The sequence below is a fragment of the Flavobacterium denitrificans DSM 15936 genome, assembly GCF_000425445.1.
Lineage (GTDB): Bacteria > Bacteroidota > Bacteroidia > Flavobacteriales > Flavobacteriaceae > Flavobacterium > Flavobacterium denitrificans.
In genome coordinates this window covers 230685-288355 of the sequence record NZ_KE384377.1, presented here as the reverse complement: position 1 = coordinate 288355, position 57671 = coordinate 230685, and the positions used below count along the sequence as shown (strand labels likewise).

Below are 57671 nucleotides of genomic sequence, written 5' to 3'. Positions count from 1 at the left end.
ATTTAAAATAAAATGGGTACAGAAATAAAACTCAAAGGTGACAAGGTCATCGAACAGATTCCTTCTATAAAAGACAAAGCGTTACGCATTAACTTAAACGAGAATATTTACGGAACATTTGCCGAAATTGGTGCTGGACAAGAGACAGTTAGGCATTTTTTCAGATCCGGAGGTTCATCGGGAACAATTGCAAAAGCGATGTCTGCCTATGACAAAGATTTTAGTGACGCCGTTTATGGTACTGAAGCTGACGGCCGTTATGTTACAGAAAACCGTCTAAAAAAAATGCTTACGTTTGAAGGCGAATTGATCGAAGAACGTTTGAGCAGAGAAAAACACCCAAACAAACTTTTTTTCAGCTACGCCAATACTGTAGCAACGATAGATTTTGCCAAGCAATTTAAAGGCCACGGCTGGGTAGGAATCCGCTATCAAATTGAGCCAGACGAAGCATACAACGAAATTATACTTCACATTCGTTTTAAAGAAACCGATGCCCGTTTACAACAAGAAACTCTTGGAATTTTAGGTGTAAACTTAATTTACGGTGCATTTTACAAATACAATGACCCAAAACGTTTACTTCGTTATTTATACGATCACTTAGATAAAGATCAGCTTGAAATTGATACCATAAACTTCTCAGGTCCTCGTTTTGCTGATGTTGACAACCGTTTAATGAGTTTGCAATTAGTTAAAAACGGAATGACAGATGCGGTAATGTTTAACCCAGAAGGGAAAAACGTTTTGCCTGCAGCAGTTTTATACAAGAAAAACCTTCTTGCGTTTAGAGGAAGTTTCCGTCCTGTGACGAATGTAAATCTTGACATGTATGAGAAATCATTAAAGATGTTTCTAAATGAAAGCAAAGTAGACAAAGACAATACTTTAACCGTTTTTGAAATTACACTTTCAAACTTGCGTTCAGATGGTGAAATTGATGAACGTGATTTTATGGATAGAGCCGAATTGCTTTGTTCGCTAGGTCAGACTGTAATGATTTCAAATTTCCAGGAATATTATAAGGTAGTAGAATATTTCTCTAATTATACTAAAGCGAGAATGGGATTAGCGATGGGGGTAAACAACCTTGTTGATATTTTTGACGAGAAATACTACCGTCATTTAAGTGGTGGAATCTTAGAGGCTTTCGGAAAATTATTCTACCGAGACATGAAAGTATTCTTATACCCAATGTTAGGCGATAATGGCGAAATTATTACTTCAGACAACTTAAAAGTTCATCCTAGAATGAAAGAATTGTACAAATTCTTTAAATTCAATGGAAAAGTGGTTGACATTAAAGATTACGATCCAAATATCCTGAACATCTTCTCTCGACAAGTATTGAAAATGATTGGCCAAGGAAAATCTGGATGGGAACCAATGCTTCCTTCTGGAGTTGCCGAAATCATAAAAGAACATCATCTTTTTGGATATCATCCGCAGAAAGAATTAGAACAAAATTCATAATATAAAAAAGTCCCTTTATTGGGACTTTTTTTGCTTCAGGTTTCAAGTGTCAAGTTTCAGGTTCTTGCTGAATGTTTTTTTTTTTTAACGCAAAGCACGCTAAGTTTTTTTGATCTAGGAGGTTAAAAACACAAAGTTCGCAAAGCTCTATCAATATATAGCTTTGCGAACTTTACGTATTGCTGTGCAAACCATAAAAAATCTTAGCGGTAAAATTCACGTCCCAGAAGACAACCTGAAACCTGAAACTTGAAACTTGAAACTTGAAACCTGAAACAAAAAAACTATTTCAAAATCTGCTCTGCGTGTTCTTTTGTTTTTACTTTTTCGATTACCTCATCGATAATTCCGTTTTTGTTGATTACGAAAGTAGTTCTATGAATTCCGTCGTATTCTCTACCCATGAATTTCTTTGGCCCCCAAACCCCAAAAGCATTGATTACTGATTTGTCTTCATCAGCCAATAAAGGAAATGGCAATTCGTATTTTTCTTTGAATTTTACTTGCGCTTTTTGACTGTCAGCGCTTACTCCAAGAAGCTCATAATTATTGGCTTGAAAACGATGAAAATTATCTCTTAAATCACACGCTTCAGCTGTACAGCCCGGCGTGCTTGCTTTTGGATAAAAGAAAACTACTAATTTTTTTCCGGCGTAATCTGCCAGTTTATGTGTTTTTCCGTCTTGGTCTATCCCTGTAAAGTTTGGCGCTTTATCGCCTGCTTTTAATGTTGTCATATCTTTTTATTTCAGATTTCAGATTGTTGATTTTAGATTATACACAAAGATAACTTATAACTTGCAACTTCTAACTCATAACTTATAATTCATTATTTTTACAACATTAAAAATACGGAAATGAATAAAGAAGCTCGCGTACAATTTGTTATCGACACCTTAAAAGAACTTTACCCTACTATACCTGTCCCGCTAGACCACAAAGATCCTTATACTTTATTAATTGCCGTATTGCTTTCAGCGCAATGTACTGATGTGCGAGTGAACCAAATTACGCCTTTGTTGTTTGCAAAAGCCGACAATCCATTTGATATGGTAAAAATGTCTATTGAAGAAATCAAGGAAATTATTCGTCCGTGTGGACTTTCACCAATGAAATCAAAAGGAATTCATGGCTTATCTGAAATTTTGATCGAAAAACATAATGGCGAAGTACCTCAGAGTTTTGAAGCGCTTGAAGCTTTGCCTGCTGTTGGACACAAAACGGCGAGTGTTGTTATGTCTCAGGCTTTTGGTGTTCCTGCTTTTCCCGTGGATACACACATTCACAGATTGATGTACCGCTGGAATCTTTCGAACGGAAAAAATGTTGCACAGACTGAAAAAGACGCTAAACGATTATTCCCGAGAGCATTATGGAATGATTTACACCTTCAAATTATTTGGTATGGACGTGAATATTCGCCCGCAAGAGGATGGAGTTTAGAAAAAGACATCATCACAAAAACGATTGGAAAAAAATCGATTATTGAAGAAATGACAAAAGCAATAAAATAAAAAAAGGTGCAAAGATTAAATCTTTGCGCCTTTTTTTATTTTATTAATGTGCCAATTTGATAATGTGCCAATTTGATAATGTGAAAATTAGATAATGATGGTTAATCGTAAACTCATTATCTAATTTTCACATTTTCTAATTATCTAATTTTATTTACATTCCCGCTTTCAAAGCATTGTATTCGTTTGTCATATCAAGAGATCTGTAAACGCCTAAAAGTGTTTTTGTTACATCTTGGTTTTTAGGTTCTATAGTAAGTGCTTTTTTAAGATATGGAATTGCGCTTCTAGCGATATCATCTTTTCTTGCATTTAGCTTATCATACTGTTGCATTTCTTTTGGAGTCGTTCCTAAATTTGCAATTTCATCAGCTAAAGCCTTTTTTTGCTGTAATTTCAAATACGCAAGATTGATGTAAGCATCAATATAATTTGGATTCATTTCTAAAACATAATTATAGATCGCTTCTGCTTTAACATAATCCTTGTTCTCCATGTAAGAATATGCTAAATTATTATTGACATCAATTCTTTTTGAAGGAACAGATTCAGTTCTTGGTTTTTCATAAAGCCCTTGATCAATTCCTGCTTGTCTTGCTTTTGGCGATAGGAACGCGTCTTCTTCTTTTGTTTTTTTGTTTGTAGCATAATAAATAACGCCACTTCCTGAATAATTCTTTTTCTTCAGTTCTTCGTAATATTTAATTGCTGAATTATAGTCTTTAGCATTTATAGACGACGAAGCTGCATTATATAAATTAAGCGTGTCCTTTTTGTCAAACAAATATACTTTGTAGCTTTTTTCAGCACTTTCCTTAAATTTACCGGCTTTGAAATCGGCCATAGCGCCATTAACCAAAGAAGACTTCATGTCTTTCAAAGCTATCCCTGCTTTTACAGTATATTTGAATTTTCCAGATTCATTTTCAAATAAAAATACATCTTGGTACGCTTGTGATGCAAGGCTGAAGTTGTTTGCTGCATCAATATTTTTGCCGGCTAAATCCTTATATACATTTCCTTTCAAAAAATAAAAATCAGATTTATCCTCATCAGGTGCGTTTATGATAAGATATTCGGTCTTATTCAAAATTGCCAAAGCTTCTTGTGAATTTCCTTTATCAAAAAGAGATTGCGCATCTTTTATCTGTGCTTTTTGGGCATACGCCCCAATATTTATCAATACTATTGATAAAATCATTAATTTCATTTTCATTGTAGATCAAGTTTGATAGTTAAATAGATTGGGTTCTTTTTCTTTAAACAATTTTGTTGGTTAGCCCCATAAAATGGTCAAAATTGTATTTTTTGACATCCGGTGTATTGGATTCAAAAATTATCAAACTGAAAAATTAGCTAGAGTAGTTTTTTATCATATTACTATTTTTTTTTGAATTAGACATTTTCATTAATCACTTTTTAAAAAATTAAATTTTAACAGTATTTACATTATAAACAATATTATTTAGAACCATTTTCTGAAAAGAATATAATTTTTTATCTAAAATAGAATTAAAAAGTGAATACGCAATAAAATCCCGTTATTTTTTTATTAAAAAGTTAACATTTTTTTAAAACAGCTAATATTTCATAATTCTTGTAGGATAAAAAAAGCATAAAAAAAACTCACTGTCAGTATTTTAGATACAGATAGTGAGCTTTAAACCAAAACGACCATTTGGTTTTTCTTTAGCTATATAGTATTCGGCAAAATGCCAATTACTTAATTAGCTATAATATCGAAATTTTTGTCATCTATTTTCACGACAGTCAATGCCTGTGAATAGCTTAGTAAAAAAGAAACTACTTCTTTTTTAGGTTTTAAATTTTTAGAAGCTAACGCTTTTTTAGAGTAAATTTTTGCCATACTATTGAAATGTTTATACATAGTATAACGGGTTAATACTCAAATTAGTATTAGCTGGTTAAAATAATTTGATGTTTTTCTATTATTTTTCTCAAATTCATTAATGCATAACGCATTCTTCCTAATGCTGTATTGATGCTAACGTCTGTCAACTCTGAGATTTCCTTAAAACTCATATCTTGATACATACGCATTACCAGAACTTCTTTTTGATCATCTGGAAGTTCTTCAATTAGTCTTTTTAGATCAATTTCAACTTGATCCAAGATCATTTTGCCCTCAACAGTCAGAGAATCATCAGACATTACTGAGAAGATTGAGAATTCTTCTGTTTCTCTATACATTGGCATTTTTTTGGTTTTGCGAAAATGATCTACAATCAAATTGTGAGATATACGCATTACCCAAGGCAAGAATTTGCCTTCTTCATTATAGGAATTACTTTTCAAGGTTTTGATTACCTTAATAAAAGTATCTTGAAATATATCATTTGAAATATCTCTATCAGCAATCTTCGAATATATAAAACCATATATTTTAGATTCGTGCCTTTTAATTAATGTCGATAGCGCAACTTCATTGCCATCGATATAATTTTTCACTAACAGAGCGTCTGGAATGTGCAGATGAGCCATAATACTACTTTTTTAGTTTTTAATTTGGAGTAATTTTCTAAAAAGTAATTTTATTGTATAGGCTTCTCTTTTTTATTGGTTATGTTAATTAAGTGACCAAATTTAACAAATTATTATTTTAAAAAGCAAATAAAACACAGAATAATTAACAATAAAAACTTAAAAAATAGGCACATAAGTTAATTTTTACTGTAAAAGACCGTTAAATCAACAATTCAGCTCTATTGATAAAAAGACATAAATTACTTACAATAAGAGAGTTAAAAGTAATTTATGTCTTTTTTTCGAACAAAAACTATTGGTATACGCGTACGTAATCTACATAATATTTTTGCGGAAAAATTTTATCATCAACTTCTGGACCTCCAAAATTTCCGCCAACAGCTAAATTGACAATAATATAAAAAGGTTTGTCAAAAGGCCAAGTATCTTCATTTTTAACTGGAGGATTGAAAGTATAAACCAAAGTTTTGTCTACAAAAAAGTCCATTTTTTCTTTTGTCCATTCAATTGCAAATACGTGATATCCTTCTTCAATATTAGGATAAGGAGTTCTTTTTGTATTTATTGTATTTCCGTGGCTGTCTTGTGTGTGCAGTGTCGTATATACCATTCCTGGATCACGCCCAATGTATTCTAGAATATCAATTTCTCCAGCTTTGGGCCAATGGATTTCATCAATATTTGCTCCTAACATCCAGAATGCTGGCCAAATTCCTTGACCCACTGGCAATTTTGCTCTTGCTTCAATTCGGCCGTATTTGAATTCCTTTTTCCCTTTAGTTGTAATTTTAGTCGATGTGTATTTGCTGCCTTCTTTTCTGGCTTCTATAACTAAATTTCCATCTTTAAATTCGTGATTTGTTTTGGTATAAATTTGTCTTTCATTGTTTCCAAATCCACAAAGATTGGGACATCCATCACCAACTTCAAAATTCCAATCTTTTTCATTTAATTCTTTTTTATCGAAAGTTTCTTCCCAAACAAGTTTTCTCTTAACTTCCTGAGCAAAACAAGCACCGCTTATCAACAGCAGCATTATTATCTTTTTCATAGTTTTCTATTAAAATTATAAAAATTGAGAAGGCCAGCCTAAACTGACCTTCTCATTTCATTCTTACTAATTAATTTATAATCTATTGATATACTCTAACGTAATCAATCTCCATTGAAGACTGCGTAAAAGCTGGATCAATATTACCGCCAAAATTACCTCCCATAGCAACATTCAAAATTAAGAAAAAGTCTTTGTTGAAAGGCAAACTCGCATCATTAGGAACCGAATGAATTAACTCATTATCTACATAAATTTTTATAGCTTCAGGACTCCAGACCGTTTTATAAATATGGAATTCTGTAGAAACATTTGCAATTGTTTTAGAACCTGTATTTGCAGTTCCGCCAAAATGTCCAGGATAATGAAGCGTTCCATGAATTACATTCTGGCTGTTTCCAACATGCTCCATAATATCTAATTCTCCACAAGCCGGCCATGCATTTGTTGCATAATTTGAACCAAGCATCCAAATGGCAGGCCAAGTTCCTCCACCTATTGGAAGTTTAGCACGAACCTCAACTTTTCCATACGTAAATTTATATTTACCTTCAGATTTCAATCTGGCTGAAGAATAATCAGCTCCGCCAGAAGATTCTTTTTTGGCTGTAATTTTCAAGTTTCCTCCTTGTACAATTACATTTGTTGCCGAATTCGTATAATTCTGTTTTTCATTATTTCCCCATCCATTATCGCCACGTCCTAAATCATAAACCCATTTTGAAGCATCTGGAGCTCCATCAGTATTAAATTCATCTGACCACACTAAATTAGTATAATCTTTATCTGGTGTTGTTGAATTCTGAGTTGGTTTTGTAGTCGTGAAAATATGATACCAAGCCAATGCGGCATTACCGCCCATAACAGCTCTAACAACCATTCTGTTTGCTGTAATCGACAAAATCTCGTATGAACTTTGACCGATATAGTACCCCATAAATCCACCATCAGAGAAGTTCAACATTGTTCCTCTTGTTTGGCTAGCATGATTTGGATTCTGCATTACAACAGATTCAGAAGGGCTTAATGAAACCGTTTTTTTCCCAGATGTATCATATGGCAAGCATGCATCAGAACCTGAGCTTCCTCCTCCTACACTTTCGAAAGCAGCATTAAAGAAAGTTGCTCCTCCATTGTTTAACTGAAATTTAAGCTGATCGCCTTCAAGTGAGAATGTCAGTTCATTTTCATATAAACAGCTGCTTGTTGGTGAACCTGCTTTTTCCCAAGCTCCAGCCTGATAATAGTTACCATAGTAATTTTTAGTAGCATCTCCGTCATTTTGACCAACTCCTAAATGTCCTGCTTCTGAAGCCGACCAATACCATTTTTTTGAAGTCCCTCCAGTTAAAAATTGTACTGCTTCGTCATCGCTAAAATCGCTTTTCACCGTTACATCTGTTGTTGTCGTAGTACTCACTCCTCCTTTTCCAGAAGCAATTACCGTTACTGTATAAGTATTAACTCCAGTTTTTGTAAAACGTTTTGTAATTACTCCGTTTGGCGCATTATCAGATGTTCCATCACTATAAACATATTTATATGAAATTGCGCCATCAGCTTTTGCCGTAAATTTAACTGTTCCTGAACCATCTCCATTTGGATCGGCGGTTGTTTTACCAATAACCTCGGCCGTAACCTTCAGATTCGTTGGAGAATCAATTGATCCAAAAGTAAAATCATCATTTTGACAACCCATCATTAAGAGAATCGCAAATAAAGATGCTATTTTTAAAATTATTTTTTTGTTCATGATTTCTTATTTTAATTGGATTGTTTTATGTCGTCAAAGTAATAGGTCGCTCCAGTTCCTGTTTGTCCAAAATCTGGGAATAAAATTACTCTGTCGTATTTGATGCTGGCATCAAAACTTGCCGCACTTGTTAGGTCAAAAGTCAAAATTTGCCAAGCATTTGCCACTGTTGTCGAAGCATGTACTTCAAAATTAACGCTTGGATTTCCGTTTCCATCTTTTGGAGAAGTTGAAAGTTCCATTTTGTACAAAATATCAGCACCAACTTTAGGAGACCAAACCGCTACTTTTACTTTTGTACCTTTTGAAAAATCTGGTGAAGCGTCAAGGTTTAAGCTTGCTCCAGCCCAAGTTTCTGCGCCAGATTTTTTCTCTAATTTTACTACTTTGTCTGATACGTTTGCTCCAGTTTTATCTGGATTTGCGGTCATTGAAGCGATAACATTTCCAAAACCGCCCCAAGAATAGGTTAAGTTTGCCGATTCAAAATCAATAGGCAATGCGATTGATTCTGCAGGTGCTTTGTAGAAATAGATATTATCGATAAACACAGTTCCTCCAGCCCATGGCGTTCCAACAAGTTTCAATTGGAAAATTTTATCCACTGTTAAACCTTGGCTTGTCCATGCTGAAATTGGAATATCAATACTTGTCCATTGATTGGCAGTAAGATCTTTCACTACAGGTTTTTCTGAAGGTCCAGTCTGAATCAATGAAGTCTCAATTTTTTGTGCATCTGCTGTCCATACATCCATGTGCAGGTATTCCATTTTTGAAACATCTATCGTTACATTGTCTGCCAATGCAATTCCTTGGTAGCTTAATTTAATATAATTCAGCATTTTATCACCGTTTAAATCAAACTCTGCCCAGCTGCTTCCTTGTCCTGCTTGCCCCCAATCTGGGAAATAGTTTGTTCCTGCAACATTAGTGTATTTCGTACCATAAATCGAAATAACATCAGCTGGCTGTCTGTTTGGAGGTGTTGGCGCCGATGCTGAAGGTGCTACAACCAGTTTTGCAGTAACCTGAGCTGTATATTCTGTTGTTTTTATTGCCGCACTTTTAGAAACAACACGAACAGTATAAACGCCAGCTTCTTTATATGTATAAGAAACCGATTCGCCATTGTTTGCCGAAATTGGATCTGGTTTTCCAGCTTCTCCAAAATAAACATCATAAAACAAGGCAAAATCTGCACTTGCTTTTACCGTTACTTTTTTGGATACTGATAAATCGTTTGTAATTTCAACTACTAAATTTTCTGGAGCTCTAAATGAAACTACAACATCATGTGTTACTTCGGTTGTTTTTCCGTTCACATTCATCGCTGTAATTTTCGATTTATATGTCCCTTCTTTATAAGTATGAGTCAAAGTGCCACCTGAAGGAATATAAGCTGATTCAGGAGTTCCGTCACCAAAACTGATTTTATACTGCGTTGCACCTTCTCCCGTCGGAATAAAAGTTACTTTTCCAGTATTATCCTGCGTCACTGTTGTCAATGCTGATACATTAGACGGCGCAGCAACGCTATCTAAATCAACATCAAGAGCCTCATCGTTTGCGCAACCAATCAGGGTTGCCAAAACGAATAGATTTAATATTAAATATATTTTTTTCATAATTGTATTTTTTAGTATCCAGGATTTTGTTGCCAGTTTCCGTTTGCGAATTGAATTTCTTCAATTGGAAGCGGGAATAATTCGTTTTTATTAGCTGTAAAACCAGGAATTTTTCCAACAGCTTTTCCAGTTCTTACCAAGTCAAAGAAACGATGTCCTTCACCAAAAAGTTCCACTCTTCTTTCAGCATAAATAAAATCGGTCAAAGCTTGTCCTGAAGCGGTGATATCATGATTGTTATCTCCAAAAGCGCGACGTCTTACTTGATTTAAATATTCTCTTGCTTTTGCATCATTGTTTCCTGCGCGGCTATAAGCTTCGGCTGCCATCAATAAAACATCTGCATAGCGAATAGCTCTGTAGTTGTTTGGGTTTGTTAAATTCAAATCTCCTGCGGCTGCTGTGCTTCTTTTTCTTGGAAGGTATTTTCTGTTGAAATATCCAGTGTCTTCATTTCCTTTTCCGTAGCTCACGCCTTTTCCTCCATCATAATTAGAATTTGCAGCAGCAAAAGCAGCAATATCTAAAATCGCAACATCTTTACGTTTGTCACCAGCTTCAAAAGCATCGGCTCCTTCTTTTGTTGGAACATTAAAACTGAAACCAGAAGAAAAAAGTGGCCCAGAAAAATTTCTGACACCGCTAAATCCTACTGCAACGTTACCTTCACTACACTGAAGACATCCAAATCCTGCTCCTTCAATATCTGTATATTGCACCTCAAAAACAGATTCGGCTCCGTTTTCTCCGTCCATTTCAAAAATTGAATTATAATCGGTAACCAAAGAATATTTCCCTGATGTAATTACATTTTCTAACGCAGTTGCCGCTTGAGCGAATTTGCCCTCATATAAATAAGCTTTTCCAAGAAGTGCGAAAGCAGCACCTTTTGTAATGCGCCCTTTTTGAGAAGCAATTGGAGATAAATTAGCAGCCGCAAAAGTCAAATCGGCTTCGATCGAAGCATAAACTTCTTCCTTACTTGAACGCGGGATTGTTTTTTCATCTCCAATTTTAAACCTCGCATCGCCTTTCATTGGTATACCACCAAACCATTTCACTAACTCAAACTGGTAGTATGCTCTTAAAAAACGTGCTTCGGCTATAACTTGTGTTTTTCCTGGAAAATCAGTCTTATCTTTAAATTCAAGGATATAATTAGCTCTTTGAACACCTGCAAACATCCAATTCCAGATATCTCTTAAATTACTGTTTACTGGAGTATGAATCATGTCATCTATTTGTTGCCATCCAATTACGTCTGTTGGGCTTTCTCCGCCACATAGCGTGTTGTCTGAAGCAATTTCTCCTAGTATGACATTTGCATATGAAGCTTGCAATAAATCATAAGCTGCAACTAATGCTTGATCATAATCTTCTTTTGAATTAAAATAGTTTTCAGAATCAATTGAATATTCTGGTGTAGGATCTACGAACTCATCCGAACAAGAAATGCTTAAAGTCGAAAACAGAGTAAGCGTTATAACGGTTGTATATAAATATTTTTTCATTTTAATTGAAATTAAAAATTAAGGTTAAGCCCCATTAAATAGGTTCTCGGAATTGGATAGAAACCGTAATCGATTCCAGCACCAATGGGAGACTGAGAAACATTATCACGATTACCCGGACCAAATGAAGCGCCCGGATCAAAACCTTTATACTTTGTAAATGTGTATAAATTATTTACCCCAACGTAAAGTCTTAATTTTGTAAGCCCTGCTTTTTGAGCCACATTTGGACTTAGAGAATATCCTAATTGAATATTTTGGATTCTGAAGTAAGAAGCATCTTCTACAAAATAATCAGAAAAGACATTGTTTGCTGTTGCTCCCGTTGTTACTCTAGGCGTTGAATTTGTTGATCCCTCGCCTGTCCATCTGTCTAAAACATAATTCAAACGATTAGCATCAGAAAGTGTTCTTTCGTAATTACGAACCATGTCATTCCCTACAGAAGCAAAAGTGTACATTGCAAAATCTACATTTTTATAATTCATTTGAATATTGAAACCCATTGTAGCATCTGCAATTGGATCGCCAATATTTGTTTTGTCATTTGTATCGATTTTGCCATCGCCATTTACGTCAACAAAACGAAGATCACCAGGAACTGCATTTGCTCCTAAAGCAATTTGTGATGGATGAGCATCGATTTCTGCTTGATTTTGGAAAATTCCGTCGGTTTTATATCCGTAGAAATATCCCATTGGTTTTCCAACTTCCATGCGTGAAGGTGCAGGCTGACCAACACCAAAAGCGCCTCCTTCAATAAATCCTGTACCGTTATTTACTTCTTGTACAACATTTTTTAGGATTGTAACATTATAACCTACGCTGAAATTAAAATTATCTGAGAATTTATCTTTATAATCAATTGCGAGTTCAAAACCTGAATTTTTAACAGATCCAGCGTTTAAAGTTGGTGCGCTAGCTCCTGGAGCACCTGTTCCGTTGATTCCAGAAACTGGAATATTTGGCACTAAAAGATCTTTTCTGATATCACTAAAATAATCTGCAACGATGTAAACTTTGTCGTTTAAGATTTTCATATCCAAACCAACATCGAATTTTTGTGCTTCCTCCCATTTTAAATTTGGATTCGGAACCTGTCCTGTAGCGCTTCCGTTTACGATTGTACCATCAAAAACATATGTGGCTTCACCGTTTAAAAGTCCTAAATAACCATAGTTCGGAATTTGGTCATTTCCTAACGTTCCGTAACTACCTCTCAGTTTTAAGAAATTGATAAACTTAGATTCTCCAAAAAAATCTTCTTTCGAAATAATCCATCCACCCGTAACAGAATAGAAATGTCCAATCTTATTTCCTGGCCCAAATTTGGTAGAATAATCTCGACGTGCCATTCCAGAAAGCAAATATTTCTCTTTATAGTCATATTGAAGTCTTGCATAATAAGACAATCTTCTTTGATCATAATTATAAGAACTGTTTGTCAATGTTTCTGAAATTCCTTTTGTCAAAGAAATATCGGCAAACTGCCAAGAATTATTTGGAACATCATAACCCGTTGCTGTAAGTCCGTTACCCCATTCCTTAAAAATTGTTGTACCTACAGTTCCTGTAATATTATGTGCATCGGCAATTTTTGTTGTATAAGTTCCAAAAAGGTCAAATGAATAATTATTATCATTTACAGCCCTTTGCGTTACTGAACTTCTTTGAACATCAAAAACTTTTCCGCCGTAACTAATTTGTTTTGCGAAATCTTTTCCTTCACTGTTTGAAGTATTAAAACCAATTGCACTTGACAAAGTAAATCCTTTGAAAATTTTATAATCCAAAGCAAAGTTTCCGTTCAGTTTTTTATAATTATATTTATTATAAGAATTTTCGATTTGTGCCAGCGGATTGATAATTTCATTTCCTAATCCTGTTGTATTTGGCACTAGCGTAAAGCTGCCATCTGCATTATAAGGACTTAATGTTGCTGGAACATTCAATGCATTAAACAATACAGATCCAAGACCATTTTCATTTAATGTTTTTCTAGTAAAATAGGTATAAATCACATTGGTTCTCATTTTAATCTTACTGCTAAGATCAGCGCTTAAACCAAGTCTTGCCGTATTTCTTAAATAACCTGATTTGTCGCCTCCAACAATACCTTCTTGATCCAAATGCGATCCACTGACAGAGTATGTAATATTATCTGAACCTCCAGAAATAGTCAAATCATTATTAATAATAGGTGCCATCTGGAAAACTTCATCTTGCCAGTTTGTACCTTTTCCTAGTCCGCTCACATTTGGATAAGGAATTGTTCTTCCTCCATTTGCATAACTTTCATTTAATAAAAGCGCATATTCTGTTGCGTTTAAAGTTGGAAGTTTTCGAGAGGTTTCCTGAAATCCTCCATAACTATTGAAAGAAACTTTAGTTTTAGAATTCTTTTTTCCCATTTTGGTTGTCACCAAAATAATTCCGTTTGCTCCAATTGTTCCATAAATAGCGGCTTGAGCATCTTTTAAAACTGTAATCGTTTCAATGTCATTTGGATTCAACAAACTAAAATCACCCACATAGCCGTCAATGATTGTTGTTGGCGAATTTTGTCCGTTTGTAGCGATACCACGAATACGAATATCCAATCCTGCTCCCGGCGCTCCCGACTGTGTGGTTACATTAACCCCAGAAACTGTTCCTTGCAAAGCTTGTTCAATTCTTGCTGGTTTCAAGATGTCCAATGTTTTGCTGTCAACGACAGATACTGCTCCGGTAATTTCTCTTTTTTTCTGAGTACCGTAACCAATAACCACAACTTCTTCGAGTGATTTTGCGTCATCGGCCATTTTTACAGTCATTTTGGTTCCAGTTACTGCAATTTCTTGCGTTCTGTAACCTATATAACTAAAGATAATTGAAGTTCCTTTTGGAACTCCGGTTAACTTAAAAGATCCGTCAAAGTCTGTGGTTGTACTTTGCGACGAACTTTTAACTTTTACATTCACGCCAGGCAATGATAATCCTGACCCATCTACTACCGTCCCGCTTACATCAATTGATTGCGCAAAGGCAAATGATGTGCACAACGATAGTACAATTAGTAACAATTTCGATTTCATAATTAGTTAGTTTTTATTGAAAGATAAATTTATTCGTTCCAATTAGGAATCCGATAAATTTAACCTCAACAAAAAACATACATCATAAAAAAACTGTTAGTAATTTTAGGATATCGTAAAATAGAACTCGAAAAAGCTAATAATTACGAATGTTAATTTCTTTAACATTTGCCTTACAAAAACCCAACAAAATCATAATGTTGTGGTAATGTATAGTTTTTTTGAGCCGATTTTTATTTTACTATACAGCCAAAATATATTCAACTAAACCGTTTTCGTGCTGTAAATCCATTTTTTTGCGCAAACGGTATCTTTTAATTTCAACACTTCGAACCGAAATATTAAACAATGGCGCAATCTCTTTTGAAGAAAGATTTAATCGAAGATAAGCACACAAACGAAGATCATTTGGAGTCAATAAAGGATGAAGTTGTTTGATACGTTTTAAGAAATCTTTGTCGGCGTTATCAAAAGCTTCTTTGAAAACATTCCAAGAATCTTCTTCGGTAATATTTTTGTTAATCGTACTAATAACCGATTTGATGTTTTTGCCTTCACCCGTTTTTTGCAAATCTTCTTTAATAAAAGCAAGCAATTCATTTTTGCTGTTCAAGCTCATTGTAGAAACTGCCAATTCTCTGCTCTTCATATCAACATCTTGTGAAAGCTGTTCGTTTCTGAGCTTCATCAATTGCTGTTCATTTTCCAATTCTTTTATTTCCAGCAAAAGATTATTTTCTTCAATTAATTTTTCTTTTTGCTTCTGATAATAATTTCGGTACGCTTTATTAATAAAATAAGCGATTGCCAACATCAGAAGAAAATAAATAAAAACAGCTAGATTGGTTAAATACCAAGGTTTCAAAACTACAAAAGTATATACTGCAGTATTTTCAAGAATGGTATTGGCGTACTTTGCTCTAACCTTAAACGTATATTTTCCTGGAGACAGATTTTTGAAATTCACCGTCGCTTTTGTACTCCACTCGCTCCATTCATTCTGAAAACCTTCCAATAAATATTGATATTCTGTATTGATGTATTTATTGTATTCCGGAACCGTATAATTTAATGTGATATTATTGTCATTCGAATGAAAACTTCCTTCTTCTTCAATGGCAACATCTTTCAAAACTTCATTTTGCTTATTTATGGCAATATCCGTGATGTAAACTTTATAATTCTTAAAAACCAGATCATCAATATTTAAGGTATAATAACCATCTGTTGTACCTATTAAATAAGTTGCTTTAGAAATTTGAGTAATATTTTCATATCCAAGCATTGAATTGGTCAAAGATGCCGGAATTGGGATTACGTTTTGTTTTAACTGATTGCTGAGTTTGCTCGCCGAGAAATAATGGATATAATTTTTAGAGAAAAGCCAAATTTTATTCGATTTATCTGTAATTAATTTGCCTGAAGTATATTCGTCTTTTTCAAAAATTGAACTCAAAAGAGCGTCTTTTTCAAATTGTTTCGTTTTAGAATTCAACTTGAAAATTCCGTCTTTGTAAGCGTAATAAATTGCACTATTGAATTTGGTCAAACTTGCACGCGTACCATTTTTAGGTGATTTATAGGTGTAAAAACCATCCGTTTTTTGTAATGAATTGTCCAGGTTTAATCTGAAAATCCCTTTGTATTCGTGGCTTATATAAATTTCTGAACGGTTTGCAATTTCAAAATAGCGCGAAGAATAATCGAATCCTTGAATTTTATTTCGAAATACCCACTGATTATTGATTTTCTCTAAAACCGAAATTCCGTAATAATTTCCTTGGAGCAATAAATTTTTATTATTTGGAGAAGGCTCAAACTTCCAAGTTCCGGAAGCCGAAAAAATACTTCTAGCCGTATCATTTGTCACTACAAAAGTTCCTGAATCATGTCCGCAAAATAACGTGTCCTCATATACAAAAAGTGACCAAACCTGCCCTTTTGTTCCATTTATGAATTTAAAATCACTGTTGCTTTGAAGCGCTCTGCAAAAAAGCCCTTGATTTGTCCCAATGTATAAAATACCCTTATAAACCGCTGACGCGTAAACGGTTCCCAAAACCCCCGAATCATCTGTGAAACTATGAACGGGTGACTGCATATTGATACAATTAATTCCGTTGTCAAGTCCAGCCCATAAATTTTGATCTTTATCTTCAAAAAGCGACAAAGCCGTATTATTGCTCAAACCTTTGCTTTGCGAAAGATGATATTTTAATTTTCCTTTATCTGACAAAATAAAAATTCCATTTGAAACCGTTCCTAAAGCAAAACTTCCATCTTGAAGACGCTGACTGCTGTAAACAAAACTCGATTTTAATTCTGAATCAACATCGGTAACAAAACGCGTTAAAGTATTCCCAACAAGTTTATACATTCCGTCGAGCTGTGTTTGAAGCAACAGTCCTTCATCGGTTGTAAAAATATTGGCAATTGTAAATTTTTTAAGAATTGGATGGTCTGAAACCAATTTGGCTTTGCCACTTTCAATTTCAAAAAGGCCTTCCTTCGAAGTCTGAAAATAAATTGCATTTTTTGGAGCAAATGATTTTACAACACCATTTTTCGGAGCGATTATTTTGAATTGTCCCGTCTTTGTATCGTAAATATAAATGCGGTTTAACGACTGAAACAAAATCCATTGATCATACTTTAATATGTTCCAAAATTGCTCATCGTCGAGAATCTTTCCTTTTATCTTGTCACTTAATGAAGTATATTTTAGCTTCCCATCCGATTTTCTAGTCCAATAGCCAAAATTCATATATGTTCCAGTATAAATCTTATTTCCAATCACTTTTACAGAACGTAGAATCGTTTCGTTTGGCGCCGGATACAATTGCCAATTTGTACCATTATATTCCAAAAGTCCGTCATTATTTGCAAAATACAAATAGTTCTCATCATCTTGCGAAATCATCCAACTTTGATTTCCAGCGCCATAAACTGAAGCCGAATATTTTACAATTGGAGGAAACTCTTGTGCAAACGAGAATAAACTCATTAAAAGAAAAAGGGCAGAAAGTTTTGTCTTCAATTCCAGTAAAGTATTAATTTATTATAAAAACAGTTCTAAAATAGGATATTTTACTATTGAAACAATGCTTTTTTCAAAATTACAATCATATATTGCGTTCCTACAGTTAAAACCGCAGGCTATGTTTTCCAAACTTTTCCTAATCATATTCAAATATAGACCGTGGTTTCAATTACGGGAAACGCGTTGTAATCATCCACGGTGTCCCTGCGGTTGAAACCGCAGGCTATGTTTTCAAAGCATTTCTCAAATATATTCAAATATAGCCCGTGGTTTCAACCACGGGAAACGAATCATGATCAATTTGCGCCATTATTTCAATATCTAATTTCCAAGATCTAATATGGTAATTCTGTTAAGATTTGGAACAATAACCTTAACAAAACTCTCCAAAGAATTGATTACTTTTGTAAAAATTGACTTTTTTTATGCAAATTGATCTTTCTACACTCGACCCAAAGCAAAATATCATCATAAAAGGTGCACAAGTACATAATTTAAAAAATGTAGATGTTGCGATTCCGCGAAACAAACTTGTGGTGATTACAGGGCTTTCAGGATCAGGCAAATCCAGTTTGGCATTTGACACTTTATATGCTGAAGGGCAGCGTCGTTATGTCGAAAGTTTATCGTCATACGCACGTCAATTTTTGGGACGTTTGGATAAACCAAAAGTTGAATATATTAAAGGTATAGCGCCGGCGATTGCAATTGAGCAAAAGGTAAACACCACCAACGCCCGCTCTACTGTTGGAACATCTACAGAAATCTACGATTATATCAAACTTTTATATGCCAGAATTGGCCGTACTTTTTCTCCAGTTTCAGGACAAGAAGTCAAAAAAAACACCGTAACTGATGTTATTTCTGATGTAAAAACACTAGAAATCGACAGTAAATGGCTTTTATTGGCTCCCATTCATTTAGAAGAAGGGCGACAGCTTGAAGACAAACTTAAAGTACTTTTACAACAAGGTTTTGCGCGTATTCTAGTTGACAACGAAATGGTTCGTCTGGATGATTTTACAGCTTCTGAAATGCATTCACTGGACAATAAAGATATTTTGTTGATTATTGACAGGATTGTTGTCAAAGAGGAAGAAGAATTCTACAATCGACTTGCAGATGCGGTACAAACTGCTTTTTTTGAAGGAAAAGGAATTTGTTTTCTACAGGAATTAGGTACAGAAAAACGTTTTTCATATTCAAATAATTTTGAATTAGATGGCATTACTTTCTTAGAGCCAAATGTTCATTTATTCAGTTTTAACAACCCATACGGCGCTTGTCCGGTTTGTGAAGGTTACGGAAATATAATAGGAATTGATGCCGATTTAGTAGTTCCAAATACTTCTCTATCTGTTTTTGAAAGCGCAATTTATCCATGGCGCGGCGAAAGTATGAGTTGGTATAAAGATGAATTTGTAAAACATGCGTACAAGTTTGATTTTCCAATTCATAAGCCTTATTTCCAATTAACTGAAGAGCAAAAAGATTTGATTTGGAAAGGAAATCAGTATTTTCAAGGATTAAATGATTTCTTCCGAGAATTGGAAGAAAAGAATTATAAGATACAAAATCGCGTAATGTTGTCACGTTACCGCGGAAAAACAAAATGCCACGCCTGTCGCGGAAAACGTCTTCGCGAAGAAGCTTCATATGTAAAAATCAATGGCAAAACAGTTTCTGAATTAGTCGATCTACCGATTAGACATTTGGTTACTTTTTTCAAAAATATTGATTTAAACGTCTATGAAGCGCAAATAGCAAAACGTTTGATGGTCGAAATCAACAATCGTTTGTCATTTTTGACAGAAGTTGGTTTGGATTATTTGACTCTAAACCGAAATTCGTCTACACTTTCCGGTGGAGAATCGCAACGTATTAATCTTGCAACTTCGTTAGGAAGCAGCTTGGTTGGTTCTATGTATATTTTAGATGAACCAAGTATAGGCCTTCATCCAAAAGATTCTGAGCGACTGATTAAAGTTTTGCTTTCGCTACGTGATTTAGGAAACACCGTAATAGTTGTTGAACATGATGAAGATATCATGAAAGCGGCCGATATGATTATTGATATTGGTCCCGAAGCGGGAACTTTTGGAGGAAAACTGGTAGCTCAAGGCACTTATCCTGAAATCCTTAAATCAGATTCGCTTACTTCAAAATATTTAAACGGTGATCTAGAAATTTCGGTTCCAAAAAGAAGACGAAAATTCAAAAATCATATTGATATAATTGGCGCTAGAGAAAACAATCTGAAGAATATTGATGTTACTTTCCCACTGGATGTTTTAACTGTTGTTACAGGAGTTTCTGGAAGTGGAAAAAGTACTTTGATCAAGAAAATCTTATTTCCTGCCATGCAGAAAAAACTTGAAAGCGCTTCTGAAAAAGCGGGTCAATTCAGTGAAATAAAAGGCTCTTTCTCTCAAATCAAACATATTGAATACGTCGATCAAAATCCGATTGGAAGAAGTTCACGATCAAATCCTGTAACTTACATTAAAGCGTATGATGACATTCGCGATTTGTATGCAAAAGAAAAACTATCGAAAATAAGAGGCTATCAGGCCAAACATTTCTCTTTTAATGTTGACGGAGGCCGTTGTGAAACTTGCAAAGGAGAAGGCTCGATAAACGTTGAAATGGTCTTCATGGCCGATGTTTCTTTACCATGCGAAACTTGTGGCGGAAAAAGATTCAAAAAGGAGATTTTGGAAGTTACTTTTGACAATCAAAACATCAACGATATTCTGACCATGACTATTGATGATGCCATTGCATTTTTTGAAAAAAACAAACAACCTAAAATCACTCAAAAATTGCAACCTCTACAGGATGTTGGTTTAGGATATGTTCAATTGGGGCAATCTTCTTCTACTCTTTCTGGTGGTGAGGCACAACGCATCAAACTCGCTTCGTTTTTGGTAAAAGGTGCGACAAAAGACAAAGCTTTATTTGTATTTGATGAGCCAACAACTGGACTTCATTTTCATGATATCAAAAAATTATTAGCTTCGTTTGATGCTTTGATAGAAAAAGGACATTCTATAATTGTGATTGAGCATAATCTAGACCTAATCAAATGCGCCGACTGGATTATTGATCTCGGCCCTGAAGGTGGTGAAAATGGAGGTCATTTATTAGCAACTGGAACTCCGGAAGATATTGCAAAAGTAAAAAAATCGGTAACAGGAATTTATTTAAAAGACAAGCTTTAAAAGAGCTTATGAGACACTAAGCTACCATCCCGATAGATCGGACTAAGTTTTTTTAGTTTTCGTATTTAGGTATAAAAAAACAGCCATTTTAATGGCTGTTTTTTTTTAAGTTACTTCTGCTTATAACTTATGGCATAAAGCCTATAGCACAACTAAGCGACTAAACATCTTTCTTCAAAAGGAACACCATCTTCATCGATGGCAACTAATATTTTTTTCTGCTTTGAAGCTTCTAAAGTAAGATATAGCCATGCAAACGACCACAATCCTAAAGTCAAGCAAAAAATAATAAAATTCAAACCATGATTTACTGCTTTTCCGCCTTTTGAAAGTACTGCAAAAAGCAATTCATCATTTCTCTCTTCTAGAGTAAATCCATTATGAACTTTGTTTGAGATCATGTTGGAAAATACTTGTAAACTTTGTTCTTGACTAAGTGGATTGCCTTTCATAATCATTAATTAATTTGAAATATTAATTTATACTAATACAACTACTTAACACTTTTCAGTACCTGAAAAGCATTTCAATCTCAATAGAACATCGCAACACTGAATTTTATTGTTTTATGACTGATATCTTTCGTCAATCTTAACAAAGTATTGCTGAATTCTTAGCTAAAGTTAGTTTTAATAAAATTAACTGCAAAGTAAAACACTGTTAAAATTTAAAAGTTAACCACTAACTATCAATATCTTAACTAATATATTTCAAATATTAAAGCACTTTAAAATTTTCATTTTTTTTATGTTATCTCAATTTCTTAAAATCAAATACAACAGATATGGATAAAAAAGTCAGTAATTATTAATTATACTGGCTAAAGGGGCATAGGATGTCTTTATTTGAAAATTAAATTTTGATTCCTATTTTTTTGAAAATAGAATCAATTACCTTATTGATTTCAGGGGAAATATTGAATTTGTAATTCAGATACACATACAAAATAGTTACTAAAATTGATTTTAAAGCAATACTGATTAACTGAAAAAATGGAAATTCCCAAAAATAAAATAACAAGAATAAAGCAAATGTCAATAACGCCGAATAGATGGTTTCTTTTGTAAAAGGATACAAATGAAGCTTTTTAACAACAAAAAGCAATTTTGCCAAGCTATATAGTGTGATAGACAATAAAGTAGCAAAAGCAGATCCGAAAATTCCAAAAATCGGAATAAAAATCATATTTAAGATTACAGTCAAAACGACAAGCATCAAACCTAAATACAATACCATTCGGTAATATTTAGTATTAAAAATAATCGCATTATTGTTACCTAAAATCAAGTCAAAATATTTTGATAATCCAATCATGAATACTACCGAGATTCCGCCACTATACTCTTTGGGAACCAATTCGTAAAGCTGGTGTATATTTACAAATATGCACAACATTACAAATCCGCCTACCATTTGCAAGTTGATAGAGGTTTTTTTATAAAGGGAATTTAATTCGTCGTGCTTGTTTTCGTGCATCAATTTTGCAGTAATTGGATATACAATTTGATGCATAGCACGGCTCGGAACCGAAATTACCAAAGCAATATATGTCGCAACAGAATAATAAGCGATATTCTCAATTTTCATGTACTGATTCAGCATCAGCTTGTCTCCATCTAAAAGCAAATTGGCAACGCTTCCTGACAAGATAATGTAAAATGTATATTCCATAACCGCTTTTACGTTTTCTGGAATCGTAATTTGGAAATTTGGTCTTTTGATATAAAACGCATAAAACATCGTGATCAAAAATGCAAAAAAGTAGATTCCAGCTGTTATATACACAAATCCAACAAGTGAAATCCATTTAAAATACAAACCAATCAATGCAACTGTCGAAAGCAACCTCAAACCAACTTCTTTAATAAAATTACCAAAAACAGAATGCATATGAACTCTCGCCCAAGCATAGAAAATCTCAAAATAGGCCATACAAATCCCTATAAACGGAATTAAATACATAAATTCTTTTACCACAGGATTTTCTTTGGAAACAAAAGCGGTGATATCATCAAAGAAGAAGATTCCGATAATTCCCAATGGAATACACATCAAAATAGGGAATAAAGCAGTAAAGGATAAAAATTGTTCACGTTTTTCTTCTGTATCATACTGCGAATAAAACTTGACCAACGTATTCTGCATTCCAATAGCAAACAAAGGCATAATAACATTTGCGGCCGATGTAATATAATTTGTTAATGCATAATAAGTTGCACCCAAAAAAACTGGATACAAGTAAAGTGTGTTAATGGCTCCAATTGCGAAACCAATATAGGTTATAATTGTATTTTTAAAAGATTGGTTTAAGACAATACCCATTTCTTGAGTTTAGATGTAGTCCCGACTTTTCGGGATAAATTTTTTGAATTACTTTTTAATCAGGTCTGCTAACTGTTTTGTTAGGTTTTTTCGCGAATATTGCTGTAAACCAATTCCATGCGATTGCAATTTTCCTTCCAAAAATTGATTATAAAAGTCCAAAATTACACTTTTTAATTTCGCTTTTTCAGAATAATCAAAAAATACTCCAGTATTTGTCTGTGTAACTATATCTGCGAAGTCAGAACCATTTGGCCCGATCGCAACAATTGGGCGATTTGAGACCATGTATTCAAACAATTTTCCCGGAATAATGCTTTTTGTATCTTCTGAATTAATTTCAATCAAAAGCAAAACCTGAGACTTCCTTTGATGTTCAACCGCTTCTTTATGAGAAACGTAACCAACTAAATTTAAATAATCTTTTAGCTTATTTTCTTCTATTGCATCTAAAACTTCCTGACTTACAGCTCCAATTAGCTTAATTTCTAAGTGTGTTTTAAACTCAGGAACTTCTTGAAGCAATTCCACAAAAACCTCCCATAAAAATGGCGGATTTCTATCGGACAGAAAAGAACCGATATGAGCTAAAGTAAATTTAGTATCTAATGTCTGTTTTTCAACTGCTTCTATATCATAACCGTTTGTAATTACCGTAATAGGTTTCTTGGTAATTGCTTCAAATTCGGCTTTAGTAGTTTTACTTGTTACGATAATTTCATCTGCTGAATTAAGCACTTTATGCTCTAAACTTTTATGTTTTTTTTCAGCATAAGAAGATAAACGAAGCGCTTTATGATAACCAATAGTTGTCCAAGGATCACGAAAATCAGCAAACCATTTTACTTTTAATTTCTTTTGTAATTCTAAACCAATTAAGTGCAGACTATGCGGAGGTCCAGAAGTTACAATCGTATCAATATTATTTTCCTGAATGTATTTTTCTAAATAAGAAACTGATGGTTTTACCCAAAAAACACGAGCATCTGGAATAAAAAGATTTCCTCTAACCCAAAGAAAAGTCTTATCCAAAAATGTTTGCTTTTTTTTATGTGGGAAAATTCCAGAACTGATTTTCTTGGTTTTATTTTTCGAAAATACAGAAGCCAATTGATAAGGCTCCCATATTTTATTTTTAAGAATAACTACTTTATCCGAAATTTCTCTCACCAAACCTTCATCAACAATTGGATAAGTGGGGTTTTCAGGAATATAAACAATCGGCTGAATATCAAATTCAGGCAGATATTTTGTAAATTTCAACCAACGTTGCACGCCTGGCCCTCCTGCTGGCGGAAAGTAATAGGTAATTATTAAGAGCTTTTTTTGTTCCAAGGAAATAATAGGGTTAATATTTTAAGAAAATGAATTAAAAAGCTTTTCCAAGCGCGATTCTATTTACTTTCTTTAATGTATATGAGACTTCAATAAGTATCATTAATCTTTCTAACCTTTCTAGATAAGATAACGACTTCATTTCATTTTTTCTTTCTTGCTCTGTATCATTTTGATTTACTTCACAAATAATGTTTTTTTCTTCTCCATAAATTATTTTAAAATAAATCTTTTATAAAGTTTAAATAGAACATAAGATAAAAGTATGCAATTCAAAACAATCCAAAAATTATAAAATCCCCAAACAATTTTGTATTCCATTTTCATGTTTGAAAAACTAAAATATTCTCCTTGAGTCTCTGAATAAGAATCATCATACCCCATCATGAAAATACCACAAAAAATGAAAACGAATAAATCAAAAATAGCCAAGAAAACTATTTTAATAATTTTTGAGACTTTTATCTAAAAACTTAATCTTTCAGTTCGCTTTTTGAACTATTTTTTCTGCTTTCAAAATAAATTCCTACCCCTAAAAGCAACAACATTCCAATTGAACTTATTAACGTAATTGTCCCTCCAGTTTTAATCACTTGAGGCTCAAATTTAAACTCTATAGTTTTAGTTCCTCCGGGAACTTCCATTGCTCGTAAAACATAATCAACTGGAAAATGATCTGCTGGCTTACCATCAATATATGCGTTCCATCCGTTTTTGTAATATATTTCAGAAAAAACAGCCAAACCATCTTTTATATTGTTAGCTTGATACTTGATATAATTTGGCTTGTATTGAACCACTTTAATTGTACCAGTTGTATCCCAAGCTTTTTTCATGCGAGCATTTTGGAATTTAGCTTCATGCTCATGAACATTGAAAACAGCAACTTTTTTAGTATCGATATGATCCAAAGCTTTCATAACATCATCCGCCTTGTTTACAAGTTTTACTGAACTTACAAACCATGCGTTTCCGTTAGCATCAGGATTTATTGTTGGAATTTCTTTTCCTTCTTTATCTGTTTGGATTACATACTTAACATTAAGCATATTAAGCACTTCAAGATTATTCTTAGCGATTTGATAATCAAAAAGCTGTTGAATTCTTCTTGGCTTCGCAGCATGATAACCTCCAATAGAATTATGGAAATAAGATGCACGTGCACTTGACATATTTCCGCTTACTTCAAAAACTCTATAATGCGTAGTATCTTCTAAAATCTTAGCATCGGCTGGAGTTTCCTGAAACGGTGCAGCAATTTGGACTGGGCTTACAAAATCTTTAGCAGAAACGTATTTTTTATCAACAAAAAACAAATCAAAAATCATTAAAACAGCAACAATAATTAATGCTGTAGTTTGCGAAAATTTGTTTTTGATAAACAACCATAAAACGCCAAAGGTAACTACTATAAAGAATCCAGAGCGAAGCAAATCAGCTGAATACAGAGACATTCTGTCTTCTTTCAGAGCATCAACAAAATCTGGTCCGTAAGTCTCCATGAAATAATTGTCACTACTTCCTGAAAAATGGAAGAAACCTTTAGCAATTACCAAAATCAAAATAACGCCCAAACCAAAAACTCCTGTTTGTATAAGTGCTTTTTGTTGTGTCTTCGGCTCGTCTTTCGCTTTAAAGAAAGACTGAATTCCCATAACTGCGAGAACTGGCATGCATAATTCAAGAACAACCTGAATTGAGGAAACCGCCCTAAACTTATCGTACATTGGCACGTAATCAATAAAAAAGTCGGTTAATAAAGCGAAATTTTTACCCCATGAAAGTATCAATGAAACTAGTGCTCCTGAAAGGAATACATATTTTATTTTTCTGTCATCAATAAACAAGGCTAAAACAGCCAAAAAGAAAACCACAGCACCAATATATGCTGGCGCAGCTACAATAGGCTGATCACCCCAATATGTTGGCATTCCAGATACAAAATTTTCTGCATCAGTAGTTGGAACTCCATGCTCAATCATAAAAGAATACATTCTGCTGTCTGTACCTACATTTTCATGATTTGAACCTCCAAAAAGTCTTGGTGCAATTAGATTGAAACTTTCCGCAATTCCGTAACTGTATTCTGTGATATAATCTCTACTTAAAGCATTTTCGTTTTCTTTTTTAGTTCCGTCAGGATTAAAAGTCAATTCGCTGTTGCTTCTTGTACTAAATTTAGCATATTCACTCGTTGCTAATAAGTTTGTTGCGTTAGCACCAATAGCAAAAATTCCGGATACAGCCAATGTTCCAATAGCAATTAATAGTGGCTTATATTCTTTATCTTTTACAAAAGTAAAAGCATAATAACCTGATAGTATCAATAAGAAAATTAACAGATAATAGGTCATCTGGAAGTGATTTGCATTCACTTCAAGCGCCACAGCAAACATGGTGAGCAGTCCTCCCCAAATGTATTTTTTTTGAAAAACGAGTATAAATCCGGCAATAACTAACGGCATGTAGGCAATAGCGTGTGCTTTTGCATTATGACCAACACCAAGTATGATAATCAAGTAAGTTGAAAAACCAAACGCAATTGCTCCAATAAAAGCTTTTAAAGGATCGGTCTTTAAAACTAATAACAATCCGTAAAAACCTAAGAAATAAAGAAACAGATAATCTGCAGGGCGAGGAAGAAAACGCAAAACGTCATCAATTTTCCCCACAAAATCGTATGGATAATTTGCACCTAACTGATAAGTCGGCATTCCGCCAAAAGCAGAATTGGTCCAATAAGGTTCCGCATGTTCCGCAGCTCTAAAGTCGTTTTGCTCTTTTGCCATTCCGGTATATTGAGCAATATCTGACTGGAAAATTTGTTTTCCTTGCAGAACGGGATAAAAATAAATTAATGAAACGAGAATAAAGCCCAATACTACAAGGGCGTGCGGAATGAACTTATTTACTATTTTCAATTTTGGCAGGTTTGGTTAAATGATGAATCCTATTTTATCAGGATACAAACTTAATCTATTTCTTCGTAATCAACATAATCACCCACTTTTTTGGTTTCGCGAGGATTTTTTGCATTCGCAGTGTTGATGATTATCTCATCGTTGTTGTTATTTTGAGTTCTTTGCCAAGAGTTGTCTTGACTATATTGTTGTTGTCTCTGAAAATTTTCACCTGCTTTTTCAACCGCTTTTTTTACCAATACAGGCAAAAAGATTCTAGCTAAAAATTTAAAAATATAATAAAACGCAATGATCCACATTATCGTTTTAAACAAATTTGTAAAAGATGCTTCTTGCATAACTATATAATTTTTGCCAAAATTAATAAATCCGCTGTTTAAAATTAAAATATCAATCTTAAATAAATAATAAAATATAGTACATTTGAAATGCGTTATAACTTTTTAATCCAAAAATACATTTATGTTAAAAATTAAAAAATTATTTATCACAGCTCTTTTTTTTGTGCCCCATTTCTTTTTCGGACAATATACTGATGTCATAAACTCTAACCGTCCTGGCGAAACCATGTCGGCTTATGCTGTTGGAAAATCAGTAATTCAGGCAGAACTTGGTATTTATGGAATCAAGGAAAAACACGATTTATTAGATTATGATGCCAACGGTTTCGGAACAGACTTCACACTTCGATATGGTGCTTTTCTTGAACAATTAGAATTTGTTCTTGATGTGCAATATCAAATGGAAAACTTTGACACTCCATATACTAGCTACAAAAAAAATGATTTCAGACAAACTGTTTTAGGAGCCAAATATTTAATTTACGATCCTTACAAAAATTATAAAAGAGAAGCCAATATTTACAGTTACAAAGCCAATCATGCGTTTAATTGGCGTGAATTAATCCCGGCAGTTTCTATATTTGCAGGAGCAAACTTTGTTGGTGCAGATAATCCGTATTATTTTTCAGCAGACGGAGCGATTTCTCCTAAAGTAGCTTTGGTTACCCAAAACTTATTTGGAGGCGGTAGATGGGTTTTTGTAACTAATATTATTGCAGATTATATTGGAACCGATTATCCAAGTTACGGATATGTATTAACTTTGACGCACGGATTTAACGATAAATGGTCTGGTTTTATTGAAAACCAAGGATACAAAAGCGATTTTTACAGCGATGCTATTTTACGTGGCGGCGCCGCTTATTTGCTTTCATCCAATATGCAGGTTGATGCGTCTATAAGCACAAACTTCAAAAACACCCCTTCCATTTTATATGGTGGAATAGGCGTTTCTTGGCGTTATGATGGCTGGTATAAAGACAAATTGATCGCCACTAAAAACAAAGAAAAAGCAGACAAGAATTCTGATAATGAAAAGCAAATCGATTATCAGGAAAAAGAAAGAAAACGAAAATCTAAATACGAATAAATTTTATAACTAAGTCTCTACAAAAAAGAGAAACTTATACTCCAACTTAATGATCACAATAAAAGAAGCCAAAACAAAAAAAGAATTAACCGAATATATAAAATTCCCATTTTCACTTTATAAGGACAATCCTTATTGGGTTCCCCCTATTATTGCTGACGAACTTGAATCTTTCGACAAAACCAAAAACCCAGCTTTTGACAATGCTGAAGCTTATTTTTATATGGCTTACAAAAACAACGAACTCGTTGGGCGCATCACAGCTATTATCAATTGGTCTGAAGTCAATAATCAGCATAAAAGAAAGGTACGTTTTGGATGGTTTGACGTTATTGATGATATTGAGGTAACAAAAGCATTGCTTGAAAAAGTGTACGAATTAGGAAGAAAACACAATCTAGAACATGCCGAAGGCCCGATGGGTTTTTCTAATTTAGACAAAGTAGGCGTTTTGACTGAAGGCTATGATCAAATTGGAACTATGATTACCTGGTACAATCACCCCTATTATGTTACACATTTTGAAGAGCTAGGTTTTCAGGTTGAAAAACAATATATAGAAAGTATTTTTCCTTTTTCAAATGTAAAACCAGAGTTTTTTCAGAAAGCAACAGCGTTAATCAAAAAACGATATGAACTGAAAACGCTAACTTTCACTAAAACAAAAGACATAATGCCTCACGTAGACAAAATGTTTGATTTGTTCAATGAATCTTATGAAAAACTAGCTTCTTTCGTTGCTATTTCCGACATTCAAAAAGAATATTTTAAAAAGAAATACATCAGCTTTATAAATCCGGAGTACATCAAATTTGTTGTTGATAAAAATGATAATTTGATTGCTTTCAGTATTGTAATGCCAAGTTTTACAGAAGCATTGCAAAAAATAAAAGGAAAATTATTTCCTTTTGGTTTTTTACATCTTCTTAAAGCGAGAAAACACAGTAAGGATGTTGTTTTTTACTTGATCGGAGTACACCCTGATTATCAGAACAAAGGTGTAACAGCGCTTATTTTTGATGAATATTACAAGACTTTTTCAGAAAAAGGAATCAGAAACTGCATCCGAACTCCCGAATTATTGGAGAACAATGCAATTCATTTACTTTGGAAAAATTTTGACCCGATAATTCACTGCCAAAGAAAGACTTATTTGAAGAATTTGTAAAAAGTATTCAGTGAAAAGTTTTTAGTGTTCAGTTTTAAAAATAAAAAATCCATTCGCCCCAAAACGAATGGATTTTTCATTATATAAAAACTTTATTTATTCTACTTTACAATCAACTTTAGTCAATGTATTTTTTGCATCAAATTTTAATTTTGATTTATCTTTAAAGGTAACTCTATCATTTGTCGAAACCACATCACCGTATCCTTCAATTAAAGCGCCGTCTTTTTGCAGAAAAACAACTTCTCTAACAGATGAAACTCCTTCAGACAAAAACGTATAATCTCCAATTAAAGTATCACCTTTCATGTTGCCTACTAAAGTTCCATCGTTTTTATCTTTCCCGGTTAAATTGTAACTTAGTTTTCCGTTAACTTCTTGATGTGAATTCACATTAAAACTTATCAACACTACATTTCCATTTTGTCTTGAAGCATAACATTGATCGCCAGCTGGTTCTACTAATTCGGCATCTTTTGGCGCTTTTGGTTCAATTTGAACTGGTTCAGTATCGGTTGCTTTTTTACAGGAAATAAGAACTGTTAAAACAAGTGTCGTTATTGCTAATACTCTTTTCATAATTCGTTATTTTTATTTTGTTGATTATGAAATAAAGTTAGTCCAAATAAAAAAAATCCATTCGTATAACAAATGGATTTTTTTACATAATTCCCACTTAAGAGAATCTATTTTTATTCGTAATTACGAAACGTCAACAGTTGTACGTTCAGCAATTTCTTTATAAGTTCCGTTAACTAATTTCTCGCGAATTGCTTCGAAAGCAGTTAATGTTTCTTCAATATCAGCAAGTGTATGAGAAGCAGTTGGAATCATTCTCAACAAAATAATTCCTTTTGGAATAACTGGATAAACAACAATCGAAAGGAAAATACCGTAGTTTTCTCTTAAATCGTTTACCATTACCATTGCTTCAGGAATGCTTCCTTCTAAATAAACTGGCGTAATACAAGTATTTGTATCTCCAATATTAAATCCTTTTTCTTTAAGACCGCTTTGCAATGCATTCACGTTTTCCCAAAGTTTATCTTTAATTGCCGAAGATTTACGCAACAACTCTAAACGCTTCAAAGAACCAATTGTTTGAATCATTGGCAATGCTTTTGCAAACATTTGAGAACGCAAGTTGTATTTTAAATAGTCAATAACCGTTTTATCAGCCGCTACAAAAGCACCGATATTAGCCATAGATTTTGCAAAAGTAGAGAAGTAAACATCAATTTGATCTTGAACTCCTTGCTCCTCACCTGCTCCAGCACCTGTTTTACCAAGTGTTCCAAAACCGTGTGCATCATCTACCAACAAACGGAAATTGTATTTTTCCTTCATTGCAACAATTTCTTTCAATTTTCCTTGCTGTCCGCGCATTCCAAAAACTCCTTCAGTGATAAATAAAATACCTCCACCAGTTTCTTCAGCCATTTTTGTAGCACGCTGCAAGTTTTTCTCCATACTTTCAAGATCATTGTGTTTGTATGTGAAACGTTTACCCATGTGCAAACGAACACCATCAATGATACAAGCATGTGAATCTACATCATAAACAATAATGTCATTTTTAGTAACCAAAGCATCAATGATAGAAACCATTCCTTGGTAACCAAAATTCAACAAATAAGCAGATTCTTTCATTACGAATTCAGCTAATTCATTTTCTAATTGTTCGTGGTACGTAGTGTGTCCAGACATCATACGAGCTCCCATTGGATAAGCTGCACCAAACTGAATTGCCGCATCTGTATCTGCTTGACGAACTTCTGGATGATTTGCTAAACCTAAATAATCATTTAAACTCCAGTTTAAAATATTTTTTCCATGAAAAGTCATCCTAGGACCCAACTCTCCTTCTAACTTTGGGAAAACATAATAACCTTCTGCTTGAGAAGCCCATTTTCCTAAAGGTCCTTTATTGTCCTGAATTCTCTCGAATAAATCTTTTACCATAATATAATGTAGTACTTTTTTTAATTTAATCAGCGAGCAAAAATAATCATTATTAATTTAAAATGAAGACCCTCAATTATTTTTATTAAAAAATATTCAAGATAAAAGATTTAACAGGTTTTTTCCTTAGCATAAATTACTACAAATACTCAAAACTAGCTCGTAATATTTTTAAACATGATTTTTATCATAATAAAAGATAAAATCATCTTTTATTTTTGAATAAATATTTTTTTTACCTTTAATAAAACTACAACTAAAACAAAATCAATAAATTATGAAAAATAAAAACAAAGCTCTAAGTAAACTAAATGTTCTATTAAGTACATTCTGTATGCTTCTTATCTTAGGAGGCTGCAAAAAAGAAGAAACTAAAGATTATGCAGACATTATGACTGAAGGCGAAATGAATGCAGAACTTACCTCACCACCACATGTACCCAAACCGGTTGGAGAACGGCCTGCCATGAAGTTAAAATTAAATATGGAAATTAAAGAACAAGAAGGTACAATGACTGATGGCGTAAAATATACCTATTGGACATTTGGAGGTTCTGTTCCTGGAAGTTTTATTAGAACTCGTGTTGGCGATGAAGTCGAATTTCACTTGAAAAACCATCCTGATAATAAACTACCTCACAATATAGATTTACATGCCGTGACTGGTCCGGGCGGTGGAGCGACTTCTTCTCTTGTAGCACCAGGACACGAAAAAGTTTTCAGTTTTAAAGTTATAAATCCGGGATTGTATGTATATCACTGCGCAACAGCTCCTGTGGGAATGCATATTGCAAATGGTATGTACGGACTCATTTTGGTTGAGCCAGAAGGTGGACTTCCTCCTGTTGATAAAGAATACTACGTAATGCAAGGTGATTTTTATACTCAAGGTGAATATGGCGCAAAAGGCTTACAACCATTCGACATGAACAAAGCTGTAAAAGAAACACCTGATTATGTAGTTTTTAACGGAAAAGTGGGATCACTTACTAACGGAAACGAGCTTACTGCAAAAGTAGGCGAAACTGTTCGTCTGTTTGTTGGAAACGGCGGGCCAAACTTGGTTTCTTCTTTCCACGTTATTGGAGAAATATTTGACAATGTACATGTTGAAGGCGGAAGCACAGTCAATAAAAATGTTCAAACTACTTTAATTCCGGCTGGTGGTGCTGCTATTGTAGATTTTAAAGTAGAAACTCCGGGAACTTTTATTTTGGTTGACCACTCTATTTTTAGAGCGTTCAATAAAGGTGCATTGGGAATGCTTAAAGTGGAAGGAAAAGAAAATAAAAATATTTATTCTGGAACTATTCAAGAAGGTATTTATCTGCCTGAAGGTGGAACGATTCAGAAAATGCCTGGTACTGTAGCTACTAAAACGGTAGTTCCAAAACGTACTGTAGAAGAGAAAATAAAAATTGGTAAAGAAATCTTTGGAACAACTTGTTTTGCTTGCCACCAATCTGAAGGGCAAGGAATTCCAAACACTTTCCCTCCTTTAGCAAAATCAGATTATTTAAATGCCGATTCTAAACGTGCCATAAAAACCATTCTACATGGTTTAACTGGCGAAGTAACTGTTAACGGCAAAAAATACAACAATGTAATGCCAGCTCAGAATTTATCTGATGATGAAATTGCAAATGTGCTTACCTATATCTATAGCAGCTGGGGCAATAATAAAACGGAAATTACACCAGAAATGGTAAAAGCGTTAAGATAACAGTAAACATTGAGCATGAAAAAATACATTTTCATACTAACTCTCTTTTTCTCTGTGTTTAGTGTCATGAAGGCTCAGGAAAAAGGAATGGCATTCATAAAAGAGGGATCTTATGTCCCTCTTTATGGAGCTGTTTCTCAAAAACCTGTTGTTGTAAAGTCATTTTACATAGATATTTATCCAGTTACAAATAGTGAGTTTTTAGCATTTGTCAAAAAAAATCCTTCTTATCAAAAATCAAAAATTAAAGGAATTTTTGCCGATAAAAGCTATCTCTCTTATTGGACTAATGATTTTGATTTTGGAAATGCAAAACCAAAGTCGCCTGTAACAAGTGTTTCTTGGTTTGCAGCTAAAAAATATTGCGAGTGCCAAGGAAAACGTCTGGCAACAATGGATGAATGGGAATATGTAGCAATGGCAGATACCAAAAAGATTGATGCACGTACCAAAAAAGAATTCAACGAATATATTCTGTCTTGGTATGAGAAGTCGAGAACCTATGAAAATGAGATTGGAAAAACTTTCAAAAATTACTGGGGAGTTTATGACATGCATGGTTTAGTTTGGGAATGGACTTATGACTTTAACAGCATTTTTTTATCGGGAGAATCTAGAAAAGACAAAAGCACTGACAAGAATCTTTTCTGCGGAAGCGGATCAGTAAACGCATCCGATTTAATGGATTATGCTGCTTTTATGCGTTACGCGTTTAGAGGAAGCTTGAAAGCGCAATATTCAACACGAAATCTTGGCTTTAGATGTGCCAGTACAACAAAACCAAAAATCTAATTTAAAATTAGTTTTATAATGAAAAAAACAGCAATTGCTTTTCTTATTTTATTCTCATTTTACAGCTGTAAGGAAACAGATAAAAAAGAGGTTAAAGCAGAGACAAAAAAGGAAATTAGCGATTTATCAATTTATAATCTGCCATCAAAATGGACAACGCAAAATGGTAAAGACATTGAATTAAAATCGCTTAGAGGAAATGTACTCGTAATGGTAATGATTTACACAAGCTGTAAAGCGGCATGCCCTAGATTAGTGGCCGATATGCGTGATATTGAATCAAAACTGGAGGAAAAGACAAAACAACATGTCAAATTGATTTTGGTCAGTATAGACCCGAAAACAGATACGCCTGAAAGATTAAAATCATTTGCAATTGAAAATAAAATGAATCAAGATCCTTGGATTTTTCTTCGTTCGTCTGAAGAAAACACAAGAGAGTTTGCAGCCGTTTTAGCTGTTAATTACAAACAAATTTCTCCAATAGATTTTTCGCACTCTAATATTATAAGCGTTTTTAATCCAGAAGGTGAATTGATTTTTCAGCAGGAAGGTTTAGGCGTAAACAATGAAAAAACAATTGAAGCAATAAATCTGGAAGCTGGAAAAATATAGATATTTAAATAGGTTAATTACTAAGAAAACAAGAGCAGATTTAGAAATAAATTGACTCTTGTTTTTTATTTAAATCGGACTTCTATCAATAAATTTATGATTTAGAAAATTTTGACTTCCTGCAAGGTTTCAAAAACCTTGTAGGTATCTAAATATTTAAAATATAAGACCTACAAGGTTTTTGAAACCTTGCAGGAAAGAAAATTTATTTTAGATATCACAATCAAAACCAATCCCAAAACCAAAAGTATACTAAATATCAAAATACTTTGAAAATATCCCGGAAGAGTTCCTTCTCCAAAAAAGAAAAACCAGCCTTGCAGAAATAATAAAACTTCTGTCAAAATATATCCTGAAATAAAACACTTCACTCCTATTTTCAATGATGAAGAATTGGCAGGAAGCATTTTATTCTGAAGTAAAATCCCGAACAAAAATCCAGTTATGATTCCTAAAGTCGCTAAATGAATAAATCCGATTACAAAATTTCTGATTTGATGTGAAACTTCTGCCAGATTTGGTAAAAGAGTTAGCAATTGAATTCCGACTTTCAAAAACAAAGAACCTAAAGCCAAACCATAAACTATTTTAGTCGTTTTATCTAAAGTGCTTTTGAAATGATGAATTTGAGGTTTGAGCATTTTATAAAAATAAATAAATGATCCTAATTGCAATAAAACTCCTAAACCATTGACGTAACTCAAAATATCATTTTCGACAAACCATCGCACTGGAAAGCAAATAGTTAAAATTGTAGAAATAATAATCAAAAAATAAAACTTTTTAAACTTTGCCTCATCCATTTTATTTTGAAGTTGTTTTAAAAACAAAGCTAAAATTGCCAATATAAACCAACCATTAAACTGAAAATGGAGAAAGAACTGAATCGCAATCTGATAAAAAGCACTTTGTTTTCCTAACGTGCTCACGGCAGGACCAAGACACCAGACACCGCAAGTAGACAAAATCATAAACAGAATCGAAACCAATAAGAGTCTTTGTGATGGAGATTTATCTCTTGAAATGTCTTTCCAAACCAAACGGCAAAAAACATAACTCAACAAAATATGCAGCGTTGAAAATACAATCGAAAACACAGCATATCCTTGAATTGGAAAAGCAATCATCATTCCGATTACTGAAAATTCAGTCAGCCAAAATAAACGGTTATAAATTGGTTTCTGACTTTTTTCTTTCGGAATAAAAAAATGAACAATCAAAACATAAATGATCAAATAAACCCAGCCTAACATGGCAACATGCGAATGTGCATGAAGCAGAAAACCATAGTTCAAAAAATCTAAAGGGAAAAGATACATTAACCGCATTAATAATCCGAAAGCACAAGCAATCAGAAAATTAAAAAAACAGCAAAGTATCCAAGCTTTTTGAGAATTCATATTGCAACTTTTTAAACATAAAATATTTAAACCATATAAGCAATACAAGAAATTATACGATTTGCTAAAATGAACTTATATTACTTATATGGTTAAAAAATAAAAACACCGATAATTATCACCTTACAAGATTATTACCGATGTTTTCGAACTATTAAAATTACCCTTTTATTCTACTTCAACAAAGTCTTTTTCTAAAGCCACAGCTTTTGGAAATAAAATATTGTTTTCCAAATGAATATGTTTGTGCAAATCTGCTTCAAACTCTTTCAGCATCGCAAAAGTCACTCTATAAGTCGTGCAAGCATCTGCTGGCGGCGTATAATTATCGGTCAACTTAGCTATTTCTCTAAAACGTTCGCCTTCATTATCGTGTTCGTGCATCATCATCGCAATCGGATTTGAAACAGTACCAAAAGATGGCTGATGCAAAACTCCATCTGTGTCTTTTGTTTTCACCATTCTTTTTATAAACGGAAATAAAATCAATTCTTCTTTTTTCATGTGCTGAGATAACTCTCCTGCACAGCCAATAAACAATTCATTGATTTTGAATAATTCAGGATGATTGGCACCATGAACTTTACACAATTTATCTAAAAACGGAAGCAAAACGTTTGTTTTTTCTTCTACATAACGGTGATGTGTTTTCTCAATATAGTCTGCCAATAAATCTAATGGCCATGAATTGAAATCGATCGTTCCGATGTTTTCTGATTGCACAACTTGCAAAACATTTTCTAATAAAGTATCCGCATCTATATGCTGTTTTTCGCAGACTTCAGAAACTGTTCGGTTTCCTTTGCAGCAAAAATCAATTCTATATTTAGAGAAAACTGCAGCCGTTCTAAAATCTTCAGCTACGAATGATCCTATTGTTTTGTTTTTTAAATTTTCCATGTTAATCAATATTAAATTTGTTTTTATTTTTTATTTTTTAATGTCAGTTCAAATACAAACCAAGCCATTGTGATAAACCCGATTCCGAAAATTGAATCTCCGATAGCACGAAGCCATTTTAAAGTAATCATTGCTGGTTGCTGCATTAATTCTGATGAACGAGCGTACCACATTCCGTGACTAATACTTTCAATTGCCTGCCAAACCCCAATTGGAAGAAGGCTTAAGATTGCCATTAAGAACAATCCGATATTCAAAGACCAGAAAGTGATTTTAAGCAGTTTAGTATTCCAGCTTACATTTCGATATAAACTTCTCAGTACGAATAATACTAAACCAATTCCCAACATTCCATAAACTCCGAACAATGCGGTGTGCCCATGTAAAGGCGTTGTATTTAATCCCTGAACATAGTACAATGCAATTGGTGGATTAATAATGAATCCGAAGATTCCAGCTCCAAGGAAATTCCAAAAGGCAACAGAAATCATAAAGTAAATCGGCCATTTGTAATCGGCAATCCATTGTGTTGATTTTGAGATTTTATAGTTTTGATACGCTTCAAACCCAATTAAAGTTAAAGGCACAACTTCTAAAGCACTAAACGTAGCTCCTAAAGCCATAATTGCTGTTGGTGTTCCTGAGAAATACAAGTGATGAAATGTTCCTAAAATACCTCCAGACATGAAAATAATCGTTGCAAAAAGCACATTTAAAGTCGCTGTTTTCGTTTTTAATAATCCTAAACGAACAAACAGAAACGCAATTACAACAGTTGCAAATACTTCAAAGAAACCTTCAACCCAAAGGTGAACTACCCACCATCTCCAATATTCGGCAATTGCTAAATTGGTTTGTCTTCCCCACATTAATCCAGCTCCGTAAAACATAGCAATTGCAGTACAAGAAACTAAGAACAAAATGATTAAGTTTTTCTCTTCTGTTTTTTTCTTTAAAACGGGAAGTAACGGACGAATCATTAAAGCCAACCATAAAAACAATCCAACTAAAAGGAAAATCTGCCAGAAACGGCCTAAATCAACATATTCATAGCCTTGATGTCCAAACCAGAAATTTTGAACTAAATTTAATTTTTGCATTACTCCAAACCATTGTCCAGCCATTGAACCTAAAACAATAATCAACAAGGCAATAAAGAGAAAGTTGATACCAAAACATTGAAATTTAGGATCTTTACCTGAAACTGCTGGTGCAATATACAATCCAGTCGCCAGCCAAGCCGTTGCAATCCAGAAAATGGCCAATTGCGTATGCCAAGTACGTGTTACGGCATAAGGCAGGATTTTATCAATCGGAATTCCGTATAAACCATTTCCTTCTACACCATAATGCGCTGTGATGATTCCGAAAACCATTTGTAAAACCATCAACAAACTCACAATCCAGAAATATTTGGTCACCAATCCCATCGATTTGGTTTTGCCTTGTTTGATCAACGGATCTTCTTTTGGAAGTGGAAATTCTTCTTCTTCACCCGATTTTGCATGATAGAAAACTAAGATTCCGACACTCAAAATCAGTAAAATTATGCTTACTCCAGACCAAGCTAAAAGCTCTGTTGTGGCGGTATTTCCAACCAATTCATCAGATGGCCAATTGTGCGTATACGAAATGTCTCCGCCCGGACGATTTGTAACTGTTGCCCAAGTCGCCCAAAAGAAAAAGGCATTCATTTTATGCATTCTTTCAACATCTGTAATTGAGTTTTTCGGAATTGCATATTCTTCTCTCAACTTATCAAATTGAGGATCATTCGTAAAAAGACCTTTATAATATTCGCTTAAACTTTGTATAGCCGCAACTCGATTTTCAGAAATGGTAAGAACTCCTGTGTCAGGATTATAACGATTAGTTCTAACATCTTTCTGCAATCTAATTTTCAAAGCCGATTGTTTTTCGGCATCCAATTCCTCATATTTTTTATTAAAATCTTTCTTAGCATAAATATCCAAGATAAAAACGGCTTCTCTATGCAGCCAATCAGCGGTCCAGTCTGGGGCCACATAGGCGCCGTGTCCCCAGATCGATCCCACTTCCTGGCCTCCTATACTCTGCCAGATATTTTGTCCGTCTTTAATTTCGCTTTCGCTAAAAACAATTTTTCCAGAATCGGTTACAATTTCTTTTGGAACAGGTGGTGCCTGCTGATAAATCTCATAACCATAATAACCCAGCACTGCAAATGATATACTCATTACCAATGCAAAAACCAGCCATAATTTTTTTTCTCTTTTCATTCTTTTTTCATTTAATAAAAGATAATTTTATCTTTTATTAGTTTTTAAAAAAACTCCAAATCCAGTTACAGCATTTGGAGCTTTTTGTTATTTACTCAACAATTAATACACCTTTCATCATAGCTACGTGCCCTGGGAAAGAGCAAATAAATGGGTAAGATCCTTTTTTATCAATTGTAAATTCGATTGTATCTTCTTCTCCACCACCAATTAATTTAGTGTGCGCAATGATTGAAGCTTTTTCAGATTCCGGAATATAATCCGTTGCTTTGGCATCATTTGCTTTTAAAGCAAAAGCTGCTTGATCTGTTCCTTCCTGTAAAATCACAAGATTGTGTCCCATTGCTTCTTTCGGAATTTTACCAACGTGTTTCAAAGTTAATTTGATTGGTTTTCCGGCAACAGCTTTCAATTCATTTACATTAAATTGCATTTGGTCATTTCCTTCAATAACTAAAACATTTTCCTCTGTAGTTGCAGCTGTTGGAGCTTTTTCTCCTTCAATAGATGTTTCGGTAGGTTCTGTTGGTTCAGCTGGAGTTGTTTCTTTTTTACCGCAAGAAGTAACTGCTAAAAATCCCATTAGGATTAATACTGAAATTTTGGTTTTTGTATTCATTTTTAAGATATTTAATAATATTAATTGTTCGCATTTGTCGTTTTAAGAAAGAATTCTCCCGATTTTACATCAGAAGCTAGCTGTTCTAAAGTTGTATTTTTAAGCATTTCTAACAGCAGTCCTCTTATTTTCTTGAACTCGTGATGAAAGGGACAAGGATGTTCTTCTGAGCATTCCTTCAATCCAATTCCACAACCGCTGTATATTTTATTCCCGTCAATAGCATCTACAATCTGAATCAATTTTATTGTTTTTGATGCCTCTGGCGAAACTTCGAATCCGCCTCCTACTCCTTTTGTCGAATGAATTATGCCACTTTTGGTTAAAATCTGCATAATCTTGGCTGTAAATGGTTCCGGCGAATCAATTTCTTTTGCTACGTCTTTTATTCCAACCCGAATCCCTTTCGAAGATTTGGTTGCAATAAATATCGAAGCTCTTATTCCGTACTCACACGCTTTAGAAAACATACACCCTTAATTAATTCCATACAAAGATAGAGAGATTTTAAATAAAAGACAAACTTATCTTTAATTATTTTTCTAAAGACTGAATATTATTTATAATGAAACTAATTAGTACGCATCAAACCACTTATTCATCATTGAATTCTTATAAAAACCAATTTTAATTTTAACTTTGAGAGTATTAAATTTTAAATATTTAACAAATGCCTTTAAGCAATTCAAAAGATTTAAAACTGGCAGTTCTTATTGATGCAGACAATGTGCCTTACAGTAATGTAAAAGGCATGATGGAAGAAATTGCAAAATTAGGAACGCCCACTACGAAAAGAATTTATGCCGACTGGACAAAACCGAATGCAAATGGATGGAAAGGCGTTTTATTGGAACATGCTATTACTCCTATTCAGCAATATAGTTATACCGTTGGAAAAAATTCGTCAGATTCTGCGCTAATTATTGATGCTATGGATTTGCTTTATTCCGGAAAATTAGACGGTTTTTGCATTGTTTCCAGCGACAGCGATTTTACAAGGCTTGCAGTGAGACTTCGCGAATCGGGCATGAAAGTAATTGGTATTGGAGAAAAGAAAACGCCAAACTCTTTTATTGTTGCCTGTGACCGATTTATATACATTGAAGTTTTGGACGGCGCAACTCAAAAGAAAAAACCAAAAGTAGTAGCTGCAGACACCAAAAAACCGGTTGAGAAACCTGCTGAAAAAGCACTTCATAAAATTGACAAACAAACCATTGAACTAATCGAATCTACAATTGAAGACATCGAAGATGATGATGGCTGGGCATTTCTTGGGGATGTCGGCAATTTGATCGTGAAGAAAAAACCTGAATTTGATCCTCGAAATTATGGTTATTCAAAACTGACACCAATGCTTAAATCGTTAACTGATATTCTGGAAATCGACGAAAGAGAATCAGACAAAAAAGGAATCAAACACGTTTATGTACGTTTAAGATTCAACTAATTATTGCATTTATTACCTATTTAATTTTTTAAAAACATGAGAAAAAAATTCTTTATTTACGGATTCTTATTGTTTCTAATTGTTGCTGCAATTTATTATTACACCGGGCGAGGTTATTTACTCGTATTTATTATTCCGCTTTTGCTGATTGTGGGAGTTTATAACGCATCTCAGGAAAAACATGCTATTTTAAGGAACTTTCCGGTTTTGGGATATTTCAGATATTTATTTGAAATGATTGCACCTGAGATTCAACAATATTTTATCGAAAGATCTACTGACGGAAAACCTTTTTCAAGAAACCAACGTTCTTTAGTATACCAAAGGGCAAAAAATATTGATTCGAGCACTCCGTTTGGAACGCAATTAAACTTAAATACAGAGAACTACGAAGGAATAAAACATTCTATTTTTCCTGCAAAAGTAAACGAGGAATTACCTCGTGTATTGGTTGGTGGAAAAGATTGCAAACAGCCTTATTCGGCTTCTTTATTTAATGTCTCTGCAATGAGTTTTGGTTCATTGAGCGAACATGCCGTTCGCGCCATTAATATTGGCGCAAAAAAAGGGAATTTCTACCAAAATACAGGAGAAGGCGGATTAACTGAATTTCACCTTGAAGGTGGTGGCGATATTACTTGGCAAATTGGTACAGGCTATTTTGGATGTCGTGATGCCGAAGGAAATTTCAGTCCAGAAAAATTCTCAGAAAAAGCCAATCTTCCGAATGTAAAAATGATCGAAATCAAACTTTCTCAAGGAGCAAAACCAGGTCATGGAGGTGTTCTTCCAGCCAGAAAAAACACCGAGCAGATTGCTAAAATTAGAGGTGTACAACCACATACGATGATTCTTTCTCCTCCTGGCCATCATGCATTTTCAGATTCAAAAGGACTAATTCATTTCGTCAAGCAATTACGGGATTTATCGAATGGAAAACCAATCGGATTTAAATTGTGTATTGGAAATACTGCAGAATTTGAATCGATTTGCCACGAAATGATTGCTGAAGATATTTATCCAGATTTCATTACAGTTGATGGTGCCGAAGGTGGAACCGGCGCAGCACCGCTTGAATTTGCAGACGGAGTTGGAATGCCGTTTGAGCCTGCTTTGATTTTTGTCAACAAAACATTGGTCGGACTAAATATCAGAGACAAAATCAGAATTATTGGAAGTGGCAAAATCATTTCTGGCTATTCTATTTTACACGCCATTGCGTTAGGAGCTGATATGTGTAACAGTGCAAGAGGTTTTATGTTTTCGTTGGGTTGCATTCAGGCATTGCGCTGTCATAATAATGAATGCCCAACTGGCGTTGCTACTCAAAACAAAATGCTGATGAAAGGTTTGGTTGTCACGGATAAATCAGAACGCGTATATCATTTTCATAAAAATACGCTTCATTCCGCTAATGAGCTTTTGGCTGCAGCCGGAAAAACTTCTTTTGCCGATGTTGACATCAATATCTTTATGCGAGGTGATGAATTCACAAATCTCTCAGAATTATATTTTCCAGATAACTTAACAAACGTTACCAAACGAAATTAAAATTAAAAAGCCTCTTTAAAAGAGGCTTTTTTGATATTTATAATAGCGTAATTTTATTTCACAGGCATTTACAATTTTGCGGTTTCTTTTCCATTCCCTGCACTTTCAGAGCCTTCTAAAGCCGCCAATTCTTCTTTGTCAACTAATTGTTTTGCCAGAATCACATTATTATAAGAGATAAAGTACACATCAAACTTTACTCCTTCTTCAATTAACTCTCGAGAGATCTGGTCGTTTTTAATCATTTCGGCAAGCAAACTTGGAAAAGTCTCCTGATAAGCCAGTTTGTTTTCCTCAGTTCCTTCCAAATCTGTTTCAATTCTGATTTCAATTTTACTATCATTTAAAAATGCTTTTGCACTTGTCGATACAACATTTCCTCCTTTTATAGAAGCTGTCGTGTTATAATTGCTAACATGCTCCTGGATTTTCTGTTTTGTGTTTTTACAACTTGCAAGCGCTAGAATCAAAATAAATACAAATGCGATTTGGGTAATTTTTTTCATAATTTTTTAGGTTTTTGGTTATTTTTTAACTCAAACATAACAAACTTATAACACAAAAACAACATTCACATAAAAAATAAAATTCACAATCCTTTGACTACAAATAAACTATACCAAAACAAGGCTATTCATCAAATAAAAAAACCTCTTTAGCAAAAACTAAAGAGGTCATAAAATAGGCACTACAAATCTATTTATTGTAATATTTCCGAAATAGATTCTTTATCAATAATCTTTTTTGAAAGAACGGTGTTGTCGTCTGCTAAAAAATAAGCATCAAATCGAATTCCTTCTTCAACTAATTCCTTTGGGATCTGATTTTTGTTTATCATCTCTTTCAGCAATTTTGAGAATGCCATATCTCCGGCCATTTTATTTGCTTGATTTTGTTCTAAGCCAGTCTCAAACCTTAATTCGATTTTATCATCGTTGATATAACCTCTTGCAGTCGTCAGAGTAACATTATCAGCTTTAAAAGTCTTAGCCGAAGCATTGTATGCTGTTACATATTCCTGTAGTTTTTGCTTGGCATTTTTACAGCTCACCAACAAAAACACAATCATGATCATTGACAAAATTTGGGTTATTCTTTTCATAGTTTCTTAATTATTTTATTTTTTGAAGTCTTAAAAGCGCTTCAAGATAATAATAATCTGCGTAATTTATAGAACAATCTACTTCGCTTCCAGCTGGCTTATGACCAGTCGAATGAAGCAAAAATGCCGAATTGACTTCATGGCTTTGATAATTATCCGAAAGCGAAACGATCATTTTTTCAGCTTTTGTCAAATATTCTTTTTTCAGATTTTTATCTTTTGTATAAGAACTCAATTCTAAAAGAGCCGATGAAACAATCGCAGCAGCAGATGCATCACGAGGCGCATTTGGAATATCTGGCGCATTAAAATCCCAGTACGGAATCAAGTCTTCTGTAGTTAATTTATCCAGATAAACTCTGGCTATTTTATGTGCAAAATCTAAAAATTTAGAATCTTTTGTTTCTCTGTAAACCATTGTAAAACCATAAATACCCCATGCCTGACCTCTCGCCCACATACTATCATCACTGTATCCCTGTGCAGTTCTTCCTTTTATCTTTTTCCCCGTTTCATAGTCATAAATTACAACATGGTAAGAAGTATAATCTGGTCTAAAATGATTTGCCATTGTCGTTTCGGCATGTTTTACAGCAATGTCGTATAACTTTTTACTTCCTCCATTTTTAGAAGCCCAGAACAACAATTCCAAATTCATCATATTGTCAATAATGGTATTGTGCCCACCCATTTTATTATGAGGCCAAGATTGAATTGTTCCCACCTTCGGATTAAAAAGTGTTGCCAATGTATCGGCCGTTTTTAAGATAATTTCTTTGTATTCTTTGTTTTTAGTCAATCGATATCCGTTCCCAAAACTGTTGAAAACCTGAAAGCCTAAATCGTGATCTCCCGCTTTGCTCACCGATAAAGGTGTTAAAAATCGGCTGAATTTATCGGCTTCTTTTTCCCATTTCTTATCGCCGGTTGCTTGGTATAAATACCATAATTCGCCAGGCCAAAATCCGCTTGTCCAATCTTTATAACCAACGAATTTCCATTCTTTGCTTCCATTCGGAACCGTTCTAGGCGATGTTCCGTCATTCGGAATCACTTTTAATGTCTTTGAAGCCTGTTCTGCACAGTAATCAAGTTGTTTTTTAATATTAAACGAATTGTCTTTTTGAGAATAACCCTGATTCCCAAGCAAGAACATAGCCGCAATCAGAGTAAGAATTTTTGCATTCATGTGGTTATTTTTTGATAGTGAAGTTTATTGAATCGATAAATTTATAAAATAAAGGGAACTTATTTGAGTGTTTGTATTTCTAACTAACCAAAAATGTACAATTCTCCCCTTGTCCGCGCTCTTCTCTTTGTCAAAGTTTGAAACTTTACAACGGGAAAACCTAGAAAATCGTAAATTTGTTTCCATAAAAACCTTCATCATCAAATTTGAACAAAGTCAGAGCCCTATATCTTATACTATTCTTATCAATTATTTTTCTTGGGATCATTTCCCGAAAAATTTCATTCGCCCCTTTGTGGATTGGCGATTTTCTATACGCTGTAATGATTTACTTTCTTGTTAGGATTGTATTTTCCACAAAAAAAGCAACTTACATTTTTATTCTCTCATTAGCAATTTGCTATGGAATTGAATTTTTACAGCTTTATCAGGCCCCTTGGATTATTGAACTGAGACAAACACTTTTCGGAAGATATGTTTTGGGTCAGGGCTTTTTATGGTCAGATATAATCGCTTACACCGGTGGGGGATTATTTGTCTTTTATATCGAAAAAATCATTTTAAAATATAACAATTATGAAACTCGTTTTCGCATCAAACAATAAAAATAAAATCAGAGAAATTCAAAGCATTCTAAACGGATCCATACAATTATTAAGTTTAGAAGATATTGGCTGTCTTGAAGATATTCCGGAAACAGCCAATACAATTGAAGGAAATGCAATTTTGAAAGCCGATTATGTAACCGAAAAATATGGTTACGATTGCTTTGCCGATGATACTGGACTAGAAGTTCATGCATTAAACGGAGAACCCGGAGTTTATTCAGCACGATACGCGGGCGAACAAAAAAATGCCGACGACAACATGAATAAGCTTTTAGAGGCTTTAAAAGACGAACAGAACCGCAATGCACAGTTCAAGACCGTTATTGCTTTGAATTTAAATGGAAAACAGCATCTTTTTACCGGAATTGCAAAAGGAGAAATCACTTTAAATAAAACTGGGAATCAAGGCTTTGGCTATGATCCAATTTTCAAGCCGGAAAATTACGGCGAAACCTTTGCTGAATTACCTTTGGAAACCAAAAATAAAATTGGTCATCGCGGAAAAGCAACGCAGCAACTTATTGATTTTCTGAACTCAATAAAATAATTGTTTAAAATACAACATTTTAGAAGCCAAAATTTATATTTCAAGACGTGTTTTTTTCCAAAATTCTTCAATCTTTAAAAAAAATCATTTCACAACAAACATAACTTTTTGATAATCAAATCATAACAAATACATAATTCTTGAAATAGCATTAGCATATCTGAATAATTAACAGTAATTTTGCACCCTATTTTAAAAATACATATGAACAAATTTGAACAATTAGGATTAAATGAATCGTTACTGAAGGCGATTTTAGATCTAGGATTTGAAAATCCGTCAGAGGTACAGGAAAAGGCGATTCCCCTATTATTGGAAAAAGACACGGATATGGTTGCGTTGGCTCAGACAGGGACAGGGAAAACGGCAGCTTTCGGTTTTCCGTTAATCCAAAAAATTGATGCTGACAACAGAAATACACAGGCATTAGTTTTATCGCCAACAAGGGAGCTTTGTTTACAGATTACTAACGAACTTAAAAACTACTCAAAATACGAAAAAGGTATTAATGTGGTAGCAGTTTACGGAGGAGCTAGTATTACAGAGCAAGCAAGAGAAATTAAGAGAGGAGCACAAATTATTGTGGCTACTCCAGGAAGAATGCAAGACATGATCAACAGAGGTTTGGTTAACATTAAAAACATAGATTACTGTGTTCTTGATGAGGCTGACGAAATGTTGAACATGGGATTTTATGATGATATCTGTTCTATTTTATCAGATACTCCAGACGAAAAAAGCACATGGTTGTTCTCTGCAACTATGCCACAGGAGGTTGCTAGAATTGCAAAACAATTCATGAGTGACCCATTGGAAATTACTGTTGGAACTAAAAACTCAGGTTCGTCTACAGTATCTCATGAATTTTATTTAGTGAATGCTCGCGACCGTTACGAGGCTTTAAAAAGATTAGCAGATGCTAATCCAGACATTTTCTCAGTAGTTTTCTGCCGTACTAAAAGAGATACGCAGGCAATCGCTGAAAAATTAATTGAAGATGGTTATAGCGCCGCTGCGTTACACGGAGATTTATCTCAAGCGCAACGTGATGGTGTAATGAAATCATTCCGTGGAAGACAAATTCAGATGCTTGTTGCTACTGACGTTGCCGCACGTGGTATTGATGTTGACAACGTAACACACGTTGTAAACTACCAATTACCTGATGAAATCGAAACGTACAACCACCGTTCTGGACGTACTGGTAGAGCTGGAAAATTAGGAACTTCTATTGTAATTGTTACAAAAAGCGAGTTGCGTAAAATTTCTTCTATCGAGAGAATCATCAAACAAAAATTCGTTGAAAAAACTATTCCATCTGGAATCGAAATCTGCGAAATTCAATTATTGCACTTAGCAAACAAAATCAAAGATACTGAGGTTGATCACGAAATTGACAACTACTTGCCAGCAATCAATAATGTTCTTGAAGATTTATCTAAAGAAGAATTGATTAAGAAAATGGTTTCTGTAGAATTCAACCGTTTCATTACTTACTACAAAAAGAATAGAGATATTTCAGCTCAATCTTCTGGAGAAAGACGTGAAAGAGGTGATTCTGAGCCAAGAGAATTTAGCAATAATGGAGCAGTTCGTTATTTCGTAAACATTGGTTCTAGAGATAATTTCGATTGGATGTCTCTTAAAGATTACTTGAAAGAAACTTTAGACTTAGGTCGCGATGACGTTTTCAAAGTTGACGTAAAAGAAGGATTCTCTTTCTTTAATACTGATCCTGAACACACTGACAAAGTAATGGACATCTTGAACAATACACAGTTAGAAGGACGTCGTATCAATGTTGAAATTTCTAAAAATGACGGCGGAGGAAGACGTGACCACAACAACCGTGGAGGAAGACGTGATTCTGGAAGAAGAGAAGGAAACTTTGCTCCAAGACGTGAAGGCGGTTCTGACAGAGGCGGATTTAGAGGAGAAAGAAACTCTTCATCTAGACGTGAAGGTGGTTCTGACAGAGGCGGATTCAGAGGAGAGAGAAATTCTGCTCCAAGAGAAGGTGGTTTCAGAAGAAGCGAAGGTGGTTCTGATAGAACCCCAAGACGTTCTGAAAGCTTCGGCGATTCGTCAAGACCAAGAAGACCAAGAAGAGATTAATTTTTTTAATATCTTAAAATACAAAATCCCAAATTCCAGACATAATTGGAATTTGGGATTTTTTTTATGCCAAGAATCTTGTCCCCTTACCTCCTTTTAGTTAAATATTAAAAGTAAACCTCATTTGATGCAATTCATTTAAACACATAGAAACATAGATTCGGCGGTGCTTAAAAAAGGTGTTTCACTTATTTTAAACAAACATAGCAGGCTATGTTTAAGAAACTAGTTTCTTTTTTAAGCTCTTTTTAAAAAATAATCCCGAAGCGTCGGGACTATGTTTCTATGTGCTGAATAAAAAAAAATGAATTACATGTCGTAGTTTAAAAGCAATTCTATTTTGCTTTGTTAATTTTCTTATAATTATATTCCAAGACTGCAAAATATTTAATCCCGATTTACTACTTTTAGTGCTTTAAATCAGGATATGAAATATTTCGCAGTTTTATTTTTTATATTACTTACGAGTATTGGTTTTGCTCAAGAGACAGAATCAACAGCTCCTCAAAGAGTCTCAGGTTATATCTTCAATGATAACACCAAACAGCCTCTTCCCAATGTAAACATCATCAATAAAAACAAAGTACAAGGCTCAATGTCTGATGCCAAAGGTTATTTTGAAATCGATGTGCAGCAAAATGATACACTGCAATTCACTATTCTAGGATTCCAATCTTTACGTATCAGAGTGACAAATGACTGGATTAAAAACAAAATCACAAGAATCCAGCTTACAGAAAAAGCAATTGCGCTTGAAGAAGTTGTTATTGCTCCTTTTAGCTTAACAGGTTATCTTGAAGTTGACTCTAAATTAATTCCGACAAAAGAAAACTATCGCTACAGCATTTCTGGCCTCACACAAGGTTATGAAGCTGGTGAGTATGCGCCAAATGCTTTTGGAAAAGTATTAGGGTCTATTTTCAACCCCGCCGATATGCTCTATAATTTCTTTGGAAAAAACGGAAAAGAACTCAAGAAACTCAAAGACATGAAGAAAGACGATACCATTCGAAATCTTCTTGAAACGAAATATGACCGAGAAACACTTGCATTGCTTTTAGGCATTACAAAAGAAGAAATCCCAGAAATCTTGCAACGTTGCAACTATTCTGAATCTTTTGTTCAAACGGCAAATGATTTGCAGATCCTTGATGCTATCAGCGGCTGTTATGAACAGTATAAAGTTTTGAAAAGAAATTAATCATTCGATCATCAAAAATAAAACAAATCCTCATTTTCTTCAAATGGGGATTTTTTTTGTATTTCTGTCCATTTTTTTTTTCCGTTTTCATTTGCTTTCAAAAACAAATAAGTCTTTTTACAAGTTTTTTGATTAAATTAGACATTCAAAGCAATTTCTATTCTAATCAAAAAGACTAAATGGCCGATATTACACGAAAAATTCTAAATTTTATCGATCTCCATAAAGGTGAAGAAAACAAAAAACTTGTAATCGAAAATATTACGAGCGCAGTATCTTTTAGAGGTTCTAATATATGGATTTTGGCCTGTGCCATTATAATTGCCTCCGTTGGTTTGAACGTAAACTCAACGGCTGTCATTATCGGTGCAATGCTGATTTCGCCTTTAATGGGGCCGATTGTGGGTGCGGGTTTTGGTTTGGGAATGTACGATTTTGAGCTTGTAAAAAAATCAATAAAAAATCTCTTGATTGCTACATTTGTCAGCTTGATTACGTCTACATTTTATTTTTACATAAGCCCTTTTAAAGAGGCTCAATCTGAATTATTAGCCCGAACTTCTCCTAATATCTACGATATTTTAATTGCATTTTTTGGAGGATTAGTAGGTGTAATAGCCGTAACTCGTGTTGAAAAAGGAAATCCAATTCCGGGTGTTGCAATTGCAACAGCTTTAATGCCTCCGCTTTGTACCGCCGGTTATAGTTTGGCACTTGGAAATTTTATTTATTTTCTTGGCGCCATTTATCTTTATACAATCAATTGTGTCTTTATATGTATTGCCACCTTTATAATTGTAAAATACTTAAAATATCCTGTTGCAAAACAGTTAGATGTAAAAAGTGAAAAAAGAGTAAAATATGGCGTTACGATGCTAATATTATTGATGACTATTCCGAGTGTTTATTTTGCCTATCAATTGTATATCCAGAAAAGCTACAATTCCAGAACCGAAGTTTTTATCCAAAAAGAATTTCTCAACAATGATTATCCTATTATCTACAAAAACATTCAATACAACACTAATCCCAAAAAAATAGAACTGGCTTTTTTGACCAAAAAGTTTACGGAAACAGAAATTGACAGTCTCAACAAAAAACTAAACACCTATAATCTTCCCAATACCAGACTGGTTATCAGACAAGATACTGTCAATTTGAGAAAAGACATCATGAACCAGATCAACAGCAATCAAAATATTGTAGATCAAAAAGACATTATAATCAACAATCTCAGAAATCAGCTGGCACAATATCATTTTGGAAGCGATAAAATTAGCACCGAAACCAAAATTCTATTTCCTGAAATAACTTCTCTTACAATTGGCAATTATACTTCAGGAAGCAAAACAGACAAAGCAAATGTCATTCCTGTAATTCTTTTTCAAAGTGAAAAAGAATTGGATATAAAAACCAAACAGCAATTGAAATTATGGCTGAAAGAAAGACTTTCAAAAGACTCGATTGAGGTTTATCAGCAAAATAAAAATACAACCACAACAGTAACTACAAAAAAAAGTGTTCAGCTAAAAAACTGAACACTTAAAAAAATTGCCTTTTGAATATTTTATTTAACTGGAATATTTTCTAAAATTTCCAATACAAATTTCCAATATTTTTGAGCAGATGAAATACTTGCTCTTTCGTCTGGCGAATGTGCTCCGTGAATCGTTGGGCCAAAAGAAATCATATCCATATCTGGATAATTTGTTCCCAATATTCCACACTCTAAACCAGCGTGACAAGCAACAACTTTAGGTTGTTCTCCATTTTGTTTTTCGTAAATCTCTTTTAAAACTTCTAAGATTTCAGAGTTCACATTTGGCGTCCATCCTGGGTAAGAACCTGTAAGTTCCACCTCGCATCCAACTAATTCAAAAGCTGAACGCAACGAATTGGCCAAATCAAATTTTGAAGATTCTACGGAAGAACGGGTCAAACATCCAACCGAAATTTCTCCGTCCTTAATAACAACTCTAGCAATATTATTTGAAGTTTCAACCAAATCAGCCATATCCGCACTCATTCTGTAAACTCCGTTATGTGCTGCATAAATCGCTCTGATGATTCCTTCTTGTACACCTAAATCCATTACTTTTTCAGGCAAATCGCTTTTTACGATTTCAATCGTTAAGTTTGGTTCGGTCGTTTTGTATTCCGCTTTGATATCTGCAATAATTTCCTGCATATCATATACGTAAGCTTCATCAAACATTTGAGAAATAATTACTTTAGCAACACTTTCTCTCGGAATTGCATTTCTTAAACTTCCCCCGTTAATTTCAACAATTTGCAAACCAAAGTTTTCAAAAGCGTCAAACAACAAACGATTCATAATTTTATTAGCGTTTCCTAAACCTTTATGAATATCCATTCCTGAATGTCCACCGTTTAAGCCTTTTACCGTAATCGTATATCCAACAGAACCTTCTGGAACTTCTTCTTCGTGGTAGGTTCTTGTTGCAGTAACATCAATTCCACCAGCACATCCAATATCAATTTCATCATCTTCTTCGGTATCCAAATTCAACAAAATCTGACCTCGCAAAATGCCACCTTTTAAGTTTAGAGCACCTGTCATCCCCGTTTCTTCATCAACTGTAAACAAAGCTTCGATTGCAGGATGCGGAATATCTTTGCTTTCTAAAATCGCCATGATAGTCGCTACTCCTAGTCCATTGTCAGCTCCTAGAGTTGTGCCGCGCGCACGAACCCAGTCACCGTCAACATACATATCAATTCCTTGCTTGTCAAAATCAAAAACGGTGTCTGCATTTTTTTGATGCACCATGTCTAAATGACCTTGCATTACAATTGGTTTGCGGTTTTCCATTCCTGGAGTCGCCGGTTTTCTGATGATTACATTTCTGATTTCATCTTCAAAAGTTTCTAAACCTAAGCTATTTCCAAAGTTTTTCATAAACTCGATAACACGCTCTTCTTTTTTTGATGGGCGCGGAACGGCATTTAAATCTGCAAATTTATTCCAAAGTGCTTTTGGCTCCAGATTCCTTATTTCTTGACTCATTATATTTTGTTTGACGTTTAACAATTAAGAGTTTCAAAGTTACAAAGTTTCAAGTTTTTTTTTGCCACGAATTCCACTAATTAGCACTAATTCTTCTTCTTTTAGAATCATACTACGCAAATACATTCTTTTTTTATCTCAATATTGTATCTATATTTACGTATCTAAAAAATCAATCCGTGAAACGAAAATATATACTTCCTATATTCCTTCTAGTTCAGATTATCTTTTTAAAAATTCTCGCATACTTTCCAGATTATGTTGAAGGCTTTTACAGCAATAATTTATACATCAGAATTTCGCATTTTCTGAGAACACTTTTGGGCAAAGTCCCATTTTCTGTAGGAGATTGTATTTATGCTATTTTAATTCTTTCCATAATTAGTTGGTTTTGGCAAAGCAGGAAAACATGGAAAACGGATTGGAAAGATCACATATTGAAAGTCTTAGGCAAAATTTCTGTTTACTACTTTTTGTTTCATTTGCTTTGGGCATTTAATTATTATCGAGAGCCTCTTTTTGAGAAAATGGAAATCAAAAGAGAATATACGGATGCTGATCTCTTGGCTTTTACCAAAAAATTAATTGCAAAAACGAACGAAATTCAGTTTCAAATCACAAAAAACGACAGCGCAAAAGTGGTTTTTCCTTATTCTCAAAAAGAAGTTTTTAAAATGAATATCAATGGTTATGACAATTTAGCCAAAGAACATCCGTACTTTAAATATGAAATTTTGAGTGTCAAAAAATCATTGTTTAGTGTTCCTTTAACGTATATGGGATTTGGAGGTTATTTAAATCCGTTTACCAATGAAGCCCAAGTAAATGATTTGTTGCCAATGTATAGTTCTCCTATTACAAGTTCACACGAAATGGCACATCAAATTGGTTTTGCCAGTGAAAACGAATGCAATTTTATTGGCGTTTTGGCAACAGTAAAAAATGAGAACCTCTATTATCAATATTCCGGATACAGCTTTGCTTTGCGCTATTGTCTCGGAATTTGGCAATTCAAAAACAAAAAAGTTTTTAATGAATTGAAGAAAACAGTTCATATCGGAATTTTAAAAAACTATCAAGAAAGTCAAGATTTCTGGGAAAAATACGATACTTTTATTGACAAAGGCTTTCATTTTTTATATGACAATTTCTTAAAAACTAATAATCAGAAAGACGGAATGGAAAGCTACAGCAAGTTCATCGATCTGATGATTAATTATTATAAGACAAGAAAATTTTGATTCAACTGTAACAAAAATCATTTCAGGACTACTAATACTTTTATGAGCGAAACCCTAGAACAATCATTTGTTGCGCAATTGCAGGCAAATCAGAATATAATCCACAAAATTTGTAGATTATATACTGCCGGCGAAGATGCTCATAAAGATTTATTTCAGGAAATCACCATTCAGCTCTGGAAAGCCTATCCTAAATTTAGAGGCGACAGTAAATTTTCGACCTGGACTTATCGTGTTGCTTTAAATACTGCAATTACCTTATACCGAAAAACCAAACGAACCGTATCGACAGTAGAATATGAAAGCCATCAGCATTTTGTCAAAGATGTCGATTACAATTATGAAGAGGAAGAGCAGATAAAATTGATGTACAAAGCCGTTTACCAGCTCAACGACATCGAGAAAGCATTAGTTTTTATGTATTTAGAAGACAAAGATTATCAAGAAATAGCTGAAACCCTAGGGATCAGCGAAGTGAATGCGCGCGTGAAAATGAACCGAATTAAAGGGAAACTTAAAAAGATACTAAATCCTTAAAAATTATTATGAAAGAACTGGATTTATTAAAAAAAGACTGGAAAAAGAACTCGGATTCTTTTGAGCAAATTTCTGAAAAAGAAATCTACAAAATGATTCACAAAAAATCATCATCAATTGTAAAGTTGATTTTGATCATCAGCATTTTGGAAATTTCGTTTTGGACTTTTTCCAATTTATTTATCAATACCGATGATTTACTAAACAAAATGAATCATCCTGAAATTGTATTAGCCTTAGATATTATAACTTATTTCAATTACGTAGTAGTTTTGATTTTTGTTATTATTTTTTACAAAAACTACAAAACAATTTCAGCTACTGTTGCCACAAAAAAATTAATGAGCGCCATATTAAAGACTCGAAAAACAGTTCAGTATTATGTCTGGTATAATCTTGGAATGCTTGTTATCATTACGATAATTAGTTATTTCATTGCTTTTGTTTACAATCCTGACATGGCTTTTTTAAGAGAAAAATTAGCCGAAAACGGAAAAGCACTATTCTTTACTGTCGGAATCTTGATTCTGATAATACTAGGATTGTTCGGTATATTCTGGGGCATCTACCGATTAGTGTACGGAACTTTGTTACGCAGATTATATGCTAATTATAAGGAGCTTAAAAAGATTGATTTCTAAAGAAGTTGCTAAGTTTCTTAGATGCTAAGTTTTTACTTAAAACTTTTCACCTAAACTTAACCAAAATTTTAGAATCTAATATTCATTTTCTGTATCCTTGTAGCTCCATCGTCTCATTTCATTAAGTTCTTCCTGTGCTTTGATTTCTTCAGCTGGAATTACTTTTAAGAATGATGGATGCTGTTCTATAGCGTATTCTACTTTTTCTACGATTTCGTCGATTGTATCGTTTTCATAATCAATATCAAGAGGTTCTTTGATGATGAAAGATTGTAGAATTCCTTTCTTCTTCATTCGCAAACCTTTTTTGTCAAATGATCTGCGGAAACCATCAATAACAATAGGAATAACGATTGGCTTATGTTGTTTTATAATATGAGCAGTTCCTTTGCGAACTGGCTTAAAAGACTTTGTAGTTCCTTGTGGAAAAGTAATTACCCAACCATCGTTAAGGGCAATTTTGATATTTTCAGTGTCATTTGGGTTAACATCTCTTTTTTCAGTGACATCAACTCCTTTGGCACGCCAAGTTCGCTCAACCGTAATCGCGCCAACGTAAGCGAGAATTCTTGGCAACAAACCTGCCTGCATGGTTTCTTTTGCAGCAACATAATAAATGTTCATTTTCGGTTGCCATAAATACCCAATGTTCTTAATAGTATCTTGACGTCCGCTTAAACTTGCGTTAAAGACATGAAACATCGCTACAACATCAGCAAAATAAGTTTGGTGATTCGAAATAAACAGCACATTTGTATCCGGCAATGTTTTAATGATTTCAGATCCTTCAATCTGCAATTCATTAAATCCTCTGTATCTTCGGTGCGTCATAGCTCCCAAGACACGGATTAACCATTTCTTGATGAATAAAATATGTCCAAAAGGATTTCGTTTAAACAATCCCATAGCTGTTTATTGTATTTTTTTGTTAGTCCGCAAACATACAAAAATTATTCTTTTAGCAATACTATAAAGCAATTTCGGAAATAAATCGCTATAATAATGAATATCAAATCGTTAATTTTTCGATTTTATATTTTTTTGTCTAAAACTGTTTTAATTACATCTCTCAATTCGCTCAATATCATTGCCGTCGCGCCCCAAACAATATGATTTTGGATATTAAAAGCAGGAACAGGAATATTAGCCGCGTAAGAAGTTGATAACGTGGCCTCGGTAATAATATCGTCATCTAAAAAAACAGACAACGGCAATTCAATAATATCAGCAACTTCACGAATGTCTGGGTAAAATGAAAGCTCCTCTTTTGCAATCCCCATAAATGGATGAACCAAAAAATTGCTCGGCGGAATATACATTGGTGTAAAATGCTTTACAACTTCAATCTTTTCTGGAAGAATACCAACTTCTTCATTTGTTTCTCTAAGTGCTGTATCTTTAAAATCGAAATCTGAAAGTTCATATTTGCCTCCAGGAAATGCAATTTGCGACGAATGAACTCCGTTGTAAGCGTTACGAACAATCAAAATCAAATGTGCTTCTCCATTTTTTGGATAAAACAACATCATTACAGCGGCAATTCTTGGATTTTTTGTGCTTAAATCAAGATCCTTAAGTTCTTGCATGCGTTCTTTTGGGGCCATTTTTATGTGCGAAGTCGTCGCTGGCAGTTCAACAGGAATTAAATTAGGAACATATTGCAAAAAATCTTGAAAATCCATATTCAAAGTTTATTTTTGTACTTTCAAATAAAATATAAATATACTCTAGAAAATGCGGTTCTACAAATTTTCTAAGATAAAGCCATAAATAATGTACAGTAAAGAAGAATCACAACGAATGAAAAGAGAATTCTGGGTAGCTTTTGCAGAAAAATATCCAAGAAAATGGGTTCTTTATGATACAAAAATCAAAGACTTCTCTTTTAAGTTTTATGTTGACAATAAAAAAGCACAGGTTTTAATTGACATTGAACACCGAAGCGATGAAAAACGAAATGCTTATTTCGAAAAAATAGAGGCTTTAAAAAATATTCTGGAAGAGGAATTTATTAAGGATTTGGTTTTCGAAAAAAACTATACGCTGGAAAGTGGCAAAAACATAAGCCGAATTTGGGTTGAAAAACAAGGAATTGGTTTTAGCAACCGTAATAATTGGGATGCCATTTTTGATTTTTTCAATGAAAACATGCATGCGCTGGAAATGTTTTATCTGGAATATGATGAATTTATTAAGGATATTGAATCTTAATCCTAAGCTTCTAAGATGCTAAGGCGCTAAGATTCTA

The 57671-nt window shown here is 33.8% G+C and carries 47 protein-coding genes; 19 read left to right on the top strand and 28 right to left on the bottom strand.

Translation table 11 applies throughout. From position 1 onward, the window contains the following. Nucleotides 1-12: 12 nt before the first annotated feature. The gene (locus H600_RS0113055; protein ID WP_026729197.1) at nt 13-1473 is read left to right on the top strand and encodes a nicotinate-nucleotide adenylyltransferase; all 1461 of its coding nucleotides are present in this window, start codon (nt 13-15) and stop codon (nt 1471-1473) included. A gap of 284 nt (nt 1474-1757) precedes the next feature. Here H600_RS0113055 and bcp read toward each other — a convergent pair whose 3' ends face one another. Beyond that, the gene (bcp, locus tag H600_RS0113050; protein ID WP_026729196.1) at nt 1758-2210 is read right to left on the bottom strand and encodes a thioredoxin-dependent thiol peroxidase; all 453 of its coding nucleotides are present in this window, start codon (nt 2208-2210) and stop codon (nt 1758-1760) included. A 120-nt stretch (nt 2211-2330) separates the two neighbouring features. Between bcp and H600_RS0113045 the strand changes: the two genes are divergently transcribed. After that, a complete protein-coding gene (locus H600_RS0113045) occupies nt 2331-2987 on the top strand; it encodes an endonuclease III domain-containing protein (RefSeq protein WP_026729195.1) in 657 nt (218 codons plus the stop codon). Between the two features lie 154 nt (nt 2988-3141). On the opposite strand, the gene H600_RS0113040 is transcribed toward H600_RS0113045, so the two are convergent. From H600_RS0113040 to H600_RS0113000, 9 genes are all read right to left on the bottom strand, one after another. Continuing rightward, on the bottom strand, nt 3142-4203 hold the full coding sequence (locus H600_RS0113040) for a hypothetical protein (RefSeq protein WP_026729194.1): 1062 nt from the start codon (nt 4201-4203) through the stop codon (nt 3142-3144). 507 nt (nt 4204-4710) lie between these two features. Then, nucleotides 4711-4854, bottom strand: a complete 144-nt coding sequence (locus H600_RS23045; RefSeq protein ID WP_167330304.1) for a hypothetical protein — start codon at nt 4852-4854, stop codon at nt 4711-4713. Nucleotides 4855-4904: 50 nt separating this feature from the next. After that, on the bottom strand, nt 4905-5489 hold the full coding sequence (locus H600_RS0113030; RefSeq protein ID WP_026729193.1) for an RNA polymerase sigma factor: 585 nt from the start codon (nt 5487-5489) through the stop codon (nt 4905-4907). Nucleotides 5490-5784: 295 nt separating this feature from the next. Beyond that, nucleotides 5785-6543 (bottom strand): glycoside hydrolase family 16 protein, encoded by a 759-nt coding sequence (locus H600_RS0113025; protein WP_026729192.1) that lies wholly within the window; start codon nt 6541-6543, stop codon nt 5785-5787. 82 nt (nt 6544-6625) lie between these two features. Next, entirely contained in the window at nt 6626-8296 is a 1671-nt protein-coding gene (locus tag H600_RS0113020) for a glycoside hydrolase family 16 protein (RefSeq protein ID WP_026729191.1), read from the bottom strand. An 11-nt stretch (nt 8297-8307) separates the two neighbouring features. Then, a complete protein-coding gene (locus H600_RS0113015) occupies nt 8308-9921 on the bottom strand; it encodes a PKD domain-containing protein (RefSeq protein ID WP_026729190.1) in 1614 nt (537 codons plus the stop codon). An 11-nt stretch (nt 9922-9932) separates the two neighbouring features. Further along, nucleotides 9933-11432 carry a RagB/SusD family nutrient uptake outer membrane protein gene (locus tag H600_RS0113010; RefSeq protein WP_026729189.1) on the bottom strand — a complete coding sequence of 500 codons (1500 nt, stop codon included), beginning with the start codon at nt 11430-11432 and terminating at the stop codon, nt 9933-9935. Between the two features lie 11 nt (nt 11433-11443). Further along, on the bottom strand, nt 11444-14506 hold the full coding sequence (locus H600_RS0113005; RefSeq protein ID WP_026729188.1) for a SusC/RagA family TonB-linked outer membrane protein: 3063 nt from the start codon (nt 14504-14506) through the stop codon (nt 11444-11446). A 241-nt stretch (nt 14507-14747) separates the two neighbouring features. Continuing rightward, nucleotides 14748-17543 carry a helix-turn-helix and ligand-binding sensor domain-containing protein gene (locus H600_RS0113000; RefSeq protein ID WP_026729187.1) on the bottom strand — a complete coding sequence of 932 codons (2796 nt, stop codon included), beginning with the start codon at nt 17541-17543 and terminating at the stop codon, nt 14748-14750. 428 nt (nt 17544-17971) lie between these two features. Here H600_RS0113000 and uvrA point away from each other — a divergent pair, with 428 nt between their 5' ends. Beyond that, a complete protein-coding gene (uvrA, locus tag H600_RS0112990; protein WP_026729186.1) occupies nt 17972-20767 on the top strand; it encodes an excinuclease ABC subunit UvrA in 2796 nt (931 codons plus the stop codon). Nucleotides 20768-20919: 152 nt separating this feature from the next. On the opposite strand, the gene H600_RS0112985 is transcribed toward uvrA, so the two are convergent. The 5 genes from H600_RS0112985 to H600_RS0112960 form a co-directional block, all read right to left on the bottom strand. After that, on the bottom strand, nt 20920-21219 hold the full coding sequence (locus tag H600_RS0112985) for a hypothetical protein (RefSeq protein WP_026729185.1): 300 nt from the start codon (nt 21217-21219) through the stop codon (nt 20920-20922). Nucleotides 21220-21619: 400 nt separating this feature from the next. Beyond that, a complete protein-coding gene (locus tag H600_RS0112980; RefSeq protein WP_026729184.1) occupies nt 21620-23089 on the bottom strand; it encodes a lipopolysaccharide biosynthesis protein in 1470 nt (489 codons plus the stop codon). Between the two features lie 48 nt (nt 23090-23137). Beyond that, nucleotides 23138-24424 carry a glycosyltransferase family 4 protein gene (locus tag H600_RS0112975; protein ID WP_026729183.1) on the bottom strand — a complete coding sequence of 429 codons (1287 nt, stop codon included), beginning with the start codon at nt 24422-24424 and terminating at the stop codon, nt 23138-23140. A 473-nt stretch (nt 24425-24897) separates the two neighbouring features. Next, on the bottom strand, nt 24898-27345 hold the full coding sequence (locus H600_RS0112965) for a YfhO family protein (RefSeq protein WP_026729182.1): 2448 nt from the start codon (nt 27343-27345) through the stop codon (nt 24898-24900). Between the two features lie 50 nt (nt 27346-27395). Then, complete coding sequence (locus tag H600_RS0112960; protein ID WP_026729181.1) at nt 27396-27683, bottom strand: DUF4834 family protein; 288 nt, start codon at nt 27681-27683, stop codon at nt 27396-27398. 124 nt (nt 27684-27807) lie between these two features. On the opposite strand from H600_RS0112960, the gene H600_RS0112955 reads away from it, so the two are divergent. Both H600_RS0112955 and H600_RS0112950 read left to right on the top strand, forming a co-directional pair. Further along, entirely contained in the window at nt 27808-28776 is a 969-nt protein-coding gene (locus H600_RS0112955) for a transporter (protein WP_026729180.1), read from the top strand. A 49-nt stretch (nt 28777-28825) separates the two neighbouring features. Further along, complete coding sequence (locus tag H600_RS0112950) at nt 28826-29944, top strand: GNAT family N-acetyltransferase (RefSeq protein ID WP_026729179.1); 1119 nt, start codon at nt 28826-28828, stop codon at nt 29942-29944. A gap of 96 nt (nt 29945-30040) precedes the next feature. Here the strand turns inward: H600_RS0112950 and H600_RS0112945 are convergent, their stop codons facing one another. Together H600_RS0112945 and capB are read right to left on the bottom strand one after the other, a co-directional pair. Beyond that, nucleotides 30041-30523: a hypothetical protein gene (locus H600_RS0112945; RefSeq protein ID WP_026729178.1), complete on the bottom strand. Its 483-nt coding sequence runs from the start codon at nt 30521-30523 to the stop codon at nt 30041-30043. A 123-nt stretch (nt 30524-30646) separates the two neighbouring features. Further along, nucleotides 30647-31906, bottom strand: a complete 1260-nt coding sequence (gene capB, locus H600_RS0112940) for a cysteate-C-fatty acyltransferase (RefSeq protein ID WP_026729177.1) — start codon at nt 31904-31906, stop codon at nt 30647-30649. A 334-nt stretch (nt 31907-32240) separates the two neighbouring features. Between capB and nirK the strand changes: the two genes are divergently transcribed. From nirK to H600_RS0112925, 3 genes are read left to right on the top strand one after another with little or no spacing between them, the layout of a single operon-like run. Continuing rightward, complete coding sequence (gene nirK, locus H600_RS0112935) at nt 32241-33629, top strand: copper-containing nitrite reductase (protein ID WP_425337362.1); 1389 nt, start codon at nt 32241-32243, stop codon at nt 33627-33629. 15 nt (nt 33630-33644) lie between these two features. Next, on the top strand, nt 33645-34421 hold the full coding sequence (locus H600_RS0112930) for a formylglycine-generating enzyme family protein (RefSeq protein ID WP_026729175.1): 777 nt from the start codon (nt 33645-33647) through the stop codon (nt 34419-34421). 18 nt (nt 34422-34439) lie between these two features. Then, a complete protein-coding gene (locus H600_RS0112925; RefSeq protein ID WP_026729174.1) occupies nt 34440-35036 on the top strand; it encodes an SCO family protein in 597 nt (198 codons plus the stop codon). Nucleotides 35037-35206: 170 nt separating this feature from the next. On the opposite strand, the gene H600_RS22080 is transcribed toward H600_RS0112925, so the two are convergent. The 5 genes from H600_RS22080 to H600_RS0112900 form a co-directional block, all read right to left on the bottom strand. Next, entirely contained in the window at nt 35207-36436 is a 1230-nt protein-coding gene (locus H600_RS22080) for a hypothetical protein (RefSeq protein WP_035108638.1), read from the bottom strand. Between the two features lie 168 nt (nt 36437-36604). Further along, nucleotides 36605-37336 (bottom strand): iron-sulfur cluster repair di-iron protein, encoded by a 732-nt coding sequence (gene ric / locus H600_RS0112915; RefSeq protein ID WP_026729173.1) that lies wholly within the window; start codon nt 37334-37336, stop codon nt 36605-36607. 23 nt (nt 37337-37359) lie between these two features. Continuing rightward, nucleotides 37360-39594 carry a nitric-oxide reductase large subunit gene (locus tag H600_RS0112910; protein ID WP_026729172.1) on the bottom strand — a complete coding sequence of 745 codons (2235 nt, stop codon included), beginning with the start codon at nt 39592-39594 and terminating at the stop codon, nt 37360-37362. A 91-nt stretch (nt 39595-39685) separates the two neighbouring features. Continuing rightward, on the bottom strand, nt 39686-40213 hold the full coding sequence (azu, locus tag H600_RS0112905) for an azurin (RefSeq protein ID WP_026729171.1): 528 nt from the start codon (nt 40211-40213) through the stop codon (nt 39686-39688). Nucleotides 40214-40233: 20 nt separating this feature from the next. After that, a complete protein-coding gene (locus H600_RS0112900) occupies nt 40234-40683 on the bottom strand; it encodes an RrF2 family transcriptional regulator (RefSeq protein ID WP_026729170.1) in 450 nt (149 codons plus the stop codon). Nucleotides 40684-40883: 200 nt separating this feature from the next. On the opposite strand from H600_RS0112900, the gene H600_RS0112895 reads away from it, so the two are divergent. Together H600_RS0112895 and H600_RS0112890 are read left to right on the top strand one after the other, a co-directional pair. Next, entirely contained in the window at nt 40884-41663 is a 780-nt protein-coding gene (locus H600_RS0112895) for an NYN domain-containing protein (RefSeq protein ID WP_026729169.1), read from the top strand. 36 nt (nt 41664-41699) lie between these two features. Beyond that, complete coding sequence (locus tag H600_RS0112890) at nt 41700-43214, top strand: FMN-binding glutamate synthase family protein (RefSeq protein WP_026729168.1); 1515 nt, start codon at nt 41700-41702, stop codon at nt 43212-43214. A 68-nt stretch (nt 43215-43282) separates the two neighbouring features. On the opposite strand, the gene H600_RS22075 is transcribed toward H600_RS0112890, so the two are convergent. From H600_RS22075 to H600_RS0112875, 3 genes are all read right to left on the bottom strand, one after another. Then, nucleotides 43283-43720: a hypothetical protein gene (locus H600_RS22075; protein ID WP_035108636.1), complete on the bottom strand. Its 438-nt coding sequence runs from the start codon at nt 43718-43720 to the stop codon at nt 43283-43285. A 194-nt stretch (nt 43721-43914) separates the two neighbouring features. After that, on the bottom strand, nt 43915-44316 hold the full coding sequence (locus H600_RS0112880) for a hypothetical protein (protein ID WP_026729167.1): 402 nt from the start codon (nt 44314-44316) through the stop codon (nt 43915-43917). A gap of 10 nt (nt 44317-44326) precedes the next feature. Next, nucleotides 44327-45505 (bottom strand): glycoside hydrolase family 88 protein, encoded by a 1179-nt coding sequence (locus H600_RS0112875; protein ID WP_026729166.1) that lies wholly within the window; start codon nt 45503-45505, stop codon nt 44327-44329. Between the two features lie 206 nt (nt 45506-45711). Between H600_RS0112875 and H600_RS0112870 the strand changes: the two genes are divergently transcribed. The 5 genes from H600_RS0112870 (at nt 45712) to H600_RS22070 (ending at nt 51514) form a co-directional block, all read left to right on the top strand. Then, nucleotides 45712-46110 (top strand): DUF2809 domain-containing protein, encoded by a 399-nt coding sequence (locus tag H600_RS0112870; protein ID WP_026729165.1) that lies wholly within the window; start codon nt 45712-45714, stop codon nt 46108-46110. Continuing rightward, nucleotides 46082-46660: a non-canonical purine NTP diphosphatase gene (locus H600_RS0112865; protein ID WP_026729164.1), complete on the top strand. Its 579-nt coding sequence runs from the start codon at nt 46082-46084 to the stop codon at nt 46658-46660. Before H600_RS0112870 ends, H600_RS0112865 begins: the two co-directional genes overlap by 29 nt. Before the next feature lie 204 nt (nt 46661-46864). Continuing rightward, entirely contained in the window at nt 46865-48775 is a 1911-nt protein-coding gene (locus tag H600_RS0112860) for a DEAD/DEAH box helicase (RefSeq protein ID WP_026729163.1), read from the top strand. Nucleotides 48776-49202: 427 nt separating this feature from the next. Further along, nucleotides 49203-49976: a carboxypeptidase-like regulatory domain-containing protein gene (locus tag H600_RS0112855; RefSeq protein WP_026729162.1), complete on the top strand. Its 774-nt coding sequence runs from the start codon at nt 49203-49205 to the stop codon at nt 49974-49976. Nucleotides 49977-50155: 179 nt separating this feature from the next. Next, on the top strand, nt 50156-51514 hold the full coding sequence (locus H600_RS22070; RefSeq protein ID WP_084157384.1) for a DUF389 domain-containing protein: 1359 nt from the start codon (nt 50156-50158) through the stop codon (nt 51512-51514). A gap of 29 nt (nt 51515-51543) precedes the next feature. Here the strand turns inward: H600_RS22070 and H600_RS0112840 are convergent, their stop codons facing one another. Further along, a complete protein-coding gene (locus H600_RS0112840) occupies nt 51544-53004 on the bottom strand; it encodes an aminoacyl-histidine dipeptidase (protein WP_026729161.1) in 1461 nt (486 codons plus the stop codon). A 179-nt stretch (nt 53005-53183) separates the two neighbouring features. Between H600_RS0112840 and H600_RS0112835 the strand changes: the two genes are divergently transcribed. From H600_RS0112835 to H600_RS0112825, 3 genes are read left to right on the top strand one after another with little or no spacing between them, the layout of a single operon-like run. Next, on the top strand, nt 53184-54245 hold the full coding sequence (locus tag H600_RS0112835; protein ID WP_026729160.1) for a DUF3810 domain-containing protein: 1062 nt from the start codon (nt 53184-53186) through the stop codon (nt 54243-54245). Between the two features lie 42 nt (nt 54246-54287). Then, entirely contained in the window at nt 54288-54782 is a 495-nt protein-coding gene (locus tag H600_RS0112830) for an RNA polymerase sigma factor (RefSeq protein ID WP_026729159.1), read from the top strand. Nucleotides 54783-54790: 8 nt separating this feature from the next. Continuing rightward, the gene (locus tag H600_RS0112825; RefSeq protein ID WP_026729158.1) at nt 54791-55423 is read left to right on the top strand and encodes a hypothetical protein; all 633 of its coding nucleotides are present in this window, start codon (nt 54791-54793) and stop codon (nt 55421-55423) included. Between the two features lie 75 nt (nt 55424-55498). On the opposite strand, the gene H600_RS0112820 is transcribed toward H600_RS0112825, so the two are convergent. Together H600_RS0112820 and H600_RS0112815 are read right to left on the bottom strand one after the other, a co-directional pair. After that, nucleotides 55499-56329 (bottom strand): lysophospholipid acyltransferase family protein, encoded by an 831-nt coding sequence (locus tag H600_RS0112820; RefSeq protein ID WP_026729157.1) that lies wholly within the window; start codon nt 56327-56329, stop codon nt 55499-55501. 125 nt (nt 56330-56454) lie between these two features. After that, complete coding sequence (locus H600_RS0112815) at nt 56455-57105, bottom strand: NUDIX hydrolase (protein WP_026729156.1); 651 nt, start codon at nt 57103-57105, stop codon at nt 56455-56457. Between the two features lie 91 nt (nt 57106-57196). Here H600_RS0112815 and H600_RS0112810 point away from each other — a divergent pair, with 91 nt between their 5' ends. Beyond that, on the top strand, nt 57197-57634 hold the full coding sequence (locus tag H600_RS0112810) for a DUF4268 domain-containing protein (protein ID WP_026729155.1): 438 nt from the start codon (nt 57197-57199) through the stop codon (nt 57632-57634). Nucleotides 57635-57671: the final 37 nt, after the last annotated feature.

Coding starts and splice junctions, on each gene's coding strand:
- H600_RS0113055 (WP_026729197.1), top strand. CDS start 13: ATGGGTACAGAAATAAAACTCAAAGGTGACAAGGTCATCGAACAGATT.
- bcp (WP_026729196.1), bottom strand. CDS start 2,210: ATGACAACATTAAAAGCAGGCGATAAAGCGCCAAACTTTACAGGGATA.
- H600_RS0113045 (WP_026729195.1), top strand. CDS start 2,331: ATGAATAAAGAAGCTCGCGTACAATTTGTTATCGACACCTTAAAAGAA.
- H600_RS0113040 (WP_026729194.1), bottom strand. CDS start 4,203: ATGAAAATGAAATTAATGATTTTATCAATAGTATTGATAAATATTGGG.
- H600_RS23045 (WP_167330304.1), bottom strand. CDS start 4,854: ATGGCAAAAATTTACTCTAAAAAAGCGTTAGCTTCTAAAAATTTAAAA.
- H600_RS0113030 (WP_026729193.1), bottom strand. CDS start 5,489: ATGGCTCATCTGCACATTCCAGACGCTCTGTTAGTGAAAAATTATATC.
- H600_RS0113025 (WP_026729192.1), bottom strand. CDS start 6,543: ATGAAAAAGATAATAATGCTGCTGTTGATAAGCGGTGCTTGTTTTGCT.
- H600_RS0113020 (WP_026729191.1), bottom strand. CDS start 8,296: ATGAACAAAAAAATAATTTTAAAAATAGCATCTTTATTTGCGATTCTC.
- H600_RS0113015 (WP_026729190.1), bottom strand. CDS start 9,921: ATGAAAAAAATATATTTAATATTAAATCTATTCGTTTTGGCAACCCTG.
- H600_RS0113010 (WP_026729189.1), bottom strand. CDS start 11,432: ATGAAAAAATATTTATATACAACCGTTATAACGCTTACTCTGTTTTCG.
- H600_RS0113005 (WP_026729188.1), bottom strand. CDS start 14,506: ATGAAATCGAAATTGTTACTAATTGTACTATCGTTGTGCACATCATTT.
- uvrA (WP_026729186.1), top strand. CDS start 17,972: ATGCAAATTGATCTTTCTACACTCGACCCAAAGCAAAATATCATCATA.
- H600_RS0112985 (WP_026729185.1), bottom strand. CDS start 21,219: ATGAAAGGCAATCCACTTAGTCAAGAACAAAGTTTACAAGTATTTTCC.
- H600_RS0112980 (WP_026729184.1), bottom strand. CDS start 23,089: ATGGGTATTGTCTTAAACCAATCTTTTAAAAATACAATTATAACCTAT.
- H600_RS0112960 (WP_026729181.1), bottom strand. CDS start 27,683: ATGCAAGAAGCATCTTTTACAAATTTGTTTAAAACGATAATGTGGATC.
- H600_RS0112955 (WP_026729180.1), top strand. CDS start 27,808: ATGTTAAAAATTAAAAAATTATTTATCACAGCTCTTTTTTTTGTGCCC.
- H600_RS0112950 (WP_026729179.1), top strand. CDS start 28,826: ATGATCACAATAAAAGAAGCCAAAACAAAAAAAGAATTAACCGAATAT.
- H600_RS0112945 (WP_026729178.1), bottom strand. CDS start 30,523: ATGAAAAGAGTATTAGCAATAACGACACTTGTTTTAACAGTTCTTATT.
- capB (WP_026729177.1), bottom strand. CDS start 31,906: ATGGTAAAAGATTTATTCGAGAGAATTCAGGACAATAAAGGACCTTTA.
- nirK (WP_425337362.1), top strand. CDS start 32,241: ATGCTTCTTATCTTAGGAGGCTGCAAAAAAGAAGAAACTAAAGATTAT.
- H600_RS0112930 (WP_026729175.1), top strand. CDS start 33,645: ATGAAAAAATACATTTTCATACTAACTCTCTTTTTCTCTGTGTTTAGT.
- H600_RS0112925 (WP_026729174.1), top strand. CDS start 34,440: ATGAAAAAAACAGCAATTGCTTTTCTTATTTTATTCTCATTTTACAGC.
- H600_RS22080 (WP_035108638.1), bottom strand. CDS start 36,436: ATGAATTCTCAAAAAGCTTGGATACTTTGCTGTTTTTTTAATTTTCTG.
- ric (WP_026729173.1), bottom strand. CDS start 37,336: ATGGAAAATTTAAAAAACAAAACAATAGGATCATTCGTAGCTGAAGAT.
- H600_RS0112910 (WP_026729172.1), bottom strand. CDS start 39,594: ATGAAAAGAGAAAAAAAATTATGGCTGGTTTTTGCATTGGTAATGAGT.
- azu (WP_026729171.1), bottom strand. CDS start 40,213: ATGAATACAAAAACCAAAATTTCAGTATTAATCCTAATGGGATTTTTA.
- H600_RS0112900 (WP_026729170.1), bottom strand. CDS start 40,683: ATGTTTTCTAAAGCGTGTGAGTACGGAATAAGAGCTTCGATATTTATT.
- H600_RS0112895 (WP_026729169.1), top strand. CDS start 40,884: ATGCCTTTAAGCAATTCAAAAGATTTAAAACTGGCAGTTCTTATTGAT.
- H600_RS0112890 (WP_026729168.1), top strand. CDS start 41,700: ATGAGAAAAAAATTCTTTATTTACGGATTCTTATTGTTTCTAATTGTT.
- H600_RS22075 (WP_035108636.1), bottom strand. CDS start 43,720: ATGAAAAAAATTACCCAAATCGCATTTGTATTTATTTTGATTCTAGCG.
- H600_RS0112880 (WP_026729167.1), bottom strand. CDS start 44,316: ATGAAAAGAATAACCCAAATTTTGTCAATGATCATGATTGTGTTTTTG.
- H600_RS0112875 (WP_026729166.1), bottom strand. CDS start 45,505: ATGAATGCAAAAATTCTTACTCTGATTGCGGCTATGTTCTTGCTTGGG.
- H600_RS0112865 (WP_026729164.1), top strand. CDS start 46,082: ATGAAACTCGTTTTCGCATCAAACAATAAAAATAAAATCAGAGAAATT.
- H600_RS0112860 (WP_026729163.1), top strand. CDS start 46,865: ATGAACAAATTTGAACAATTAGGATTAAATGAATCGTTACTGAAGGCG.
- H600_RS0112855 (WP_026729162.1), top strand. CDS start 49,203: ATGAAATATTTCGCAGTTTTATTTTTTATATTACTTACGAGTATTGGT.
- H600_RS22070 (WP_084157384.1), top strand. CDS start 50,156: ATGGCCGATATTACACGAAAAATTCTAAATTTTATCGATCTCCATAAA.
- H600_RS0112840 (WP_026729161.1), bottom strand. CDS start 53,004: ATGAGTCAAGAAATAAGGAATCTGGAGCCAAAAGCACTTTGGAATAAA.
- H600_RS0112830 (WP_026729159.1), top strand. CDS start 54,288: ATGAGCGAAACCCTAGAACAATCATTTGTTGCGCAATTGCAGGCAAAT.
- H600_RS0112825 (WP_026729158.1), top strand. CDS start 54,791: ATGAAAGAACTGGATTTATTAAAAAAAGACTGGAAAAAGAACTCGGAT.
- H600_RS0112820 (WP_026729157.1), bottom strand. CDS start 56,329: ATGGGATTGTTTAAACGAAATCCTTTTGGACATATTTTATTCATCAAG.
- H600_RS0112815 (WP_026729156.1), bottom strand. CDS start 57,105: ATGGATTTTCAAGATTTTTTGCAATATGTTCCTAATTTAATTCCTGTT.
- H600_RS0112810 (WP_026729155.1), top strand. CDS start 57,197: ATGTACAGTAAAGAAGAATCACAACGAATGAAAAGAGAATTCTGGGTA.